This is a genomic window from Shewanella sp. NKUCC01_JLK (assembly GCF_019345615.1).
In the GTDB taxonomy this organism is placed as follows: Bacteria; Pseudomonadota; Gammaproteobacteria; order Enterobacterales; family Shewanellaceae; genus Shewanella; species Shewanella oncorhynchi.
On the sequence record NZ_JAHKRD010000019.1, the window covers coordinates 1 to 57,671 of the forward strand.

51 protein-coding genes, 1 rRNA gene and 1 pseudogene (1 of these 53 running past the window's edge) are annotated in these 57,671 nt (G+C 44.0%); 26 read left to right on the top strand and 27 right to left on the bottom strand.

Going from position 1 to position 57,671, the window contains the following annotated elements; genetic code table 11:
* Nucleotides 1-27 precede the first annotated feature (27 nt).
* Nucleotides 28-143, top strand: a 5S ribosomal RNA gene (rrf, locus tag KO537_RS18445).
* A gap of 568 nt (nt 144-711) precedes the next feature.
* Here the strand turns inward: rrf and KO537_RS18450 are convergent.
* The 7 genes from KO537_RS18450 to KO537_RS18480 form a co-directional block, all read right to left on the bottom strand.
* Nucleotides 712-2,829: a peptidase domain-containing ABC transporter gene (locus tag KO537_RS18450; protein WP_251071152.1), complete on the bottom strand. Its 2,118-nt coding sequence runs from the start codon at nt 2,827-2,829 to the stop codon at nt 712-714.
* Complete coding sequence (locus tag KO537_RS18455; protein ID WP_219235253.1) at nt 2,829-3,593, bottom strand: HlyD family efflux transporter periplasmic adaptor subunit; 765 nt, start codon at nt 3,591-3,593, stop codon at nt 2,829-2,831. Before KO537_RS18455 ends, KO537_RS18450 begins: the two co-directional genes overlap by 1 nt.
* Nucleotides 3,590-6,742, bottom strand: coding sequence for a lantibiotic dehydratase (locus tag KO537_RS18460; RefSeq protein ID WP_219235255.1), 3,153 nt, complete (start codon nt 6,740-6,742; stop codon nt 3,590-3,592). Before KO537_RS18460 ends, KO537_RS18455 begins: the two co-directional genes overlap by 4 nt.
* A 39-nt stretch (nt 6,743-6,781) precedes the next feature.
* Nucleotides 6,782-8,026: a lanthionine synthetase LanC family protein gene (locus KO537_RS18465; protein WP_219235256.1), complete on the bottom strand. Its 1,245-nt coding sequence runs from the start codon at nt 8,024-8,026 to the stop codon at nt 6,782-6,784.
* 135 nt (nt 8,027-8,161) lie between these two features.
* Nucleotides 8,162-8,353, bottom strand: coding sequence for a hypothetical protein (locus KO537_RS18470; RefSeq protein WP_219235258.1), 192 nt, complete (start codon nt 8,351-8,353; stop codon nt 8,162-8,164).
* A gap of 773 nt (nt 8,354-9,126) precedes the next feature.
* A complete protein-coding gene (locus tag KO537_RS18475; RefSeq protein ID WP_219235260.1) occupies nt 9,127-9,876 on the bottom strand; it encodes a DUF2057 domain-containing protein in 750 nt (249 codons plus the stop codon).
* 207 nt (nt 9,877-10,083) lie between these two features.
* Nucleotides 10,084-12,129 (bottom strand): bifunctional 2',3'-cyclic-nucleotide 2'-phosphodiesterase/3'-nucleotidase, encoded by a 2,046-nt coding sequence (locus KO537_RS18480; RefSeq protein ID WP_219235262.1) that lies wholly within the window; start codon nt 12,127-12,129, stop codon nt 10,084-10,086.
* Nucleotides 12,130-12,836: 707 nt separating this feature from the next.
* On the opposite strand from KO537_RS18480, the gene KO537_RS18485 reads away from it, so the two are divergent.
* On the top strand, nt 12,837-14,981 hold the full coding sequence (locus tag KO537_RS18485) for a M3 family metallopeptidase (protein WP_219235264.1): 2,145 nt from the start codon (nt 12,837-12,839) through the stop codon (nt 14,979-14,981).
* Nucleotides 14,982-15,195: 214 nt separating this feature from the next.
* Here the strand turns inward: KO537_RS18485 and KO537_RS18490 are convergent, their stop codons facing one another.
* The 3 genes from KO537_RS18490 to KO537_RS18500 form a co-directional block, all read right to left on the bottom strand.
* Nucleotides 15,196-15,579 (bottom strand): GCN5 family acetyltransferase, encoded by a 384-nt coding sequence (locus tag KO537_RS18490; protein WP_173244192.1) that lies wholly within the window; start codon nt 15,577-15,579, stop codon nt 15,196-15,198.
* A complete protein-coding gene (locus tag KO537_RS18495; protein ID WP_173248611.1) occupies nt 15,580-16,029 on the bottom strand; it encodes an acetyltransferase in 450 nt (149 codons plus the stop codon). It abuts the gene before it with no gap.
* A gap of 276 nt (nt 16,030-16,305) precedes the next feature.
* A complete protein-coding gene (locus KO537_RS18500) occupies nt 16,306-18,519 on the bottom strand; it encodes a M3 family metallopeptidase (RefSeq protein ID WP_219235266.1) in 2,214 nt (737 codons plus the stop codon).
* A 253-nt stretch (nt 18,520-18,772) separates the two neighbouring features.
* On the opposite strand from KO537_RS18500, the pseudogene KO537_RS18505 reads away from it, so the two are divergent.
* Together KO537_RS18505 and KO537_RS18510 are read left to right on the top strand one after the other, a co-directional pair.
* Nucleotides 18,773-18,973: pseudogene (locus KO537_RS18505) on the top strand (hypothetical protein); the annotation flags it as partial.
* A gap of 447 nt (nt 18,974-19,420) precedes the next feature.
* Nucleotides 19,421-19,915, top strand: a complete 495-nt coding sequence (locus tag KO537_RS18510; RefSeq protein WP_219235268.1) for a hypothetical protein — start codon at nt 19,421-19,423, stop codon at nt 19,913-19,915.
* 646 nt (nt 19,916-20,561) lie between these two features.
* Here KO537_RS18510 and ggt read toward each other — a convergent pair.
* Entirely contained in the window at nt 20,562-22,301 is a 1,740-nt protein-coding gene (gene ggt / locus KO537_RS18515; protein ID WP_219235270.1) for a gamma-glutamyltransferase, read from the bottom strand.
* Nucleotides 22,302-22,409: 108 nt separating this feature from the next.
* Here ggt and KO537_RS18520 point away from each other — a divergent pair, with 108 nt between their 5' ends.
* Nucleotides 22,410-23,750, top strand: coding sequence for a GNAT family N-acetyltransferase (locus tag KO537_RS18520; protein ID WP_219235272.1), 1,341 nt, complete (start codon nt 22,410-22,412; stop codon nt 23,748-23,750).
* 74 nt (nt 23,751-23,824) lie between these two features.
* Here the strand turns inward: KO537_RS18520 and KO537_RS18525 are convergent, their stop codons facing one another.
* Nucleotides 23,825-24,448 (bottom strand): LysE family translocator, encoded by a 624-nt coding sequence (locus KO537_RS18525; RefSeq protein WP_219235273.1) that lies wholly within the window; start codon nt 24,446-24,448, stop codon nt 23,825-23,827.
* A 225-nt stretch (nt 24,449-24,673) separates the two neighbouring features.
* Nucleotides 24,674-25,156: a hypothetical protein gene (locus KO537_RS18530; RefSeq protein ID WP_219235275.1), complete on the bottom strand. Its 483-nt coding sequence runs from the start codon at nt 25,154-25,156 to the stop codon at nt 24,674-24,676.
* A gap of 255 nt (nt 25,157-25,411) precedes the next feature.
* On the opposite strand from KO537_RS18530, the gene KO537_RS18535 reads away from it, so the two are divergent.
* The 6 genes from KO537_RS18535 to KO537_RS18560 all read left to right on the top strand — a co-directional run bounded on the left by KO537_RS18535 (nt 25,412) and on the right by KO537_RS18560 (nt 29,978).
* Nucleotides 25,412-25,987: a YbhB/YbcL family Raf kinase inhibitor-like protein gene (locus KO537_RS18535; RefSeq protein ID WP_168827397.1), complete on the top strand. Its 576-nt coding sequence runs from the start codon at nt 25,412-25,414 to the stop codon at nt 25,985-25,987.
* Between the two features lie 11 nt (nt 25,988-25,998).
* The gene (locus KO537_RS18540) at nt 25,999-27,165 is read left to right on the top strand and encodes a major royal jelly family protein (protein ID WP_251071153.1); all 1,167 of its coding nucleotides are present in this window, start codon (nt 25,999-26,001) and stop codon (nt 27,163-27,165) included.
* Between the two features lie 154 nt (nt 27,166-27,319).
* Complete coding sequence (locus KO537_RS18545) at nt 27,320-27,796, top strand: VOC family protein (RefSeq protein WP_219235277.1); 477 nt, start codon at nt 27,320-27,322, stop codon at nt 27,794-27,796.
* Complete coding sequence (locus KO537_RS18550) at nt 27,783-28,772, top strand: glycine betaine ABC transporter substrate-binding protein (protein ID WP_251071154.1); 990 nt, start codon at nt 27,783-27,785, stop codon at nt 28,770-28,772. Before KO537_RS18545 ends, KO537_RS18550 begins: the two co-directional genes overlap by 14 nt.
* A complete protein-coding gene (locus KO537_RS18555) occupies nt 28,769-29,254 on the top strand; it encodes an Atu1372/SO_1960 family protein (RefSeq protein ID WP_198573679.1) in 486 nt (161 codons plus the stop codon). Before KO537_RS18550 ends, KO537_RS18555 begins: the two co-directional genes overlap by 4 nt.
* A 169-nt stretch (nt 29,255-29,423) precedes the next feature.
* Entirely contained in the window at nt 29,424-29,978 is a 555-nt protein-coding gene (locus KO537_RS18560) for a sugar O-acetyltransferase (protein WP_173244211.1), read from the top strand.
* 122 nt (nt 29,979-30,100) lie between these two features.
* Here KO537_RS18560 and hppD read toward each other — a convergent pair whose 3' ends face one another.
* Together hppD and KO537_RS18570 are read right to left on the bottom strand one after the other, a co-directional pair.
* Entirely contained in the window at nt 30,101-31,141 is a 1,041-nt protein-coding gene (gene hppD, locus KO537_RS18565) for a 4-hydroxyphenylpyruvate dioxygenase (protein WP_219235280.1), read from the bottom strand.
* 76 nt (nt 31,142-31,217) lie between these two features.
* On the bottom strand, nt 31,218-32,378 hold the full coding sequence (locus KO537_RS18570) for a homogentisate 1,2-dioxygenase (RefSeq protein WP_219235282.1): 1,161 nt from the start codon (nt 32,376-32,378) through the stop codon (nt 31,218-31,220).
* Between the two features lie 207 nt (nt 32,379-32,585).
* On the opposite strand from KO537_RS18570, the gene KO537_RS18575 reads away from it, so the two are divergent.
* Nucleotides 32,586-33,500 (top strand): LysR family transcriptional regulator, encoded by a 915-nt coding sequence (locus KO537_RS18575; RefSeq protein WP_028759592.1) that lies wholly within the window; start codon nt 32,586-32,588, stop codon nt 33,498-33,500.
* A 256-nt stretch (nt 33,501-33,756) separates the two neighbouring features.
* A complete protein-coding gene (locus KO537_RS18580; protein WP_028759593.1) occupies nt 33,757-34,551 on the top strand; it encodes a TIGR00266 family protein in 795 nt (264 codons plus the stop codon).
* Between the two features lie 112 nt (nt 34,552-34,663).
* Here KO537_RS18580 and KO537_RS18585 read toward each other — a convergent pair whose 3' ends face one another.
* The 3 genes from KO537_RS18585 to KO537_RS18595 form a co-directional block, all read right to left on the bottom strand.
* On the bottom strand, nt 34,664-35,932 hold the full coding sequence (locus KO537_RS18585) for a membrane protein (RefSeq protein ID WP_028759594.1): 1,269 nt from the start codon (nt 35,930-35,932) through the stop codon (nt 34,664-34,666).
* Between the two features lie 368 nt (nt 35,933-36,300).
* Nucleotides 36,301-36,639 carry a hypothetical protein gene (locus KO537_RS18590; RefSeq protein ID WP_219235284.1) on the bottom strand — a complete coding sequence of 113 codons (339 nt, stop codon included), beginning with the start codon at nt 36,637-36,639 and terminating at the stop codon, nt 36,301-36,303.
* A 109-nt stretch (nt 36,640-36,748) separates the two neighbouring features.
* A complete protein-coding gene (locus KO537_RS18595; protein ID WP_028759596.1) occupies nt 36,749-37,210 on the bottom strand; it encodes an EVE domain-containing protein in 462 nt (153 codons plus the stop codon).
* Between the two features lie 277 nt (nt 37,211-37,487).
* Here KO537_RS18595 and KO537_RS18600 point away from each other — a divergent pair, with 277 nt between their 5' ends.
* From KO537_RS18600 to KO537_RS18620, 5 genes are all read left to right on the top strand, one after another.
* Nucleotides 37,488-37,868 (top strand): DUF6508 domain-containing protein, encoded by a 381-nt coding sequence (locus KO537_RS18600; protein WP_028759597.1) that lies wholly within the window; start codon nt 37,488-37,490, stop codon nt 37,866-37,868.
* Between the two features lie 136 nt (nt 37,869-38,004).
* A complete protein-coding gene (locus KO537_RS18605; RefSeq protein WP_219235286.1) occupies nt 38,005-39,717 on the top strand; it encodes an AMP-binding protein in 1,713 nt (570 codons plus the stop codon).
* A 353-nt stretch (nt 39,718-40,070) separates the two neighbouring features.
* Nucleotides 40,071-40,817: a transporter substrate-binding domain-containing protein gene (locus KO537_RS18610; RefSeq protein WP_219235288.1), complete on the top strand. Its 747-nt coding sequence runs from the start codon at nt 40,071-40,073 to the stop codon at nt 40,815-40,817.
* 165 nt (nt 40,818-40,982) lie between these two features.
* Complete coding sequence (locus KO537_RS18615) at nt 40,983-42,023, top strand: M14 family metallopeptidase (RefSeq protein ID WP_219235290.1); 1,041 nt, start codon at nt 40,983-40,985, stop codon at nt 42,021-42,023.
* The gene (locus KO537_RS18620) at nt 42,020-42,910 is read left to right on the top strand and encodes an alpha/beta hydrolase (protein ID WP_219235292.1); all 891 of its coding nucleotides are present in this window, start codon (nt 42,020-42,022) and stop codon (nt 42,908-42,910) included. The genes KO537_RS18615 and KO537_RS18620 overlap by 4 nt, the downstream gene beginning before the upstream one ends.
* Nucleotides 42,911-42,945: 35 nt before the next feature.
* On the opposite strand, the gene KO537_RS18625 is transcribed toward KO537_RS18620, so the two are convergent.
* Nucleotides 42,946-43,353 (bottom strand): YccF domain-containing protein, encoded by a 408-nt coding sequence (locus KO537_RS18625; protein WP_028759602.1) that lies wholly within the window; start codon nt 43,351-43,353, stop codon nt 42,946-42,948.
* Between the two features lie 267 nt (nt 43,354-43,620).
* On the opposite strand from KO537_RS18625, the gene KO537_RS18630 reads away from it, so the two are divergent.
* The 4 genes from KO537_RS18630 to KO537_RS18645 all read left to right on the top strand — a co-directional run bounded on the left by KO537_RS18630 (nt 43,621) and on the right by KO537_RS18645 (nt 48,172).
* A complete protein-coding gene (locus KO537_RS18630) occupies nt 43,621-44,649 on the top strand; it encodes a 1-aminocyclopropane-1-carboxylate deaminase/D-cysteine desulfhydrase (RefSeq protein ID WP_219235294.1) in 1,029 nt (342 codons plus the stop codon).
* A gap of 81 nt (nt 44,650-44,730) precedes the next feature.
* Nucleotides 44,731-45,444, top strand: coding sequence for an NUDIX domain-containing protein (locus tag KO537_RS18635; protein ID WP_219235296.1), 714 nt, complete (start codon nt 44,731-44,733; stop codon nt 45,442-45,444).
* Between the two features lie 357 nt (nt 45,445-45,801).
* Nucleotides 45,802-46,689 (top strand): ribose-phosphate diphosphokinase, encoded by an 888-nt coding sequence (prs, locus tag KO537_RS18640; protein ID WP_219235298.1) that lies wholly within the window; start codon nt 45,802-45,804, stop codon nt 46,687-46,689.
* A 10-nt stretch (nt 46,690-46,699) separates the two neighbouring features.
* A complete protein-coding gene (locus KO537_RS18645; RefSeq protein ID WP_219235300.1) occupies nt 46,700-48,172 on the top strand; it encodes a nicotinate phosphoribosyltransferase in 1,473 nt (490 codons plus the stop codon).
* A gap of 157 nt (nt 48,173-48,329) precedes the next feature.
* On the opposite strand, the gene KO537_RS18650 is transcribed toward KO537_RS18645, so the two are convergent.
* The 5 genes from KO537_RS18650 to KO537_RS18670 all read right to left on the bottom strand — a co-directional run bounded on the left by KO537_RS18650 (nt 48,330) and on the right by KO537_RS18670 (nt 51,865).
* Nucleotides 48,330-48,590 carry a hypothetical protein gene (locus KO537_RS18650; protein WP_028759607.1) on the bottom strand — a complete coding sequence of 87 codons (261 nt, stop codon included), beginning with the start codon at nt 48,588-48,590 and terminating at the stop codon, nt 48,330-48,332.
* Between the two features lie 300 nt (nt 48,591-48,890).
* Nucleotides 48,891-49,064 (bottom strand): hypothetical protein, encoded by a 174-nt coding sequence (locus KO537_RS18655; protein ID WP_006082106.1) that lies wholly within the window; start codon nt 49,062-49,064, stop codon nt 48,891-48,893.
* A 726-nt stretch (nt 49,065-49,790) separates the two neighbouring features.
* Entirely contained in the window at nt 49,791-50,513 is a 723-nt protein-coding gene (locus KO537_RS18660; protein ID WP_219235302.1) for a ChrR family anti-sigma-E factor, read from the bottom strand.
* Nucleotides 50,506-51,168 (bottom strand): sigma-70 family RNA polymerase sigma factor, encoded by a 663-nt coding sequence (locus KO537_RS18665; RefSeq protein ID WP_198573689.1) that lies wholly within the window; start codon nt 51,166-51,168, stop codon nt 50,506-50,508. The genes KO537_RS18660 and KO537_RS18665 overlap by 8 nt, the downstream gene beginning before the upstream one ends.
* Before the next feature lie 145 nt (nt 51,169-51,313).
* Nucleotides 51,314-51,865, bottom strand: coding sequence for an LON peptidase substrate-binding domain-containing protein (locus KO537_RS18670; RefSeq protein ID WP_028759610.1), 552 nt, complete (start codon nt 51,863-51,865; stop codon nt 51,314-51,316).
* A gap of 101 nt (nt 51,866-51,966) precedes the next feature.
* On the opposite strand from KO537_RS18670, the gene KO537_RS18675 reads away from it, so the two are divergent.
* Together KO537_RS18675 and KO537_RS18680 are read left to right on the top strand one after the other, a co-directional pair.
* The gene (locus KO537_RS18675) at nt 51,967-52,581 is read left to right on the top strand and encodes a class I SAM-dependent methyltransferase (protein WP_219235305.1); all 615 of its coding nucleotides are present in this window, start codon (nt 51,967-51,969) and stop codon (nt 52,579-52,581) included.
* Between the two features lie 303 nt (nt 52,582-52,884).
* Nucleotides 52,885-53,829: a chemotaxis protein CheV gene (locus KO537_RS18680; protein WP_173497450.1), complete on the top strand. Its 945-nt coding sequence runs from the start codon at nt 52,885-52,887 to the stop codon at nt 53,827-53,829.
* A 197-nt stretch (nt 53,830-54,026) separates the two neighbouring features.
* Here KO537_RS18680 and KO537_RS18685 read toward each other — a convergent pair whose 3' ends face one another.
* Entirely contained in the window at nt 54,027-54,668 is a 642-nt protein-coding gene (locus KO537_RS18685; protein WP_219235307.1) for a hypothetical protein, read from the bottom strand.
* 51 nt (nt 54,669-54,719) lie between these two features.
* Complete coding sequence (locus KO537_RS18690; protein WP_028759614.1) at nt 54,720-55,079, bottom strand: DUF2750 domain-containing protein; 360 nt, start codon at nt 55,077-55,079, stop codon at nt 54,720-54,722.
* A gap of 419 nt (nt 55,080-55,498) precedes the next feature.
* On the opposite strand from KO537_RS18690, the gene KO537_RS18695 reads away from it, so the two are divergent.
* The gene (locus KO537_RS18695; RefSeq protein ID WP_219235309.1) at nt 55,499-56,803 is read left to right on the top strand and encodes a lytic murein transglycosylase; all 1,305 of its coding nucleotides are present in this window, start codon (nt 55,499-55,501) and stop codon (nt 56,801-56,803) included.
* A gap of 138 nt (nt 56,804-56,941) precedes the next feature.
* The gene (locus KO537_RS18700) at nt 56,942-57,430 is read left to right on the top strand and encodes a peptidylprolyl isomerase (RefSeq protein WP_105252202.1); all 489 of its coding nucleotides are present in this window, start codon (nt 56,942-56,944) and stop codon (nt 57,428-57,430) included.
* Between the two features lie 193 nt (nt 57,431-57,623).
* Here KO537_RS18700 and KO537_RS18705 read toward each other — a convergent pair whose 3' ends face one another.
* Nucleotides 57,624-57,671: the 3' end of a M1 family metallopeptidase gene (locus KO537_RS18705; protein ID WP_219235311.1), read on the bottom strand. The gene runs 1,896 nt beyond the window's last position; 48 of the gene's 1,944 nt are visible here — the last part of the coding sequence; its start codon lies off the right edge, out of view — the gene reads right to left on this strand; the stop codon is at nt 57,624-57,626.

The following is a 57,671-nucleotide window of genomic DNA, read 5'->3' on the forward strand; positions in this document are numbered from 1 at the left end:
GATGGACACGGTAATAAACAGAATTTGCTTGGTGACAATAGCCTTGTGGAACCACCTGATCCCATCCCGAACTCAGAAGTGAAACGCAAACGCGCCGATGGTAGTGTGGGGCCTCCCCATGTGAGAGTAGGTCATCGCCAAGCATCCAAATAAACACCAAAGCCCTAGCCTAAACCGCTAGGTTTTTTGTGTTTATTTGCTTCGCGAAAACTTATCTCGATGTCGGTCAATAAATGTTCCTCCAATATTGACACTTCCACCATCCATGGCGGTCGCCCGCCGCTAAGCGGACTCCCCGGCTACGAAGACAAGCTTCTTCGCGTTCAATCATGGCTAAATACTCCGTATTGATAGCGCTATGATTTCACCCCCATGTGAGAGTAGGTCATCGCCAAGCGCCTAATTATCTCATTGAGATGTAACCAAGCCAGCTGAATAAGCTGGCTTTTTTGCGTCTGCAATTTGTCTTAATCCCCTATACATTGCTCTCATTCATGTGATTAACGTAGAAGAGTGAATCTCTATCTGATAATAACAAGCTTTTAGGTGCTTGCTTATCTTAGGTCTATTCTTGTCAGTTATGTCATAAGTAACTCAACTATCGAATTGACCAAGTTATTTTCTGAATCACGGGTGTTACTATAAAAGTAGCCTTCTGACACGCTTAAGTCGATAGAGTGCATAAACAATTCTGCAATATTTTGATTTTATTTAACTTACTTTGTTAATTGCTGGTCGCTGTAGAAGTTGTGTTAAATCGATGACTCTATCTGCAGCTTTAATGGTTTCGGGCCGATGGGCGATTACCACTCGGGTGATATTCAATTTTTTCATCGCTTGATTAACAACAGACTCAGTGACAATGTCTAAGTGACTTGTTGCTTCATCCATAAATAAAATCTTCGGTTCCCGATACAGCGCTCTCGCCAAAATTAACCGTTGTTTTTGCCCACTGGATAGTGCTGAGCCCATATCGCCTATTAAACTTTTATAGCCCATTGGCATCTGACAAATATCTTGGTGTATTGCTGCCATTTGTGCACAACGAGTGAGCTTTTCGACGTCAATTTTTTCCGAAAAAAAAGTAATATTATCTTCTATTGTCCCACCAAGTAATCGGTCTTCTTGCATTACAGCTGCGACTTGCTGGCGATATTGAGCTAATCCTAATTTCACCAACGGTATGTCATCGATTAAAATCTCACCTTCGGTTGGTGTTAATAGCCCTAATAACAGTTTCATTAAGGTACTCTTACCACAACCGGATGGACCTATAATTGCAACCGACTCACCGGCGTTTATTTGTAATGCTAAATTGTATAGCACTGGCTCAGCGACGGAGCTATAACTAAAACTAACCTGTTGTAGACAGATATTTCCGGCCACTTTATGCTGCATTGGTTGTGGTGGATAAGTTTGCTCTTTGGCTGTTAGGGCAATATCTGCAATCCGTTCAAAATGTAAACTCAGCATGCGATATTCAATTAACTTTTCGATCAACTTGCTCATACGCTCCATAAATTGGGCTTTGTAGGCAATAAATGCAAATAACATTCCTGTGGTAAAACTGCCCACCATTACTAATTCTGCAGCAAGATAGATCACTACAATATTTTCTGTACCAAATAACAATTTGTTCATTATTTGATACGAAATTTCATATTTCCCGAGCGTAATGGTCCTGTTCGTTGCTTTAACATAGTGATTTTGCCAAATCGCTTCTCGCTGACTTTCAAAACCAAATAGCTTAACCGTTTGAATTGCTCGGATCGTTTCCATAAAGTTAGATTGTTCACCTGCTAAAGCTAGAATTTGCTGCTCTGAGGCTAAGCGTAAGGACCGATATAACGCTAATCTCAAGGCGCAATATGCTAGCACTGCCACTAGCACGACGAGAGACAATAACGGGCTGTAAAAGAAGATCATGCATAGAACTCCTAGCGCCATAAAACCATCAATGATGGCTTCAATAATGCCCGTAGTCAGCAGTTCCCGTAATTGCCTTAAAGAACCAAATCGTGATACCAGATCCCCCATATGACGTTTTTCAAAATAGGCCAATGGTAGCCGCACTAAGTGATGGAAGAGGTTACTGGCTAGCTGCACACTAAGTTGGCTGCTGAAATTCAGTAGCACTAAGCTGCGTAAAGCATTGGTGGCAACATCAAATAATAGTAACAAGGCAAAGCCTAACGCCAACACAAATAGCAACTGACCATCATTACTGATAATAACGGCGTCTACCACGAGTTGAATGTAATAAGGTGAGGCTAAAATAAACAGCTGTAAAAAAACGGACAAACTGAGTAACAACCCTAACGATTGCTTTAAACCAGTGATCTTAGAAAAAAAGGATGAGAATGTTAGTGATTGTTTAGCTTGTTCTGCAGTAAATGTAGCTGTCGGTGTCAATTCTAAAGCGATACCAGTAAATGATTTTGACACTTCTGTTAGGGATATTCGCCGCACTCCTAAAGCTGGGTCATGAATAATACAGTGTTGAGCGTTCACTGACTTTAGTACCACAAAGTGATTGAGATCCCAGTGCAAGATACATGGCGTAGCTAAGTCGGATAATTCTTCTAATTCAATTTTCAGTGGGCGACTACTGAGTTGCAACTGCTCTGCAATATGCATCAGATCCAGTAAGGTACAGCCTTCTAGCGATAGCGAAAAACGTTGTCTTAAGCTATTTAAATCAGTTTGATAGCCATGCATGCTGGCCACCATAGCTACACAGGCTAAGCCGCATTCCGCAGCCTCAGTTTGAACGATCATGGGTAAGCGGCGGCCAGACCAAGTTCTAAACTTCTCTTGCAGTGTTGCCATTAGTTTTGACCCTTATCATCAACATTTGGTGTAAACAACCACTCCAATAGTCTGCGTGGCGCGAAGCTAATATCAACCTCTAATCCCATACCTGCTCTCAGTGACAATTTTTTTGCGTCTTCCGTTAATGCTAAAATGGCTCTATAACTCGGCTCTGATAAGGGTTGCGATTCATTTATGGTTATAGGCTGACTTCCTATCTCAACTAGAGTGGCTGTTTGCACACCAAAATGTTGATAGGGAAGTGCCTCTATGCGCATTTGTAGCTCCTGCCCCAATGTGAGTTGTCCTATAACTCTTGAGGGTATATATACAATTGCGAACAAGGTTTCTGGTTGCGGTAATAACGATATTGAGGGTTTTGATGGGCCGATATCCTCTCCAGACGGCAATAAAACTTCGGTAACCGTTCCTGTAAAAGGAGCTTTTAGTAAAAATGATTTTCCCATCGTATTTGGGAGGTTCAGCTGTTGTACTAAAGGTTGATTCTGCTGCACTTGCTCGCCAACTTGTACTAAAAGATGCCCTGCGTTGACTGATTTAGGCGTGGGCAAACGAATCGCCATAATGGCTGGCTCGATAGAACCTTGCACATGTTCTTTGCGTTGATACTCGCTAAAATACAAAAATAGTAATGCACATAAAAAAAGCGTGCTAATCAATACTGTGAAACCAATAAAACTAACTGGCTGGGTTAAACTTACTTCCCCTTGTAATCTTTGCTGTTGCTGCAAGACAACTTCTTTTCGAAATAAATCGCTCATTGCGATAAACCTCGTACTGGTTGTGCGCGTTTGCTTAGATAGATACGGCGTAACATGTCATAAACGACAAACTCTTGCTCTCGACCATAAGCCTTGAATAAACGGTTAGTAAACATATGTAATAATGAGCCTAGTAAACTATCGCGACTACCTTGTGCTTGTTGGGACTCAAATAATGCCAACATTGCCTGACAACATGGTGTAATCGAAGATGAAAACTGCTGTAAACTCTGCTGAATTTGTTGTTTGAATGGCTCAATAGCTTGGTTATGCCAATCTAATAATTGGCGATCTTGTTGTAATTGTGACTGATAGTATCGATATTTATCGCCCATTTGCTGGCGTAACTCTAAGCCTTCTTTAAATTCTTGTGCAAATCCTGTCCGCAAATTATCGATCAGTGTAAATTTCTCGGCGGGTAAATAATCGAATTGAGTTAAAATTAAATCTATCGCTAAAATGGCTAAGCGCCACCTCAAGCTGTCATCTTGTTGACTGAATAATATTGCCTGCAACACAAACTGGCTGTCCAAACAGAAAAAGTGCTCAGCCAAAGGCATCATATGCTCACCCCCGTAACGTTCTGTCTCCTGCCTGTAAGTGAACAACTCAATGCAATGTAAGCCTGCACTGGCTAGAGATGGCGCTAATAAGCGATTTAGTGCGGGTAGTAACTCCCCATATAATCGTTCCGGCTCCCCAAAACATCGTAGCCGTAGATGCCAATCAGGATCGCCATAGCGTACAAAGAACCAATGTTTGAGCACACCATCTTGCTGCATCTGCGTTAGCCATGGTGCCAATTGCTTTAGTAACAGTTGCTCCACACTACTTTGCCCTGCATACAATTTGACACTGAGCCATTCTGAGCCAGGCGCGAAATGCCTACACTTGTCATTGGTTGAGCTCGTCAATGGTGCTATGCGTGGTGCTAAGTATGGGGTTGCGGCACTATTTGACAGCGGTACAATTATTTCATGTTGATAAGGGCCATCTGGCCCTTGCAGTAAAGGTTGGTATTTCATCGCGAGCACTTCATTCAACCTAATGTGGCTTTTATGATTTACCTCTGCCAACAACATTTGGAACATCATATTATTTTGCAGATCGATCAGTAACACATGGTCGGCTATGGCATAGCTCATATAACGCTCTAAACCATATTCTTTCTGCAGTTGTTGCCAATCGGATTCAACAAACTGGCCTTCTTGCCATAAGCGTTTCAATAGTGCTACTGAAATATTGCAGTGGGCCTCTTGCAGGACCAGATTATCTAACATGATCCTTGGAACTCGTTTTGCTTTATGCAGGCTATCAGGTAAGGAGAAGTGAGGCATTTGTAAGTTTTGATGTTGAAGTGAGCATAAAAACCGATAAATCCCTAAACTACGATCACTGAAATTATGGGCAGAGGATAAACGGGGAATTATTCTTTTTTGTAGTCGCTGTGACCATAAACATAACACGTTATTTTCTTGATAGACCAATAGATCGCTGATTGGGATTTGCCACTCGTTTGCTAAGTGACTGTCAGCAAGAAAAACAATCTCATAGGCTCTTAATGTTGGTCTAGCGATGACATTGCCTGGACGCCCCTCGGGCATATGTAGTACTTCTGCAAAAAGGACTTCTGGAGAATGCGCTTCTTCTTGAGATAAATGTTGTTTGACCTGTTGCAGCATATCTGTTGATAAATGACAGAAACGTCCGAGTAAATTCGCTGCTGAAGGACCATAGCAACCATGATAATAGTAAATAACTCGGCCATCCTCTTGTTGATACGCTGACAAATTAATCGCGAAGGAAGCGGGTAACTTAGCCATTAATGTCGCACTTTCATGTTTAGACAATAACGAATCACTTGTTAATTTCAGCACAGTTTCGCTTGGGGTTACATCACTTAGAGCAGCGATAATCGTCTGTTGCAATGGTTCGATAACATTTTGTGTGGGGGAGGGACGATTGGTGATATTTAACCCTGCTAACAAGGAAGTGTGGTAGCCAATATCGCTGGAGAATGAAATACCAACTTCGTCATCTAATAAGGTCAACAGTGGCACATACTGGCTACCAAATCTTGCTTCAAATTTTTGGCTAAAGTCATTAAGTGGTGTTTTATAAGGTTTTCGTATCGCTAATAATGCTAATAATGCAGGCATCAGGGCAGAGACTTCTGCTTGTGCTAATTGGCACTGTGAAAATGAGCGCAAAATATCAGTCTGTAATAGGCGATTCTCGCTTACAGGATACGGCAGTGTTTGCAAGCTATGATAAATTTCTTGATATTGCTTAAGCGGGTTAACAGGTTGTTTATCCATGCTGTTTAACTGAGTGAGAGCTCGTTGCAATATATCAGCACTGTCTGTAGCGCCCATACTTTGTAACGCCGTAATAAAAGTTTGATCTGGGGAGCCAGAAGTTAATGTTAGTGGTAATTTGACTTGCAGCACACCGGCAGTAAGTAACTGCTTAATATAATCCTGTATGCTTGCAGTATTCGCCGTAGGATAGAGTTGTTGAAATCCATCTTGTAACGAAGCAAAGCTCCCTTCCTTCTTCGCCAGTTGCAGCATAGCAAGCAAATATTCATCTAATACCAAGGTACTTAAACGATATTTTTGCTCAGTATCTGAAAAATACGGTTCAATATAATGCAGACCATCGCTCTGTTGTTGCAACGTCGGATTTGCTTGATAGCACAATAACGGCCACTTCTCGGCCTTATTTGGTTCACTTAACTGGGCTCGAATTGCAGTTAAATAGGCTATGTCAAAGCGGGTATGGCGCTTATCTCGCAGCATGCTATCACACTGTAAGCGCGTTTCATTTGCTACTTGCCCCAAGGCTACGCCTGCAAATAACCCAAATGGCGTCGCTCTAGAGCTAAACCGAATAAAATATTTCAATAAGGAGTTAGTTATTTTAATTGCCGCTTTACTGTGTGGTTGCAGTTGCCAATTAGGCAATCGTTCCATCAATGAAGGACTTGCAAGATATAAGGCTTCTTGTACTGCTGGGTTTGCTAACCAACTGGCGAGAAAATCGACTAAGGCCGTAGGTTCTGTTGGTATTTTTCGTAGTTGAGACAAACTTGATCTAGGTGCCCGGATAACAAAAAAATCCGTGGCTTGCAAAACCTCTACACTCATAAACAATTCCTTGTTATAAAAATAGCCAATACATCGAAATCAATTATTGGTTAATAAAAGCGCATCTAGCCAATTAGTTTCTACGTTGAAGGCCATCAATAGCACTAAACCTATACCGGCATAGCCTCCAAGTAAGCCATGGTCTGGTAGGCGGCAGTTTGAATTATCTTGTTCGCGCACGGCATTAAAACCGTCGAGTCCTGATGTTTGATATAGTGCTAATGTATGTTCAAACCAATATTGTGCAGCCTGTGAAAGAGTGGATTCGGTGTAATAGCGTGTTATGACTTGAAAGATTAAAGCCAAACCTGCACTACCATGACAGATACCTGCATCCTGTACTTGGCTGCTTTTTAGTCTACGCTGAGCGGCTTTTAAGGCAATGTTCTTACCAGCGGCGGTAAAGTCATCACGGTTTATTGCATTGCCCACTCGCAGCAATGTTAAGGCGATGGTGGCATCGCCATAACACCAACCGAGTCGTGACTGGCACGGTTGTTCCGTTATGTACGCAAAGCAACTACCAAATTTCTCTGATGTTTGTTGCTGCTGAATTAACCACTGACAACTGGCTTGCAACAACGTCTGAATTTGGCTGTGTAGTTGCTGATGCGCTAATAATGGTAATAGAGAGGCAATGATTGAAGGGACTCCGTGAGCTAATCCTAAATTATATTCAGGGTTATCTGTTGCCTGATTAAATCTAAAGAAAGAGTTTGTTGCCACTTTCCAAGCACCAGTACCATCGGCAAATTGATGCCATTGCTGTTCCAGTAGTGTCAATAACGCTTGGGCCAAAGGCAAGCCTAATTCCGCGGTTTGACGCCGCGCTATATAGACTGCAAAACCACTTAGTCCGCGAATAAATTCCAATTCTCCAGTCCAGTCGTTCTGTTGTAAATGTTGTAGTAAGAGCACATCAGTATTGTGATTAAACTCCGCTTGGTAATTCCCTTCATGCAAAAAAAATTCATATAGCCAAGCGACACCAGTCAGTCCATAGCCAAACGCTAACTGTGAATGTAGGAATGGTATTTGCTCTTCTATTAATGTCATTCGTGCTGAAAATTCATGTTGGCATGCTAGTTCTGGAAACTGTTTATGTAATTGCCAGAAAAATAATTGTTGCCCAGCTAAGCCAGTTAACAAACCAACCCCTTGCTGCTCTAATGATTGTTTGGCATCTTTCACTAATAGCGCAGCTATGTCGTTCAATGCCTGTCTAGCAAGGCTAGACTGATGGGGTTGATTAAATTGCACTGAACCACCTTCCTTTATTTCCATGAAGTACAGCTTCTACATATTGGCTCATTTAGAAAGTCAAAAGGGCATAGTGGATATGCCCTTTACACATCTACTGATAAAATATGCTGTGTTATATTGTGACGTCACAACCTATTTGGTTACTTGAACCCCGTATTAAGGGATTTGACAGCAGCGCTGAGTGCTACCTGTACGATCAGAAGGGCAGGTGTATGCATTGGCAGTCAACTCTCCACAAGCACGAGTTATCACACCACCAGCAACTTGTGGTGTTAATTCGCTAGGTAAGACTTTTTTATCATGGGACAGATTCACTAACTCAGCTTTTTTTAATTTAAGTTCCATCATGTTATTCCTTTTACTTGATTAGTAATTTTTCGCCCTATCATTTAGGCAACTTATTTCTAACATTTGATGGGGGGAGTTTAAATCAGTATAAAGAATGAGCAGGTTTAAGGTTGAATAAGTCTAAAGGTTGAATGTTTTTTATGGAATAGTATTAGAGCGTTGATCTTTTCATGCTTAGTAAGGCTTTGAAGCTGATAATGACTATTGCTAAATAATGCCTTTATGACATTTTTTGTTACATTTGTTTCTGGATCTAGCCAAAATATATAGCGTAAATCATAACGCATACGGTTAAATGTGTAGGCTAAATAGTATTTATCCTTGCTCAAGGTTTTGATTTTTAAAAATATTTAATTATGAGATAACGCTTTGCGGATAGTTAATTATGTTGGCTGGAGGAACTGAGACTATTCGATTTTACTCAGTTCGAATTCTTTGTAGTTAATTAAGTGATAAGTCTTTTATCTACAAATGCTTAACTGTATTTTATAAAGCGAGTTGATAAATAATAGTCTACGAAGACTGTAAAATGATATGTCTTTTATATTTATAATTTGTTCTACCAAATATATAAATAACACCTTTACAGGCACTCGCACCATTTGTTGCTTAGCAGCTTTGCTGTGTTAAATGACATTAAGTTGTGAAGTGAAAATGGACTTACTGAGTTTTAATATTTCTGAAATATTAGTTTTACTAAGCTTTAATAGAGTCGCCAGTCCATGTGAGACACTTAGCTGGCGGTCTGAAGTAGATAGCCGAAGCGGTATGGGTCACTCTTTGTTTATTTTAGCTTTGAAGCTGGCTTTGGTATTGTCGTTAGCTTGTTTGTACCAGTAATCCAGCATTTGACTGATTTCAGCTTGGCTAGGTGTCGTCGCTGGAGTGATTTGCTGAGCCTTATCATTGTTCGCTGCGACTGCTGACGACATAACTGCTGGCGCGATCAAGCTCGTGGATGTGGCTGCTGATGTTTGGTGTATTTGCGGCAGGCTTGCCAATACTGGTGCAATGGCGTCGCTTGCTTGCGTTGTTGCGGTATTCATAGTGAGATTTAATGAAGCCGGATGATTGCTAAGGTTGTACTGCAGTATCTCGTGTTCGAAATCCCGTCCCAGTTGAATGCCATTCTTAATCAATTTATCGCTGGTAAAAACCACTGCTTCATCTTGAGCATTTAATAGTGTCAGCTTAGGTGACTCATCAAATTTCTTTGCATCTCTGGCTGAGTTGATAGCGGGAAGTGTCAGCGTGAGTGTTTGTGCTGATGCATCAAAACGGACGATGAGCACGTCGGAGAGATAATGTACTGAGTCAGCTTGTTGTCGATATTGCGCGGCATAACGGAAGGCAATCTGATTGGTCCCATCAGCTAAAACGAGATCGCCACTCTTTACTGCTGGCTTGCCATTTACCGTTAGCACTTCAGCATTTTTAGGTAGGTTTAGATGAACATCGGCCGTTGCTGGCTGCACAGTCCCCAGCACTAATGCCGTGGCACATAAGATTGATTGATATTTCATAAGCTTTCTCTGTTGTTGCGAGGACGCCGCTAAATAATAAGGCAGATATTTGGCGACACAAAGCAGGTTTAACCTTTAGTGTGGAGCATGATGAACTAAATGGCGACACACTGTTTATAGCGCGCAGATTAGCGTTAATTTAATCGGTAGGGAATAAAAAAGGCTCACGAGGAGCCTTTTTGAGCATGATATTTCGGGATTGAACGCTTATTTGGTTAGGTTGATGCTATAAACGGCGAAACCCAGTTCATCCTTACCGATCTTCTTCATTTCACGTTGTTTATTGGCTTCGATAAAGGCAGCGGCTTTGTCACTGTCTTGGGTTTCGAAGCGAATGTCTAATGTGACGTTGGTAGTGATGGTTTTGAAATCCCAGTTGTAATCGGCACTTGGATTGACCATAGCTTCGTACTTACCTGTGGTTTCGTTGTACTGAGATTGCGCTGTGATATAAGCAGCTAGCGCTTCACGGTTAGTATCGGGCAGTTCAAGCACCACATGGTCGCTACCCGTACCAGCAAACTTACCCCCAAAGGCGCGGTAGTTATTTGAGGTGACGATAAATTCTTTCGCGGCAAATTCTTCACCTGTGATGACTTTGCCGTTTTCGTCTTTATAGCTTAAATCAACGATACGGTTTGCGTTGGCATTAACGACGGCGCAATCGCGGTCAAACTTGCTCGGTTGGGTCACATCAATTTTATAGGTTAAGCCATCCAGTACGTCGAAGTTATAGGTTGGATGACCATCCCAATTGATTAAACCTTGTGGGGTGGTTTTTGCAGGGTCGATTTGATTGAACTGGTTTGCTGAGCACTCGAGCCAATCTTTCAATTCGGCGCCCGTCGCTTTGACTGCCACCATAGTATTGGGATACAGGTACAGATCAGCGGCGTTTTTAAAGGTCAGTGGGCCTTTATCAACTTGCACAAATTGATCGGCATCACTGGTTGTACCGTGGCGACCGCCCGCTTTAAAGGGTGCGGAGGCTGATAGCACTGGCAGACCTTTTAATGCTGCAGGTAATTTCGCTTTCACGTTAGCGATTTGTGCATCGGAAACGATTTGTACCGTAGGGTCGTCCTGCACTAAGGTAAGGAAGCTGTACATGTCCGCGGCGGCAACGCCGATAGGTTCATCCACAAAGGCGAGGGTGCCTTGGTGTTCTGCTGCGACTGCATCTTTAATTGCAGGATCTTGGCTAACTAACTCTTCCTTAGTCGCACCATTATAGATAGGGCGAGCTTGCGTTTTGGCACTAAGGACATGCCATTTACCATCTCTACGTTCAAGTTTAAAGTCAACAACCCCTAAGTTATCACCCCAACGACCTGGCATCACTGCGGGGACGCCGTTCAGTAGGCCCTTAGTGACGTCGGTATTGGGTAAGTCGGCATACTTAGCATCAGGGAAGATAGAGTGGCTGTGGCCGAATAGAATCGCATCGATACCGTCAACATAAGTCAAAGCGTAAGTGGCATTTTCAGCCATAGGATCGCCAGGATTTTCCGTTGAACCAATGCCAGAGTGAGGAATGGCGATAATGATATCGGCCCCTTTGGCTTTCATTTCTGGGACATATTTTTTCGCGGTTTCAATAATATCTTCGACCGTCACTTTACCCGTCAGATTTTGTTTATCCCACAATAGAATTTGCGGTGGCACAAAACCAATATAACCAATGTTAATGGTTTGATTATTACCTTCACTGTCGATGATGTTTTTTTGTTTGATGATATAAGGGGTGAATAAATGCTCACCTTTTTTAACCTCATTCCAGCAACCATTATCGTCGGCGCAATAAACGTTTGAGTTGATATAAGGGAAATCTGCACCACTAATAGATTTATTTAAGAAATCTAAACCATAGTTAAATTCATGGTTACCGATATTACCGACTTCATAATCTAATAGGTTCATGGCTTTATAGGCTGGATGAATATCACCCATTTGCAGGCCAACTTTAGCCATGTAATCGCCCATTGGGCTGCCTTGTAGTAGATCGCCGTTGTCGACGAGTACGCTGTTTTTGGCTTCGTTGCGTGCAGCGTGGATTAAGCTTGCAGTACGGGCTAGACCGATAGTTGGGTCATTTTTGCCACTGTAGTAGTTGAAATCCATGATATTTGTGTGCAGATCTGTGGTTTCGAGTACCCGTAAATCGGCTTGAACGACTTTGTCGTCATCAGAATTACAGGCGCTTACACCAAGGGCGGCAGTGATCATCACTGCGAGTATTTTCTTATTTAACATAGTTATCTCTATTTATATTTATTTGACCCCAATGCATGTTCCGTAAAAGGACATGCCCATCATCCCGTTAATTCAGCGTAATTTAACTGTTAGGTTAATTTGCCGCTAAGTTAACGAGCGGGAATTATAAAGACATTTGATGATCTGAATGTGACATTAATCGGATAAAAGCTGTTTCAAATTGTGACTCAAGGTTTGCTTGCCTAAATAGTGAGCCATTTAGCCTGTTTATTTGTTACACCTATGTTTAAATAATTACAGTAAACAGTTTATTAAGAAGAATTAATATTTGTTATTGGAATGGCATTTTATTTGCTCAGCCCCTTGTCAATGTCGGGGATATTTGACTTAAAACTTCAGTAGAATTGTTTTAAATAATTCTTTTACATCAAATTTTAGCCAATGTTGATCACTTATGCTCGCATGTCTCTTGGCTTGATTGAGGTGAGTTAGGTTTAGCGTAGCGTTGGCATAGGCTTATTTAGACGGGTAATACACATAAAGTGATACAAATAAGCTGCGCTCTGGGCGGGTAAAACTTGGCTGAAATGCGCGTAACTTGTTAAGGTAGTTCATCGAAATTGACGTACGAAGCTACACAAGTTCGTTAAAACAGACTGTTGTAAACCGAAAGCCAAAATCCATTTGCGCGCACTTTTCACCTTAAAAATACAATCGAAAGGGCAGCAACATCCAAGGGAGTTAATATGCGTAAGTCCGTTATTACCACAGCCGTAGCTGCGGCATTGTTACTTGGCGCTTGTTCAGACAAGCCTGATGTAAGCACCAATGAAGCCAAAAATGCCGTTGCGACTCAAACTGCTGCTAAAGCGCAAGCAACTAATGTGCTGCTGAGCAAGAGTCCCCTGCAAGATCAAGCGCCGCAATTTAATCTTATTCAGTCCGCAGATTATGCTCCCGCCTTCGAGCAGGGCATTAAAGCTCACGATGCAGAAATCGCTGCGATTATGAATAACAAACAAGCGGCTAGTTTTGACAATACCATTCTCGCCATGGAAACCTCGGGTGAATTATTAACGCGCGTATCGCGTACCTTCTTTAATCTCGCAGGTCTGATTTCTGATGATGATTTCCAGAAAACCGAAGCGGATCTGGCACCTAAGCTATCTGCCCACCGAGATAATATTTATCTCGATCCAACGTTATTTGCCCGTGTTGAAGCCGTATATCAGCAAAAGAGCAGCCTAAATGCAGAAGATCAGCGTTTAGTTGAATACTACTATGAGCAGTTTGTCCGCGCTGGCGCGAAATTGTCGGCCGAAGATAAAGCTAAGATGCGAGACTTTAACGCTGAGCTTGCAACCTTAGCGACGGACTTTTCACAAAACAGCTTAAAATCATTTAAAGATGATGTGGTTGTTGTGACTGATAAAGCCCAGTTAGCCGGTTTATCCGACAGCGAAATCGCTACTTTAGCCGCAGCGGCCAAAGCTGCGGGAAAAGAAGGCTATTTGATTACGTTAGTCAACACGACACGCCAACCTGTACTTTCTAGCCTGAGCAACCGTGAACTGCGCCAAAAAGTGTGGGAAACCTCGGCGCACAGAGCCGTCGCAATCAATGGTCCATTGATTGTCAAAATGGCGCAAATACGGGCTAAAAAAGCCAATTTACTGGGGTTCGATACTTGGGCATCCTATGCGGTTGCCGATCAAATGGCGAAAACACCAGCCGCTGTGTATGAAATCCTCGATGATTTAGCGCCAAAAGCTTTAGCTCGCGCCAAAGTGGAGGCGGCTGATATTCAAGCTGAAATCAAAAAGGCGGGCGGTGATTTTGAACTGCAACCTTGGGATTGGGCTTACTACGCCGACAAAGTGCGTAAAGAGAAATACTCCCTCGATGAAAGCAGTATCAAGCCTTATTTCGAGTTTAATACTGTGCTGAAAGACGGGCTGTTTTTCGCTATGCATAAATTGTATGGCATCAGCTTAAAACCGCGTACTGATTTACCCGTGTGGCATTCCGATGTTTTAGCCTTTGAAGTCTTTGATAAAGATAACAGTTCTATTGGCTTATTCTATCTAGACCCCTATGCCCGTGAAGGCAAAGGCGGCGGCGCGTGGATGGATGAGTTCGTCACCCAAAGCGGTCTGCTCGGCACTAAGCCCGTTGTCTATAACGCGCTTAATATTCCTAAGCCAGCCGATGGCCCAACGCTAATGACCTTCGATGAAGTGACCACTCTGTTCCATGAATTTGGTCATGCGATACACGGTTTATTCTCGCAGGTGAAATACCCAAGCGTGGCTGGCACATCAACCGCACGTGACTTTGTTGAGTTCCCATCACAGGTTAACGAAGATTGGAATATCGATCCTGCTGTGATTGCTAACTATGCCAAACACTATAAAACGGGTGAGCCAATTCCTAAGGCGCTGCTCGATAAAATCTTAGCGGCAAATAAGTTTGGCCAAGGTTTTGATACCGTTGAGTACCTGTCAGCGGCCTTGTTAGATATGGAATGGCACTCTATCAGCGCCGATACTCAAATTAGCGATGTAGAGAAGTTTGAGCACCAAGTGCTAGCTAAACATGGTCTTGATTTTGCGCCAATTCCACCCCGTTATAAATCGAGCTACTTTAGCCATGCCTTCTCCGGTGGTTATTCCGCAGGTTATTACGCGTATTTGTGGACCGAAGTGTTTGCCGCCGATGCCTTTGCCTATATGGGTGAGCAAGGTGGCTTAAAAGCCGATAATGGTGACAAATTCCGTAAGGAAGTCTTATCTAAAGGTAACAGTGAAGATCTCATGCAAGATTATATTCACTTTACTGGTAAAAAACCGACAACAGAGGCACTGTTAAAGCGCCGCGGTTTAGTCGATTAATTGATTAATTGTAAAAAGCTAAAGGCTTGTTAGGGAAACCTAACAAGCCTTTTTTATTGATGTCAGGGCGGATTTATTAACCATTTTTTGTTTCAAGACAGGAGGTTTAGAGGATAAGGAAATCTGCAGGTAACGCTCCTAATCACAGTTCCAAAATAGTTTGTTGGAATGTTGTCGAAAGACAGTCTTAAACTATTTTTTATTGATTAAATTGTTATGTTTGATTGTCACTTATAAAGTTAGTAATAGTGTCCTCCTTACGTTGACTCTCTAATAGCCACTCAACCCTCCATTCAGTTAGGCGTTCACCTGTTTTATGAATGAATTTTCCTGCTTCTGGTTCATCAATCCATTCAAGCTGTTTAACAAGTACTAAAGGCGCTTCAGACCCGTCAGTTTCATTCGAAAATTCAAGAGCCTCATTATAAGTATGAAATGCGTAATAGTAGATTTCACCATCAAATTCATCTGGAGCACCTTGCCAAGGGCGGCACCAAACACGATATTCTAGTACTTGATCATAGAAATAACCGCCGCCTGATTTTGTTTCCGCCGGATACTCTCCAATCCTATTCTCATCGATTGAATCAGGATACATCTACAATCCCTCAATGGAATATAACGCCAGATGCAACAGCGGATAAGGTTTACCCTGTCCATCAACGGGTGAGCGACCCGTTACTGAAAAACCAATATGCTGGTAAAAACCTAATGCTTGCTGATTCTGCTCATTAACATCAACCTTTGTGGCTCCCAGTTCTTTAATGGCATGTGTCGCTAGCATGGAACCAATCCCTTTTCCGCGCGCGTCAGGTGAGATGAACAGCATTTCAATATTGCCATCATGTACCCCGCAGAATCCGAGGATTTCTCCATTGTCATTTTTAGCGCACTTTAAGTGAACGGCGTCAAAATATTGTTCGAGGATCAACGGCTTTAATTCCTGTAGATCTTCTTCTGCTAAAAAGTCATGGGTTGCTCTCACTGATGCTTCCCAAATATTGAGCAGACTAAGATGATCTGCTTTTTCTACCATCTCAATATTCATCATATAACTCTATTGAAAATTTAATGCCGCCTAAGCGGTGAATCATAGTGGGTTAACATGTGAAGCGGAAACGTACCACCTTTACGAATCCGCGTTTAAAAAGTTTAGGCGTAAGTTCCGTAACATCTTTTTCCCAAGATGTTACCTGCCAAGCTGCACTCTGTCATCTTGACCTTTCTCGCCATTTCCCTATTTGGTATCAGTAAAATAAAAACAGGGAGTGTTAGCTCCCTGTTGGTGATATTTCAAACTTCAATTTAGAGGGATGATGTTATGTTACTCGGCCAGTAATCCGCGGCTACGTAGTAGCGGCTCTATACCGGCTTCTTTACCGCGGAAGTTTTTATACATCAGCATAGGATCATCGCTGCCGCCTTTCGAAAGGATATTGTTACGGAAGGAATCCGCAGTGGCCTTGTCGAAAATGCCGTTTTCTTTAAAGGCTTCGAAAGCATCCGCACCTAAAATATCCGACCAGAGGTAGCTGTAGTAGCCTGCTGAATAACCACCTGCGAAAATATGCGAGAAGTAAGTGCTGCGATAGCGTGGGCTAATTTCCTCAATCAGTCCCATTGCCGCTAACGAGTCCGCCTCAAACTTGGCCGCATCCTTTGGCGTTGTATCGGTTAGTGTGTGCCAATCTAAATCGAGTTTAGTGGCCGCCATGTATTCAACGGTAGAAAAACCTTGGTTGAACTTGCTGGCCGCTTGGATTTTCTGCACTAGCTCCTGCGGGATCACTTTGCCAGTTTTGTAGTGCTTGGCAAATTGGGCTAACACTTCTGGCTGAGTCATCCAGTTTTCATTCACTTGCGATGGGAACTCAACGTAATCGCGAGGTACGGCGGTGCCGCCCTGTGAGCGATATTCGACGTTCGATAACATGCCGTGTAGTGCGTGGCCAAATTCGTGGAATAGTGTGCTGGCTTCATCGAAGGTCAGCAGCGCTGGCTCATTACCCGCTGGGCGAGGGTAGTTTAATACGTTGATAATAATAGGTTTAGAATCAACGCCATTCATATTGTATTGCTTGCGGAAGGAGTTCATCCAAGCGCCGCCACGTTTGCTGTCACGGGTGAAATAGTCACCCATAAAGATGGCCATCAGTTTGCCGTCTTTATCGTAAACTTCCCAAGTACGGACTTCGGCATTGTATTTGGGTAAGTCGGTACGTTCTTTAAAGGTCAAACCGTACAAACGGTTAGCCGTGTAGAACACGCCTTTTAATGTACTGTCGAGGGAGAAATACGGGCGGGTTTGTTGCTCGTTAAAGCTGTACTTAGCGACACGAATTTTGTCGGCGTAGTAATCCCAGTCCCACGCTTGCAGCTTAAAATTGCCACCTTGAGCGTCAATCATGGCTTGCATATCAGCCACTTCGGTTTTTGCTTGGGCCAATGCCGCTGGCCATACTTTATTGAGTAAACCGTAGACGTTTTCTGGTGTTTTAGCTGTGCGTTCTTCTAACACGAAATCCGCATGGGTTTTATAGCCCATCAGTTGAGCACGTTCAGCACGCAGGGCAGCAATCTTAGCGAGTATAATCTTGTTATCGTTGGCGTTATTGTTGTTACCGCGCTCGATATAGCCTTTGTAGAGTTTTTCACGTAACTGGCGATTATCGGCATAGGTCAAAAAAGGCGTAATAGAAGGGCGAGACGTGGTAAATACCCACTTGCCTTCGTGGCCACGTTTTTTGGCGGTTTCAAAGGCTGTGGCAATCACATCTGCGGGTAAACCCGCGAGATCGGCTTTACTATCAACCACTAATTCGAAGGCATTGGTTTCGGCTAATAGATTGTCACCAAAGGTTAAATTGAGTTTGCCGATTTCTTCGTTCAGCGCGCGCAGTTTGGTTTTATCTGGCTCGCTTAAGTTAGCGCCGCCACGGGTGAAAGATTTATAGGTATCTTCCAGTAATTTGGCTTGGGCTGTGTTGAGCTTCAGGTTGTCTTTTGCGTCGTGGACGGCTTTAACTTTTTGAAACAGTTTGTCATTAAGCAAAATATCGTCTTCGGCGGACGATAACATAGGCGACACTTCTTTCGAGAGTGCTTGCAATGCTTCATTCGTATCCGCGCCCGTCAGGTTAAAGAAGACGTTAGAAACGCGCGTCACTAGATCGCCAGAAAACTCCATGGCTTCAATCGTATTGGCGAAGGTGGGTTTGGCTTTATTATCAACAATTGCTTGAATTTGTTCGTGTTGTTGGGCGATTCCCGCTTTAAATGCGGGGAGGAAATGCTCAGGCTTGATTTTATCGAAGGCCGGAATTTCCATAAAAGTATCATAGGGTTTAAAGAATGGATTAGTCGCATTCTGGCTGATAATTTGTGCTGACACTGCATTTGGCGCCGCACTTGCTTGAACACTGGCATCGGGTTGTTGTGTGCTACAGGCGCCCAAAGTTAAGGCTAAAGTGATGGCACTTAGCGTGAGCTTAGCTCCGTGTGGCGTGAGGGCTTGCGATTTGAGGGTTAGTCCCTTCATTATTTGTTCCCCGTTAGGTCGATATTGTTATGGATGTTTGCATGATGATGGCCTTGGATTTCAGGAAAAATTTGAAGTCTACGTGCGGCTAAAACCATTAAATTAAGCTTAATGTGACTGTTTAACATGTATCGGACTAGGGGTTCCATCGATTTTGTGTTTAGTTTGTAACAAATGTTTTGTTTTAGGCTTTTAAGCAAAAAATGATGGCAAACTGGGCGAGGATATTATTGCGTCTCAGGCACGTTTTCTTGGCTTAGTCGACCCTAAACCCATTGCAATTGGCGGCTCAACGAACAGTAAATTACTCCCCATTGCTTTAAGTTTTGACCCAGCGATGCTGGGCGTGGAATACACAGGCCATACCGAAAAAGAGTTTATCACCCACAAGCAATTCATGCTGAACCTAAAAATGTATACCGCAGCGTTTATCGAGCTATCGGCGGTGAAATAGTGATCTCTACCATTACAAACTTCGTTTGAATTCTTTAATTACAATCAAAGTCGTGGGGCTTCACCCCACACCCGACCAAGGAGGACTGCTCGTCCTATCCTCCTTGGATGCTCCATGACGCCCCCAACGGAGTTGAGAGCCCCTTGTGCTCATTGCCAAATTTGCTATCGCTTCCGAAGGATGCGTCCTTGCACCTGCGAAAGCTAGCTCGCCATCCATGGCGAGACTCACGCAATTTGTCTATTCGCCCTGCGGCAACTCCGAGGGGAGGTGTATTCCTTGGAGTTTAGAGTCGTTAGATAGCGATTCATCAGCAAAAAATAAGTGCGAAAAATGAGAAAGCTAAAACGATATCAAGTGATTACCCATCAAACTGTATAAAAAACCGCTTCCGCAAAAAAGCAAATTCCTATAGCATCATTTATACCAATTGACATGGATGTAACTGTGGACTTAGGTGTAAATCAACTACTCCAAAATGAGGGGGTTGGATTAGTGCCAAGCTATGCACCGATAGTCGGACGAGCACTTGAACATGAGTATCAACACCAGAGTATTGAATGTCATGACTTATTCGGGGATGACCTGTTAATACCAAATTTCGATGCGTTATCTTGGGATCAAATCATCGAACTCAGAGGTGATAAATACATTGAAGCCTTTAGAAGTATGGTATTTGAGACAGTTATCGACAATCCAACTTCTGTAGATAAAGCTTTGGTTTCCCAAGTCCAAAAAGACCTTTGGGATTTAGCTTCTGAAGTAAAACCAAGTATCACAAAAACATTTTTGACAGGTTTTTTGGGAAATTTGCCATCGCCTTTAATACTTAACCCAATAGGTACTGGCGCTGCAATTAACGACACTTACCAGGCAAAACAAAGAGCTGATAGGTATGGGCACGTATTCTTTATCCAAGGCATACGAGGAAAAGAGAGTTAACAAGAGCCAATTAAGGCGAACACCTAATAGTTGGTGCGTTCGCTTCGTTCACAATTATAGCCAACTATTATCCGCCGCCTATTGGGGCGTTACCCATAGAGATTTTAATTCGAAACTCACAAATTAGAGTTAGGAATCTAACTCATGTATGTCCAAAAGTATGTTGCGTATGTCTTTTAAATCTACAGGTTACACTAGTGCCAAAAAGGTGAGTCATGGTGATTAGCGAGACGACCGTCCGCCCCATGGACGGGGCGGTCGAGCATCCAAGGACGGACTAGCTGCGTGTCGATGAGTGAATGCCATGGTAAGCCTATATGAGTGTATACCAGCCAACCACTAGGATCCCAACGATTGAAATAACATGTCACCCGGTACAAATTGCCTATGCCACTACAGTCTAAAGGTCAGCTATATTCAGTATGAAAATCAGCTATTCAAAATAATAAAAAGCCCTGCTTATACAGTGATTTATAGCAGGGCTTTTTTAAGCGAGAGTTTGCATTCACTGAGCGGAAGGACAAGCTTTACTCAGGGTTTATGACCTAGTTCGAATAGGTCATAAATCCTTTTATCTCATTCACTTCTTTATCTCACTCATCTCTTTACACTCATCTCTTTCACTAACATTGGCATCATGGGGATGCTAGTAGCCGATAGCTTCGCTACCCGAGTGGCGTGGATCAGAAGCACCAAAAATTCCTTGTTCGGTCACCATGATTGATTGTGTGCTGCCCATAGCGGATTGTACTTTCACTTTGTGTCCTTTGGCTTCGAGCAGGGAAATGGTATCGCGATTAAAGCTGGACTCGACTCGCAATTCATCGGGTTGCCATTGATGATGAACCCGCGCCGCATTACTGGCTTCCGCGATATTCAATCCATGATCAATAACATTCATGATGATCTGCAGTGTGGTGGTGATAATGCGCGAACCACCTGGACTGCCAGTGACGAGGAAGGGTTTGCCATCCTTCATTACTATTGTTGGGCTCATTGAGCTGAGTGGGCGTTTATTGCCCTCGACCGAATTGGCATCACCGCCCACTAAACCGTAGCCGTTGGGCACGCCGGGTTTGGCTGAGAAATCATCCATCTCGTTATTGAGCAAAATGCCAGTTCCCTTGGCCACTAAACCTGAACCGTAGCTGAAGTTTAAGGTGTAAGTGTTTGAAACCGCATTGCCCCATTTATCCACTACCGAGAAGTGAGTGGTTTGGTCGCTCTCATAGGGGGCGAGCTTGCCGGGCTTGATTTCAGCGCTCGGTGTTGCCTTATTCATCGCAATTTGGCTGGCGATTTTTTGGGCGTAGTCCTTACTGGTTAAGGCTCTGACGGGCACCTTATAAAAGTCGGGATCGCCTAAGTATTCGCTGCGATCGCTATAGGCGTACTTCATGGTTTCTGCCATCAGATGAATCGTCTGGGCGGTATTGTGGCCGAGTTTGTCTATTGGGAATTGCTGCAATACGTTGAGCATTTCGATGATGTGCACGCCGCCCGATGATGGCGGTGGCATAGACACAACCTCGTAACCGCGGTATTCGCCGCGCACGGGTTCACGTTCCACAACTTTATAATTTTTAAGGTCGTCTAAGGTCATAATGCCGCCAGCTTCTTTCACCGCATTGATGAGCTTAGTGGCGGTTTCACCTTCGTAGAATCCTTTGGTGCCTTTTTCTGCGATAAGACTTAACGAATGGGCAAGTTCAGGTTGTTTAAGAATATCATCCACTTGATAGTCACTGCCGTCGGCTTTGTAGAAGATAGCGGCCGTGGTTGGCCATTGGGCCATGCGGCGTTTTAGGCCGGCAAGGGATTGGGCAAGATCTGGCGTCACGCTAATGCCTTCCTGCGCCATTTTAATCGCGGGCGCGGCGACTTGGGCGAGAGTCATAGTGCCATATTTCTCAAGGGCTAAGCTCATGCCCATCACTGTACCTGGCACACCTACTGCAAGACCGTGTTCGCGGCTTAGTTTTTCAACTGCGTCGCCATTTTCGTCGAGGAAAATGTTTTTCTTGGCTTTAGACGGCGCCATTTCACGGTAATCGATAGCGATGGTTTTGTTTTCTTTGGCAATATGCACCAGCATAAAACCGCCGCCGCCGATATTGCCAGCACGGGGTAAGGTGACTGCCAAACAGAAGGCGACAGCCACTGCGGCGTCAACCGCATTACCGCCTTGCTTTAGGATCTCAACGCCGGTGCGACTGGCGAGAGCTTCTTGGCTTGCGACCATACCATGTTTAGCCCACACAGGTTGTGCGGTGGCCATCTGGCTGAAAATTGGTGATTCATCGGCAAGCAGACTGGGAGATGATAGTAGGGGAAGCGCCATCGCAATGGCGAGAATAAGAGGTCTAAAAGGTCTTGTTGGACGCATACTCAATCCTGAATTTATTTTAATTATGGCTATGCAATGTGCCGAGAATTAGGCTTAATTGCAACCTCGTATACTTGTTCACACCAGTAAAGGACGATAATTTACCCAATGAGACAGCTTATTTTGGCTTTTGCGAGCTCAATGTCGGATATTTCGGCCAGTGCGTGGAATGCCGCCATGGGTGAGGCGAATCCATTTTGCCGCCATGAGTTTCTGTTGGCACTCGAGCAAAGCCGCTCCGCTTGCACTGCAACCGGTTGGACGCCTCGACATTTATGCGTGTTCGATGCGGGTGACACATTAAATGATGTCGCCAGCAAGGATAAAAGCTTGTCGCCTTTGGCTGAAGGAGGGTTTATCAGTGTGCAAACGGCTAAGCACTTCAATCAGTTCCCACTAATTGCCGTCATGCCCTTGTACCAAAAATCCCATTCCTACGGTGAGTATGTGTTCGATTGGGCGTGGGCCGAAGCCTATGAGCGGCATGGGCTCGATTACTATCCCAAATGGGTGAATGCGATCCCTTTTACCCCAGTGCAAGGTCAGCGGATGGGCATTCATCCCGCATTGGAGCACGCCGAGCAACTGCGCGTGGCGGCATTACTGTTGCTGACATTGAATCGCCGACTAATATCAACGCAGGATAATCTCGTACTTAAGGAAGCTATTCTTAATCAGCCAGGGCTGGGCGACAGCCCGATTTCCTCATGGCACAGCCTGTTTGTTACCCCAACACAAACGCCGTTATTTGAAAGTTTGCCAAATTCGCTGTTAAAACGCTTAGGTACTCAGTTCCACTGGCATAATCGCAGTTATCGGGATTTTAATGATTTTCTGGCGGGCTTTAGTTCCCGTAAGCGTAAAAATATCTTGAAGGAGCGGGCGCAGTTACAGCCTTTTAATCTTAAGTTTCAGTTTGTCGAAGGGGAGCAGATTACCGCTTCGCAATGGCAGACTTTTATCCAATGTTATCAATTAACTTACCTTAAACGCTCCGGTCATCGCGGCTATTTAACGCCAACCTTTTTTCAGCAGTTGGGGGCACAACTCGCTGCGCAAGTCCTACTCTTGGTGGTTGAAGATGCAAAGGGCGAGATGGTCGCTGGTGCCTTATATTTAAAAGGTGAGAATACCCGAGGGCAGAAATGCTTATATGGTCGTTATTGGGGGACGACGGTTGAGCTCGACGGTTTACATTTTGAGGCCTGTTATTACCAAGGTATTCAATATTGTATTGAACATGAGTTTCAAGTGTTTGATGCGGGCGCGCAGGGGGAACATAAGGTGCTGCGAGGCTTTGAACCCGTAGCAATGTATTCCTACCATAACATCGCCCATTTGGGATTTAAGGCGGCGATTGCCGACTTTGTTGAGCAAGAAACACTGCAAATGCAGCAATATATGGCGCAGATGCAGGATGTGTTGCCCTACAAAAAAGCGCCTTCATAAAGACCGAGTTAACGGGACTTTATTGGGCTCATTTTAGGTAGAACGGCTTACATTTAAGCGGTTAGTTCAAACCGTTAGCTCATGGCTAACCAAACTCCTACGCCTATCATTAGGCTGCCCGCAATGCGGTTTAACCAGCGAATATTATCACCACGGCTCAAGAAGATGCGCAGGCTTTTGCCACCACTGGCGTAGGCGAGCATAGAGGTAAATTCGGTCACCATGATAATGCTCAGTAAGGCGAGGAGCTGCGGCGCGACGTCGCGCTCGGCATTGATAAAAGGGGGCAATAGCGACACCATAAATGCCCAACCTTTAGGATTGGCAATGGCGGTAATAAAGCCTTGGGAGATCAAGGTAACATTGCTGGCTCTGGGGTTAGTGTCATCATCGTTTAATATGGCCATCTTGCCGCGCGCGCGCCACATCTGTACGCCGATAAAGCCTAAATAAATTCCGCCAACCCATTTGAAGATTTGAAAGATTTCGGGATAGTTGAGCATGATACTGGCAACGCCCATCACGGCGGCCGTGGCCACTAACGCCACCCCAACCAGTTCACCCAACATCATCCACAGGGTGCGGCGCACACCTATACTCATGCCCAGGGTCATGGCGAGTGTCATGCACATGCCCGGCGTGATAGAAACAAAGAAAAAAGTCGGGATAAACACAGCGAGTAAGGCAAAATCAGGCATGGTTTGGTCATTCTTGGGTGAAGATGAGAAGGGCGATAGTGTAATGAAAACGGTGGATTTAGCCAATCTGCTTATTTTGAACTTGCTCTCTTTAAATGTAATCGGTTGTGTTGGCTGGCGATATTTCACGCAAAAAGCATATTGTAGTTATTATTAACAATATGCTCACTAACCCCATTGTGATTAATTCTGCAGTTGTTCGGTTAACAGCGATTAACTTCATAGTTAACAAGATAAGACATTGACTGTAGGTTCTACATCAGTATCGATCAAGTAGACACTATCGGCGCCCACCATATAATAACTGTATAGGTCTTGGTAAATATGTTCGCCTAATTCACCATAATAAGGACGGCGTGCATTTTTTACCGACTTCCATATTGGCCAAGGTAAAGAAAAATAATCGGCATTGGATTGATTCGTGATATTTAAATCTGAATCAATAGGGAATGGCGTATTGCTTTTATCATGATGTTGAATATCGCTAAAGTTATTACTTATGTTATCTAAGAAGGTTTGATAACTTGACTCATCAATTACTTGTATTCCTGATATCGTTGGGAAATACAATTCCATCGTGAATGTATCGTTATCAAGTTCCTGCCACAGTATGGTTAAAGATAAATGGTCTAATCTACAACTCAGGTTCGGGTGTGGCTTTAGGTTTCTGCTCACGGGAAACCAAGGTTGATAAGCCGCTTTAATCATAGCTAATCCTCGTTATATTATTGTGTTAAGAACATATCTTAGTCGTTTGGCTGTTACTTTTTTGCATTATTTTTGCTGAAAGTACCATAACCTAAAAATAACTGAGAAGCATGTTGAGATTATCCAATATTTTTTGAAACTCATATCAACCAAATGCGCCTTATCAATCATAATTTGATTGATATGCTAACCCACATTCTCAAATCAATGGTTAATGACTGTTCTAGGACAGTTCAAAAATGGGTTCAGCACATTATGAAATCGCCTTATTTCTCCTCTTTTAAAAATACTCTCTTGGTGACTGTCGCTTTGGCCGCCAGTATTAATTACGTTATGGCTGACGACAGTGCCTCTGCGTTTAGTCTCGAAAGTAATTTAGCTGATAATTCAAGGTTCCCTCCTGAGTATTATTGGAATCAATTTGGTTGTTCGGGCGAAAATATTGCGCCGCGTTTAACTTGGCAAAATGTACCTGCCGGTACCAAGAGCTTTGCTGTCACTTTATATGACAAAGATGCGCCTACTGGCAGTGGTTTTTGGCACCGTGTTGTGTATGACATTCCGGCACAGGTGTCGACTCTCGCAGGTGGTGTGAATGGCGGAGCGCTACCCAGTGGTGCCATTGAAGCTAATACTGATTTAGGTAAACCTGGATTCTTTGGACCTTGTCCACCAGAGGGACGTGAACACAGTTATGTATGGACAGTGCATGCTTTGGATGTGGCGCAGTTGCCGATAGACAAGGGATCAACACCCGCTTTGGTGGGATTCTATCTTTGGCAGCATAGATTAGGCGAAGCAAGTTTAACGCTTTTAGCTGGCCCACGTTAGGAGGAATGAAGATGACCATATTATCTACGCGCATTACATACCCAATGTTATCAAAGGCTTTTACTCTACTGGCAACCAGTTTGTTGTGTTCTCACTCATGGGCGACACAGACTGAGCCGCTGGCAAAAATGGAAGTCTTTGCCGAACTTGATGGGGCTGTGGGCGGTATTACTTTCACATCAGATGAACGATTGATTTTCAGTTATCACCCTTTCTATCAACCTAACATTAAGGTGGCAGAGCTTTTAGCGGATGGTAGTACTAAGCCATTTCCTAATTCGGATTGGCAGCAATGCCATGATCCGCAGGGCAAAGCGAAAGAACCTGACACTTGCCTTAATTGGGTGTTGGGGCTGCGAACCGACGATCAAGACAGAGTTTGGCTATTAGACTCTGGTCAGCAGGCGCCACGTATTGAGCCTAAATTAGTGGCGTGGGATACCAAGAAAAACCAATTAGATCGCATTATTCATTTGCCCGCGCCAGTCTCTCTTCCTGAGTCACAACATAATGACTTTGTTATCTCATCTCGACATCAAGCGATTGTGATTGCCGATGAGGGGATTGGCACGGGTCCCATTGGTGAAAAGGCTGCGCTGGTGGTTGTGGACTTAAATACAGGGAAAAGTCGGCGCCTATTACAGGGTGATAACAGTGTGATGCCAGACTTACAGCGGCCACTGATTATCGATAAAGACTCAAAAGATAGAAAGCAGATTGAAGTTTATGTGGGTGCCGATGGCATTGCTTTAGATAAAACCCAAACATGGCTCTACTTTGCCCCGATGAATAAAGACAAAGTTTACCGTGTGCGGATGACAGATCTCATCAATCCTTCGTTAACGCCTGCGGCACTCTCTGCCAAAGTGGAGGCTTATGCCGATAAGCCCGACAACGGTGGCTTAAGTATTGATGAAGCGAATAATTTATATCTAACGGAAGTGGGAGAGCGGGCCATTGGCGTGATCCCTGCTGATTCTCGCCAGTATCGCACTTATGTCCATGATGAACGTATGGTTTGGCCCGATGGTGTGAGTTATGGCAAGCAAGGTTATTTGTACTCTGGGGCTGCGCAATTACCGTTATCGGCACCATTAAATAATGGCAAAGCTGAAAACAGTCCACCTTATTATATTTTCCGTTTTAAGCCATTAGCGGCGGGCGTTCGTGGTAATTAATCCGAACAATTAATCTCATCAATTAATTTTATAACCTTACGCCAAGTGCTCATCTTAACTGAATTTATTCACACGTTTTTTGCGGATTAAAACGGTTTGGATTCGCACTTGGTTATACCGAGTCACTGAGTCACGACACCCAGAGGATGACCTTATGAACATAGTCGGATTGGATCACTTTACCATCAGAACCCCCAAACTGGTTGAAACGCTGTTGTTTTATCAAGTCATCCTTGGATTGAAATTAGGTTGGCGGCCACAGTTTGGTTTTCCTGGACATTGGCTCTATGCCTCAAATAAGCCCATTTTGCATTTAGTGGAAGCGGGCGATCAGGCGCTAGATGCCTACTTAGGGGAAAGCAGAAATATTTATGGCTCGGGACGTGTTGACCATTTGTCGTTTCGTGGCACGGATTTACACCAGATGCAGCAGCATTTATGCCAGCAGAGGATGATTTTTCAGGAACGAATTGTGCCTGAGATTGGTGAGCATCAGTTGTTCCTTGAAGATCCGAATGGCATCAAAGTAGAGATGATATTCCCCTATGCAAAGGACAACGCCATCGTTGGAATTGTGATGGATAGGCTCGCTATTTCAGACACCAAGGAGCCTGAACATGGCGGAGATTAATGTCTTCAGAAGGCAATTATTGCAAACGTTGGGATTGGGCAGTTTGGCATCATTGGCATTATTTCCTCGAGGTGCGATGGGTATGAATTCATTGAATAAGAGTACAAATATGGAGAGCTCACAGGGTAAGCCGATGATTCGCATGGGAGTGACGGACTTAAGTTTTCATCGAGTCACCGCCGCTGTGGTGGCCCATGTGATAGGGATTATGGGCAAAGAGGTGCAACGAAGCTATGCATTGCACGAGGCTAATTTTGAGCAGCTAGGTGAAGGCAAAGTGGATATGCTGTGTTCTGCATGGCTGCCCCATAGCCATGGGATTTATCGACAAGGTGTCGAAGAGCGAGTTGCTACGCGGCAACTCGGGCTGCATTATGAGCCCTATGCGCTCTGGGGCGTACCCGATTATGTGCCTGCTGAGCAAGTGTCGAGCATTGAGGATTTACTCAAACCTGACGTGCAGCAACGTATGCGGCCCATCATTCAAGGGATTGGTGAGGGGGCGGGGATCACGCGATTTTCTAAAAATATCATGACGCAATATGGATTAACGGCGGCGGGTTATCAATTTAGAACAGGCACTCAGGCCGACTGTGTCGCCGCTTTTGAGTCTGCCGTAGCGGTAAACGATTGGGTGGTCGTTCCTTTGTGGCATCCACAATTTTTACATCATCAATACGGTATTCGCGATCTTCAGGACCCCAAAGGTTTACTCGGGGGAAAAGATAAAGCGGTATTGCTCGCCCGTGAACGCGAGTTGGCGGTTAATTTCTCGCCAGCACAAATTCAGGTGCTGGATAACATAGTATTATCGAATCAAATGGTTGCAGAACTCGATTATGCGGTTAATCGACAAGGAATGACGGAAGATGAGGCCGCTGCGAACTGGCTGACAGTCAATCCTCAGCATTTGACTACGTGGTTAGCCCCGCTGCTTAATCCTGCGAATGTCTCATCTCAGGGGGTGACATTATGATGATCACACCTGAATCGCGGCTAGTAGCGGCAGGGCTTGAACTACCTGAGGTTGCTGCGGCTCTTGGAAATTATGAACCCTATTCAATTGTCGGCAGTCAGTTAATGACCTCGGGTCAGTTTCCCTATTTAGAGGGCGAGCTTCAGTATCAAGGACAATTGGGCGCCGATCATACTGTGAGCGAAGGCTACGCTGCCTGTCGTCTTGCGACCCTAAATGCCATTGCCCAATTAAAACAGGCTTGCGGTGAGCTTTCGCGGATAAAACAAATTTACCGCTTGGAAGGAGTGCTAAATGTGCATCAATCTTGCTTTGAACATCCTAAAGCACTCGATGGGGCTTCGGATTTATTGCTTGAAATCTTCGGTGAAGCAGGGCGTCACAGCCGGATGATTTGGACAAATCCTGTCATGCCGCTGAACAGTTTGTGTCTAGTGTATTTATTTGCAGAACTCTATTGTGATGACGAACAAAGGCAATGACCTTTGTCTCGATTGAGATTTAATGCTTGAATGTGACTCACATTGGCTATTAGCTAAATGTTCTGTCAGCAAGACGGGTAGTTCATTCAAGAGCATATGAGGCAGTTCTTGAACTTTCATCAATCGATTGTTAGGGTTAAGTCATCATGGACTGAATGTTGACAATACGATGACTGAGAAACAAAAAATGTTGGCGGGCCAGCCTTATAAGGCTTGGGATGATGAGTTATTGGCTGAGCGGATGCGGGCGAAATCCATTTGTCATCAGTTTAATCTGGCCGAACCGACTTTGCTTGATGCCCGAATGGAGCATCTTCGTGGCCTGCTTGATATTCAACACTGTGCCCATATTGAGCCTAATTTCTTTTGCGATTACGGCTATAACATCCATATTGGTAAACAATTTTACGCCAATCATAATCTAACCATATTAGATGTTTGCTCCGTCTCGATTGGCGATAATGTGATGTTTGGTCCCCATGTGATGATTTCTACCGCAACGCATCCTATTAATCCTATTGCGCGGCAAACGACGGAATACGGCGCGCCAATTCAAATTGGCAATAATGTCTGGCTAGGCGGAAACGTCTCTGTGTTGCCCGGTGTGACCATTGGTGATAATTGTGTCATTGGTGCTGGTAGTGTCGTGAATAAGAGCATTCCCGCGAACTGTGTGGCGGCAGGTAACCCTTGTAAGGTTATCAAACCTATCAATGTGGAATAATGCAGGAAGGTCGATGCCGAGTGATTGGCGTCAATGCTGATGCTGATTTAAATGACGATTTAGATCGTCGTAGAAACAAAAACGGTACGCAGTGCGTACCGTTTTTTATGGGGGATGAAAACTTACAGTACGCCGCGGCGCATTTGATCCCGTTCAATCGATTCAAACAGAGCAGTAAAGTTGCCTTCGCCAAAACCTAAGTTATTTTTGCGTTGGATGATTTCGATAAAAATCGGTCCGAACAGGTTTTTAGTGAAAATCTGCAGTAAATAACCGGATTCATCGCCATCCACCAAAATTTGGTGATGTTTGATGCGCTCACGATTCTCAGTCACCTGCGGCAACTTCTCAAATATGGTGTCGTAGTATTCAGGGATGATGTCTAGGCATTGGATTGAACTGCCTTCCATTGCATCCAGAGATTTTACGATATCGCGACTTCTAAAGGCTAAATGTTGCACACCTGGGCCATTGTATTCCTTCAGATATTCATCAATTTGGTTTTTATCGCTGCCTTTACCTTCGTTAATCGGGATACAGAAGCTGCCATCGGGCGAACGCAGGGCGTAGGACACTAGCGCGGTTTGTACGCCGCTGATGTCAAAGTAGCGCACTTCAGTAAAACCAAAAATATTTTTATAGAAGTTAGCCCAATGTTCCATTGTGCCTTTGTAGACGTTGTTGGTTAAGTGATCGACCTCGATAAAGCCTTTCTCTTGGGTGATAATTTGCTCGTCTAAATCTTCAAAATCAGCGGCATAGATATTGTTATCTGCGCCAAAGGTGTCGATGAAATAAATTAAGCTGTCGCCAATGCCGTAAATCGCAGGATAAGGCAGATCTTTGTTGGCATCATCGGCGGGTTTTGCACCACGTTCAACGGCAACGCGATAGGCAAAGCTGGCATCTTCTACACGCCAGCCCATAGAACAAATGGCTGGGCCGTGGGATTTAGCAAACTTAGCTGAGAAACCTTCGCGCTCAGTGTTGAGCAGAAAATTAATGTCATTCTGTTTGTAGTACAGGATGTCTTTGTTCTTGGCTTTTTTCAGCAGAGAAAAACCAAAGTCGATAAAGACTTTGTGCATAAAATCAGTATCAGGGCTGGCGAATTCAGTGAATTCGATACCTAATAAGCCCAGTGGATTTAGTTCGCTTGCCATGATGTTTTCCTCGTTATTTTAGTGCAACACGCCGTCACTCTAATGACTCCCGCATGGGAGTGCTGGTGGCTTGGGGCTAGTCTTCTAGCCAAGAGCGGTTGTAGTCTTTGCTCATGCAATTTTGTACATGTTCGGTTAATTTCAGTGGGGCGAACGTGTCCACCATCACTGCATATTCATAGGTTTCTTTTTTGCCAATTGAGGCTTCAGTGCGGCCCGGTTGTGGTCCGTGGGCCACACCTTTTTGATGTAAGGTCATGTAACCCGCTTCAATGCCCGTGCGGCTCATAAAGTCGCCATCGACGTAATACAAGACTTCGTCGCTATCTATGTTGTTGTGGTAATAAGGCGCCGGAATCGATTTAGGGTGGAAATCGTAGGGGCGCGGTACGAAGTTACAAATCACAAAGTTATGGGCGGTAAATACTAAGTGATCAGAAGGGGGGAGATGGATTTTGCCTACCTTTGGTGCGTATTCTGTGATGTTGAATGCCCAAGGGTAAACGCAGCCATCCCAACCCACTAAATCAAAGGGATGCCATTCAAGCGTGGTGAGTTGGTATTTATCGCCAAACTTACACACTAAGGGGAAGGCGCCGCGCTCAACCACAGCCTCTTGCAATGTAGGTACGCGCAAATCGCGCTCGCAGTAAGGTGCTGATTCTAATAGCTGACCATACTCGTTACGGAAATGCTTAGGCACTTCCACCATAGAGAATGACTCTATGACGAAAAGTCGCACATTGCTGTAATCGTTGAATTTAAGCTGATAAGTGGTGCCACGTGGGATCACGAGATAGTCCCATTTTTGGACCTTAATTGTGCCGTACTCGCTGTAGAGTGTGCCTTCGCCTTCGTGGACAAAAACCACTTCATCGGCATAGGCGTTACGGTAAAACTTGTCGGTATCGGCGGTGACTTTGGCGGTATAAAGTGCTAAGTCATTGTTATAAAAAATCTTGTTACGGGCGCTGAAGAAATTACCTTTACGGTCGGCGTCGCGGGAATCGAGTTTATAGTTTTGGACCAGCGAGTCTTCCCAATTGGCACCATGGCCTAGGCTGTAGGGCGCCACTTCTAATGCTTTGGTTGGCATGTTGTGGTGATATTTATTGGAATAAATATTGGAAAAACCATGGGTTGAGAACAACTCTTCACGGTAAAGCTCGCCGTTTTCCTTTTCAAATGCGATATGGCGCTTATGGGGAATCTGGCCTTGTTTCACATAAAATGGCATGGAGGATCCTTGGTTTTTACAGCGGCGTGAGATTAGCTCTACTTCGCTTGTCGTTATGGTTATGTGATCTTGTTATCAATTTAGTTGCTTGAATGAACAAAAAAAAGAATAATAAATCCGTTATCTCAATCTAAAAATTAGATGGTATTCTAATCTTTACGAATCGTAGTGTTTCCGTGACATGTTCATTAGAGCCAAGGAGTGACCATGCGCATCGATATTGATGCTTTTAATGTGCTGCAAGTGCTGGTGGAAGAGGGCAGTTTTGCCAAGGCGGCGGAGCGATTACACAAAGCGCAATCGGCGGTGAGTTATCAAGTTAAAAAGTTAGAAGAGCACCTCGGCGTGCCGCTTTTTAGCCGTGAGCAATATCGTGCTGAGCTGACGCAAGAGGGCCGCGTGATTTTGGCCGAGGGACAAAGATTACTGCAACACCTTGCAAACATTGAACATCTTGCCAGCCGTTTTAGTGAAGGTTGGGAGCCAAAGTTAGAGCTAGTGATAGATGGAGCCTTGCCGATGGAGCCAATTATGACGGCCTTAAAGCGCATGGCTGAACATCAGATCCCCACTAAAATTCAGCTGAATATGGAGTTTTTAGGCGGTGTACAACACAGATTTGAGCGGGATAATGCCGACTTGATGTTAGTGAAAGATTATCGCACAGGCCCCTACTATCATCCGCAACCTTTGCCAGCCATCACTAGCGTGCTGGTGGCCAGTGCTTCGCATCCTTTATCTTTTATTCGCGAAATTAGTTTGTCTGAGCTGCAGCAACATGTGGAATTAACTATCGAAGACTCTTCACCCAATAAAAGTTACCGCGATGAAATGCAATTTGGCGGCGATAAAGTGTTTTATCTTTCTGGTTTTATCATGAAAAAGAACGCTTTGTTAAAAGGTTTAGGTTTTGGTTGGTTGCCAGACTTTTTAGTCCAAGAAGAGTTAGCTAAGGGCGAATTAGTTGAAATCGACTTCGTCGGTGGCAGTCGTTTTACGTTTATTCCACAGCTCGTCTCGACCTTAGAGCGGCCGTTAGGCCGTGCCGGACAACTTTTTACCGAGTTGATATTAGAGGAGTTTGCTAAGGCTGAGCAGTTTAATGGTGTGGGTTTGGGTTGATAAGTCTTCGCTTGTCATCTTTTGATACAAGTTACCGCATAAAATAATCGCATTTTGACATTTTATGTCATAGATTAATGCCTAGGTCAGATGAAGGTTTAGATTGAGAGTTAAAATAAGGCCTAAATTCAGACTGAGCTTGGATCTAGATTAAGGTCGAGATGAAGAGTGAAATTGAGCTGCGATAGGTAAAGAGCCGTCCATCGGGGTCAATCTAAAGGATAGTAACAAGGAACTGACAGTTAAGGGGAACAGTATGTCTAGACGTTGTCATGAAGTGGATTATGAAATTATCGGCCACAGTATGCAGTTGGTTGAAGTGGAACTCGATCCTAACGAAACCGTGGTCGCTGAAGCGGGTGCGATGAATTACCTAGAGCAAGATATTAGCTTTGAGGCCAAAATGGGCGATGGCTCTGAGCCTGAGTCAGGCTTTTTCGGCAAGTTGGTGGGCGCGGGTAAACGGGCATTGACGGGTGAGAGCATTTTTATGACTCACTTTACCAACCAAGGCAATCAAAAACGTAAAGTTGCCTTTGCCGCCCCTTATCCAGGCACTATCCTAGCGATCGACTTGGCCGAACATGGTGGTGAGCTTATCTGCCAGAAAGACAGTTTTTTGGCTGCGGCTTTAGGTACACGCGTGACGATGAAATTTAATCGCCGCTTAGGTACGGGATTTTTTGGTGGCGAAGGATTTATTCTGCAAAGCCTACAGGGCGATGGTATGGCGTTTATCCATGCGGGCGGCACCTTAGTGAAAAAAGAACTAAAAGGTGAAACCTTAAGAGTTGACACAGGTTGTCTTGTTGCATTTACCTCAGGGATTGATTACGACATAGAGCGTGCAGGCTCATTAAAGTCTATGGTCTTTGGTGGTGAAGGTTTGTTTTTAGCCACACTCAAAGGCCACGGGACGGTTTGGCTACAAAGCTTGCCATTCTCACGTATGGCGGATCGCATTATCGCCCATGCCCCATCAGCGGGTGGCAGTGATCGCGGAGAAGGCTCTGTGCTTGGTGGTATTGGTCGCATGCTCGATGGGCGCTAAATGATAAGCTGACATGCTGTCTTCTCTTAAGGCATTCCAGACTATCCTCTGGGATGCCTTTTTAGTTGAAACCTGTCATTTCCTTCAACGTTTTAAGCGTCTTTAGTTGTTGCTAAGGCAGCGTTTGGTTGTTAAGGCTTTGCTGAATGCGTCTTTCAACTAGTTTAGATATGAGATACATCATCAAATAGCCCGTGCCTAAGGCTAAAATCACCGCGACGACATTCTCCGTATACAGGCGGTAAGCGTAGAAAGTACCGACCAGTACTGCGATACCAGCAAGGCGAATAAGTAGGCTTTGAGTAAAGTAGCCATGAGCTTTGATATAAGCTAGCTGGTAGCCATTGAGCATCATAAATATAAAAAACATGGAGAAATGCATTAATACTGGGGCCGCTTTAATGTATTGCTCGGGGAACAACCAAGCGACTAACGGCTTGCTCGCAAAGACCATAACGACAAAAAAAATACCGCTGATCCACAAAGAAACTTTAGTCAGCCATGACTTAATTTGTTGGACTTCGTCAAAGCGTTTTTCTCGTACGCACACTGCGACTTCGGGCAGCACAAAACGGTAGATGGGAAAGACAAAAAGCAGGGTGAGGTAAGTGATCATCGGCCGCACCACCACTTGGAAATCACCCAGTTCATCTATGCTGAAATAGGCAATAGTCAGCAGTACGGTGATGTAAATCATCAAGATACTGGCCCCCGCTTCCATGGACGCCGTCAGGCTTTTCTTCATAAAACTGCGTAAACCCGTATCAAAATGCACTGCACTTAAGGGCGGAGTGGCAATATCTTTGCGCCGTTTTAAGTACATATATAAGGCAACGATGAGCGATGACAGTGTCATGCTGTAAAAGAGTGATGCAATGGCGGTTTGTTTTAAGCCATAGAAACATAATAAAAAGCTAGTCACTTGCGCGAGCGGCTCTAACCAAGTGACTCTATTGGAGATGGCATATAGCCGGTACATGGCAATTTGATTGGTAAAATAGACCTTGAGCCCCATACTCAGAATAATCCCAACCAATTGAAAATATTCTACATTGAGCTGAAGTTTGTGTTTGATATAGGGTAAAACTAAACCCCATGTCAGTAGTACCATAGCGATCAAGCTGTAGCGGAATATATTAGTGATATCCACATCTTGCTTGGTCTGGGAGTAGGTCACCACCATAGAGGAGCGAAATCCCGTCATTAGGATTAGCGACAGTGAGATAATGTCGATCACTGTGTGATAGAGCGCTAGATCGGCTTTGGCAACCCATTGTGCTAGCCAGAGTTTAAATAGAAAACCCACAGAAATACTGGCGAGTGATGCCCAGAACCCCGCAATAATTGCCTGCTTAACCCGTTGAAGTGAGGTGTTTTCCATTATCAAAAATCCAGCGTTAGTCTACGGTCATTATCGGGATGCTATGAATTCAATTAAGATTTTGCCTTAGCCGCATGAGTATTTTTAGGTGACACTTATCTTGTTCTGTTCGATATCTTTTCACCCTGCATGAGTCTAGCATTTAGCCAATTTGCGACCAATAGCCAGATAGTAAAGATATGATAAATATCAATATGTTGCTTTATTGTAAGTTAGAACGTTATTGAGTGAGGACTGGGATGATAAATTGTCTTACAGACAACGTTTTTTGATAGATCAAAGCAGTATTAAGAAGTACTCAACGCCCAGATAAGCGCTGGGCGTAGTTGTAAAAGTGTCAGTTATAAATGCCATTTTGCCATGGGAAGTTAATCGGTAATGATATTGACGATATCGAGGATTTTACGGCTGTTATTATCGAGTTTGATTAGTGCACCTTCGACTTGAATGCTAATGATGCCATCTCTGTCTAAGGGCACTACGATGCGGCCGCGATCATAAATATCATGCTCAAGCACATCACCACGCTGGAGTTTTTTCTGCCAACCGGGTGGCAGTGACTGACCTTGGTCAACTTTTTTCTGTAATCCCGGCGGTAGGCTTTTATCCTTTTTGTGGTGCTCATGGTCATCTTTAGCAAAGGTTGAGATGGACATCGTTAAGCTGAGGACAAGTCCTGTGATTACCACTGAGGTCAATTTATTCATCTGTACTCCTAAGGGGCATTGAGTTGATGTTGTGTCCAATGCTTGATGTGGCCAACAATAGGCGATGCTAAATGAACTATAGCTGAACGTTCTGGTTCAAGATTGCTTTCTAGCGGGTTAACATGAGTACAGCTTGCCATTGTTCGGCGGTCACAGGTTGGATACTGAGTCTTGACCCCTTAGAGACTAAATACATGTCCGCCAGTTGGGGTAAACTTTTTATCAAACTTAAGGGAATAATCTCGTTAAATTTTTTGACAAAGCGGATATCTACTCGTAGCCATCTTGGTTTGGTTGGATCTGACTTAGGGTCAAAATACTTCGATTCGGGATCGAAGGCTGTGCTGTCGGGATACGCATTGGTCACGACTTCTGCTATGCCGACAATTCCGGGCACTTTGCAGCTTGAATGGTAAAAAAATACCTTGTCGCCAATCTGCATCTCATCGCGCATAAAGTTACGCGCCTGATAGTTACGGATCCCATGCCAAGCTTCGGTTTGGTTAGGGCAAGCCTTAAGATCATCTATGCTGAATTCGTCGGGTTCCGATTTCATAAGCCAGTAGTTCATCTTGTTTCCTTTACTCATAGTTGCCGTTAAGCGCTTCAATACCGCTGAGTTTATCTGAATTTTGTCGAATACCCCAGTTCGTCACCCATATCAAATATTGTGAGTTTGATTAAGTTTCCGTTCAGATAACGTGGCTTAGCCTGTTGACAGCAATCTTATTTGGTATGCCTTATGCAAATTCTCGTTTCTAAGGCAAAGCGTCAAATTCGATCTCGGTGTGTGACTGGTGTCGTACAAGTTGTGGCAGCAGAGGCAACCAAAACCTGTGAGGTGTGTTATGGGGACTTCAACAATGACATCCGATTGTGGTTTATACACTAAATATCTTAAGGATTTTACGGCGGGTGATGTGATCTTAAGTCATGAGCGAATGCTGGAATTTATTAATGACCTGACAACGCAAGGTTGGTTATTGGCTAATTTCACTTGGGACTATTGGTATAACAACAGTTACTTAGTCGATAAACCTGCCTATATTCGTGATGCGAGTATCGCACAATGTAAGTTGCTGTTGACGGCCATGACGCGACTCGAGGTTTTTAGCCCCGGCGTGTTAGAAAATATGCGTCGCCAAGGCGTGTTACTGGCCATTGTTGAGCGGTTACAAAGCTTAAATGTGCCTAAGTCGAGTACTCATTTTGAGTTTATCAGCCGTTAGCACTGGGCTTTAATGGATTGTTATCTAATCGTTTGTCTTACTCTTTAGTCTAATAAAGTGCTTTTTTACTTGTGACATGATCCGTGGATTGGTTAGTTTGGACCTCGCTAACCATAATAAATGCACGGAGGCCTTAATGTCAGTTCCTACAAGCCAAGTTATCAGCCCGCTCAACGTTAGCGAGTTTAGAGGCGAGTCATCACCGAAACTCGTTGAGAAGACCATAGGTCAATATCTTGATGAGATTGCGGCAACGTATCCCGACCAATTAGCTGTCGTCGTATACCATCAACATATCCGCTGGAATTACCGCCAATATCTTGCCCAAATCGATGCGCTCGCCACAGGACTATTAAAACTCGGCATTAAGTCTGGTGATAGGGTAGGGATTTGGTCGCCTAACAATATCGAGTGGTGTTTAACTCAATATGCGACCGCTAAAATTGGCGCCATCATGGTGTGTATTAATCCTGCGTATCGTCCTGAAGAGTTGCAATATGCGCTGAGTAACGTGGGTTGCCGCGCAGTAATTTGTGCTGATAAGTTTAAATCCAGCAATTATCTTGAGATGCTATATGAATTGGCGCCTGAGCTAACCTCTTGCCCCTCGGGTAAATTACAAGCTAAAGCCGTACCTGAGCTTGAATTTGTGATCCGTATGGGCGCGGAGAAATCCGTCGGTATGTTGAATTTTGATGACTTGATCGTTGATGTGACCGCCGCTGACAGGATAATGCTCAAGAGGATTGCTAAGGAATTAAGCCCGTACGATGCGATTAATATCCAGTTTACCTCTGGCACGACGGGCAGCCCGAAAGGTGCGACCCTATCCCATCATAACATATTGAATAATGGCTATTTAGTCGCAGAGGCGATGAAGTTTACCTGTCACGATAAACTCTGTATTCCAGTGCCTTTATACCATTGTTTTGGCATGGTACTTGGCAGTTTAGTCTGCTTAGCCAAAGGCGCAGCTGCTGTGTTCCCCGGAGAATCCTTCGATCCACTGACGACATTGCAAGTGATTGAGCAAGAGCGTTGCACCGCTTTGCATGGCGTACCGACCATGTTTATTGCCGAGTTGGAACACCCAGAATTTGCTCGTTTTGATTTGAGTTCCTTACGTACCGGCGTGATGGCGGGGGCAACTTGTCCTGAAGAAGTGATGCGACGTGTACAAAACCTGATGTATATGAAGGAAGTGCTGATTGGCTATGGTCAGACCGAATGCAGTCCGCTCAATCACATTACTGAAATCGACTCACCCGTAGAGAAACGCGTTCTCACCGTTGGCCGTGCTTTACCCCATACCGAAGTAAAAATTGTCGATGAATTTGGCGAAGTGCTGCCAATTAATCAACCCGGTGAAGTTTGTAGTCGCGGTTACTGCATTATGCAGTGTTATTGGAATGATCCTGAGAAAACGGCGGCAACCATAGACAGTCAAGGCTGGCTACATTCGGGCGATATTGGCCAAATGGATGAGCAAGGTTATGTGCAAATTGTGGGGCGCATTAAAGATATGATTATTCGCGGCGGCGAGAATATTTATCCCCGTGAGATTGAAGAGAAACTTTACACCCATAAAGATGTGCAGGATGCGGCGGTCTTTGGCGTTCAAAGCGATAAATACGGCGAGGAAGTGTGTGCTTGGATCAAAGTCCGCTCAGGAGCCGCGATTACAGAGGCTGATATTCGTCATTTTCTCACCGAGAAGTTCGCCTACTTTAAAGTGCCGCGTTATATCAAGTTTGTGGATCAGTATCCAATGACAGTGACGGGAAAAATTCAGAAATTCAAAATGCGTGAGCTGATGTATCAAGAGTTATATGAAGATATTAATGCTTAAGTCATTTGGCTTTGAGTTGATTAATACTATTGATATTTGACTTCCAAGCCGCGCAATGCGGCTTGAATTTTATTCTGTCTAGCTATTTCGGTTAGCAGATAAACGAACAAGCTAATTGGCTAATGAAAAAGTCGGCGAGTCATACCATCAAGCCAAGCTGTACTTTGAGTTAGCTTTTGCTGCTAATGTCGTTATTCTAATTGTAACAAAACTTCACTTCACCGCTGTGGCTTGATAGCTATACTAAAACCAGTCATAAAATCTAACCAGTCATAAAATCTCGGCAGATAAAAACGAAAGCGTTAAGTTGTCGATGATGTAATCGTAAATCCATGCAGGCAAAGGAGTACTAAATGGTTCGATGGCGTTCAATGCTCCTTGTGTATTGTCTTTCCTTTATGGGATTAAGCGAAGCTAAAGCGGACACCTTAATGCTCACATCTTTACTTTGGCCGCCTTACTCAGGAGAGCAATTAATGGAGCAGGGTGCCAGTATTGCCGTGGTACGGGCGGCGTTGAACGTCATGGGACACCAATTAGACGTGGATTTCTATCCGTGGAGCCGCGCTGTCAAACTTACGACTATGCCGAACTCTGACTACATAGGTTATTTTCCTGAATACTATGTAGAGACTGAAAAGTTTATCTTTTCAAAACCGATTGGCGAAAGTCCATTGGGGCTGGTGGAGCAAAAGTCCCATCCAGTAAGTTGGAATTATATTGAAGATCTTAATCGCTATACCTTAGGTGTGGTGAAAGATTATGTGAATACTCAGGCCTTAGATCGCATGATCTTTTCCGGTGTACAGCGGACTGAAGCTGTGACTTCGGATGAGCATAATGTTAAAAAAGTTGCCGCAGGTCGGATTGATGCCGCGGTGATTGATGTCAACGTTCTGCACTATTTACTCAAGCAAAAGCCCTTACAGCCGCTGGCGACAAAGTTGCAAATCAATCGGCAAATTCTGGCGAATAAGCAGCTCTATATCGCGTTTCGTAATACAGAAGAGGGACGGCGTTGGCGAGATATTGTTGACCAAGGTTTAGCGCAGGTTGACGTAGAAACTATCATTGGAGAGCTACTTTATCGTGAAGACTGATGTAGGGTTTTAGGATAGTTTATTCTTTGTTTTACTCGCTATTTTTCCGCTTATTTCCCCGTAAACTCACTTCTGATATGCAGTTTGTCATCATTTTGTCTTTGTTCACTATTAGTATCACTTTAACGGCATGAGTAGTTCTCTCATTTTATTGATTAAGGTGACATGAAGAAACTTCCTTTTGAGCTTCCATTTGAGTTAGATACGCTGCAGCAACTCATTGATACTCATCATCTTAAGTTGGATTATCAGATCCTTGCCGACATTCCATTCCGCCAAGAGCATTTCCCCCTTTACAGTGTTGAGTTAGGTGGTACAGATACGCCTTGTCCGACAGTACTCTTTGTGGGGGGCGTGCATGGGGTTGAGCGTATTGGATCTCAAGTTATTTTGGCATTGTTAAACAGTTTATTGCAGCGGCTTGTTTGGGATAAACACCTACAACAGATGCTAACGGGCCTGCGGTTAGCTTTTGTACCTGTAGTGAATCCTGTTGGGTTATTCATGGGAACGCGGGGCAATGGTAATCAAGTAGATTTGATGCGTAACGCTCCAATAGAATCCCGTGAAAAAGTGTCCTTTATGGTGGGAGGACAGCGTATATCGTCACGGCTGCCCTGGTATCGCGGTATTGGGGGAATGGAGCTGGAAACTGCGGGCTTAGTTGCCTATGTACAACAACTGTTGAGTCGCAGCACAAGTTTGATTTCGCTCGATGCCCACTCGGGATTTGGCTTGAGTGATCATATCTGGTTCCCCTACGCCCATACCCGTACCGCCTTCGAAAATGCCAATTATATTTTTCATCTAAAACAATTATTTGAACAGAGTTATCCCCATCACGGCCATTATCGGTTGGCGCCGCAGAGCCAGTTTTATCGCACTCATGGTGATATTTGGGATTATCTCTATCGCCAGCACCAAGTGGCTGATCCTTCTGCTCAGGTGCCATTTTTACCTTTGACATTAGAGATGGGATCTTGGGCATGGATAAAGAAGAATCCTAGACAAATATTTAATTTTGCTGGCTTTTTTAATCCACAAAAAACACATCGTCACCACAGGATTTTACGCAGGCATACAGTACTCATGCAATTTATGATGGAAGCGGCCTATGCCCAATCGTTAGAGCAGTTAACACCTGAACGTTTGGCTGAGCTGACAGAGTGCGCACGGCATTATTGGTATCGGGAGTCTCAGTCATGACAACTTGGGTGTTATTAAGAGGATTAATGCGTGATCAGCGCCATTGGAATGGTTTCGATCAGCGTCTGCGACAAAAGGGATTGCGAGTGCTGACACCGGATCTTCCGGGCAATGGGACGCTATCCCACGAATTAAGTCCGCTTAAGATTGCTGATTATGCCCATGCCGTGTGGCAGCAATTAGATGAGCAGGTACAGGAAGGGGAGACTATTTATCTCCTCGGCTTGTCTATGGGCGGTATGTTGGCGCTGGAAATGGCATGCCAGCGACCTTGGCAGATAAGGCATGTCTTTGTATTAAACAGCAGTGCGGCGAATTTATCGTCTTGGTATCAAAGATTTAACCCGCTGAATGCATTGAAGGCTTTTTTCATGCGGGCTCGGGGTAACGCTTTACATCCAATCGAGTCGACTATAGTGCGTTTAACCAGTTTTCGTCATCGGCGAGACCGAGATTTAATTGTCAAGTGGAGTGAGTTTCGCCGCGATACCACACCAAGTAGACGCAATGTATGGCGACAACTTTGGGCGGCTTTTCAATACCAATGTCCATTGACAGTGGAAGTACCGATAACTGTGCTCTGCGGTGACCGTGATGCGCTGGTGAGTATGGCATCGAGTAAGGCGCTAGCACGGCATTTTGACACCGATTTGATTGTACTCGCGTATTGCGGTCACGATGCAGCTATAGATGCACCCGCAAAACTGGCGCATTATCTGTTGGACATTGTGGGGGCGACTAAGCCGCAAGTGCAGTTTTCTGTGGATAGTGAGCCTGCCAATACTCAATATGATTGCAACGATTTATTGGAGGAAGAAATAGCCTTAAACGAAGCGATATTTACTGTATGGGATGACAAAGCGCTATCCACTCTTGAAACCAAATAATCGAGAGTGAATAGCGCAGTTAACGCATTGTCTTATTAAGCTTTAGCCACTACGGTTTGGCCTATCGGTGTGAGGCTGAGTAAAGCCAACTTAAGATGCTGTATCCCAAAGGGAATACCGATAATCGTCACAAAACAAGCTAAGGCGTGGACCAAATGCCCTATGGCTAACCAGATCCCAAAGAGTAAGAACCAAATGATATTTCCTACCATGCCTAATGCACCTGTGCCCAAGTCTTCACGCCCAGTTAAGTGGCGACGGTTCATTTGTTCTTGGCCGAAGGGCCAAAAGGTCATTTCGCCGATAACAAAACAGGCGCGGCCGAAGGGAATACCAATGATACTGATAAAACACAGGATACCTGCGAGCCACCAAGCGAGTCCCATCACAAATCCGCCGAGTACAAACCAAGCTATGTTGAATATTAAGCGTAATACAGCCATTGAAAACTCCTTATGTTTACCCTGTTAGCCTTTATCGTTAGCTTCGATAAATTGAATATATATCAATGTCTAAGCGATAACTATGCCAACTATTTAAATTGTTCATAATCAATTGGTTAATTATATGTATTCGAGATTCATGTGTCATTTTCACTAGTTTTTCGCCAAATTGATAATTTCTTAAGGGCGTAACAGGAAGGTCGGAGTTACACTAGCCTTCCCTTAACTGGTTTAAAAACCAGATAATTTAATTGTTTGAGTCGCTTGATGTTTGCAAATTCCCCTGTCGATACATTTGCCTTTGCTGGCAGAGACATATTCCTAAAACGTGATGATTTACTGCATCCGGCGTTTAGTGGCAATAAAGCTCGCAAATTCGGCTATTTTTTAGATCATGAGTTTGCAGGCATCAGCAAGGTGATAGGTCACGGCTCGCCATTGGCTAACTCACTGTATTCATTGTCAACATTAGCGAAGATGAAAGGCTGGCAATGTGATTTTTATGTAGATCATATTGCCAGTCAAGTGGTTAAACATCCTACGGGCAATTACGCTGCCGCTTTAGTGAATGGCGCTAATATTATCGATTTAAGTGTGTTAATAGCACAAAATCAGGCGTGCACTCAGTCGCAATCTGAGCCTCACGTTTTGTCAAATCTTAATGCTAGGCCTGACCCTACTGCGCAAGTGGGCGATGTGCGGCTGAGTTGCCAAGATTATATCGAGGCTCAAGTACTCGTGAATGAGCCGACGGCGCTTTTTATCCCAGAGGGGGGGCGCTGTGCTTACGCCGAATACGGGGTTAATAGATTGGCGCAAGAGATAGTACAGTTTGCGAAGGCGAATGGATTGGTTGATTTAACGGTATTTTTACCTTCGGGGACGGGAACGACAGCGTTATTTTTAAATCAGTATTTTATCCGTCAGCAAACGGATATTCGCGTCGTGACTTGTGCTGTTGTCGGTGGCGATGATTATTTGCGCTTGCAATTTTCGTTGCTTAATACCAATACCAGTGAGCATCCACAGATTGTTAATGTCGGCAAGAAATATCATTTTGGTAAACTTTATCCGGAATTTTATGCCATGTGGCAGCGGGTCTGCGCCTCAGGCGTGCAGTTTGAATTACTCTACGATCCCTTAGGTTTTATTGTGCTTGAGGAATATTTACAAGGCGGAGGCTCTCGTCCTGTGATGTATATCCACCAAGGTGGCTTACTCGGGAACGAGACCATGTTGCCACGTTATCAGCGTAAATTTGGGCAAAGTGGCTCATCCTGTGCCTCTGAGCATTGACTTAGTGACGCTAAGACATAATATGTTTGAAGCTATGTAATGCTAAGTTAAGCTGATGATTTGGAACGATGGGGAATATCAATGACTGAAGCGGAATATCTCGCCAATTACGATCCTAAGGTTTTTAAGGCTCAGCTACTGACAGTAGATGCTGTATTGTTTACCTATCACGATCAGCAGCTTAAAGTACTCCTAGTACAACGCTTAAATCATCCATTTTTAGGTTTATGGGGATTACCTGGAGGGTTTATCGATGAAAATTGCGATCAATCCCTTGAGCAAACTGTATTACGTAAACTGCATGAGAAAACCGCGGTAGTGCCACCTTATATTGAGCAGCTATGCACTGTGGGTAATCGTGGTCGCGATGTAAGAGGCTGGTCTGTGACTGTGTGTTATACCGCCTTGATGAGTTATCAAGCTTGCCAAATTCAGATTGATTCAGTGAGTGATGTTAAGTGGTGGCCATTAGCAGATGTGTTGCAGATGCCCTTGGCGTTTGATCATCTGCAGTTAATTGAGCAAGCGCGGGAACGCTTAACACAAAAAGCCTTATATTCTTTAGTGCCAGGATTTGCACTGTCTGAACCTTTTACCTTGCCAGAACTGCAGCATGTTCATGAGGTTTTGCTGGGCAAGCCTATCCAAGGTAAATCTTTTCGTCGGCGGGTTGAACAGGCCGATTTATTGATCGATACGGGATTAAAGCGCACCGAACGGGGTCGTCCCGCTAATTTATACCGCTTGAAACCCAATACCGCATCGTATCGCTTCTTAAGAAATTTAGAATGTTGATCACAGTGAATGTGGATTTAGGCCAGATATTCGCCTTGCTCAATATGAGTTACGGCGACTGATTATGCCTTATTCATGGTGACTTTGAATCAGTAAAGACTGTTTAATTACTGATTTTGCCTTAATGTCTCCGGTTCTTATATTACTCGATACCCATATTGTAGCTTCTTAGTTGTCGCGCCCATTTATAGTGTCTAAAGGACACTATATGTCATTTAAGCATAACATTTTAGGTTGCTCCGTCTGAAATAGTCTAAAAATCAACTTTACACAATAATGTCTTTAAGACACTATTATTCATGTAGACAACAAGGGCGCCGTCAATTTCGGCAATCTTGCCACAGACAGGAGGTTACTATGTCTCAACGTATTCAGACGTCCCAAGATGTTTCTCACGCTCAATGTTCGCAAGCCGATTTTTATCGGTTACCCGCAGCTAGCGATGAGACTCACTACCGCTTATTTCAATTTGGTGCGGGGGAGAATCATGTTCAAATACTTGTTCCTCCTGCTAAACGAGTAACGATCTTTTTCAGTTATCGGGGCGATCATTCCATCATGCAGCTCTTGTTGTTAACTGATGCATTACGTCGCAGTGGTGCCGAGCAAATTAATTTGCTACTGCCTTATATGCCGGGCGCTCGCCAAGATAGGGTGTGTAATGCCGGTGAGGCCTTGTCGGTAAAAGTCTATGCTAGCCTGATTAATCAGCAGCAATATGCTTCGGTCACTGTATTTGACCCTCACAGCGATGTCACCGCCGCATTGTTAGACCGAGTTCAGGTTATAGACAATCACAGCTTTGTCGCCGCTATCACTGCCCAATTATCGGATGAGCTAGTGTTAGTCTCGCCCGATGCGGGGGCGAATAAAAAAGTATTCGGCTTAGCTAAAGCGTTACAGGGAATGCCGGTGATCAGGGCCGATAAACATCGTGATGTGGTCAATGGCCATATTATCGCTACCGAAGTGTTCTGTGATGACTTATCGGGTAAAACCTGCTTAATCGTTGACGACATTTGCGCGGGTGGCAGAACCTTTATTGAACTTGCCATCAAATTAAAGCAAAAGGGAGCCCAAAGCGTCATTTTGATCGTGTCACATTATGAAGATAAGGCCAGCGAGTTGGTACTGCGAGAGTCGGGCATAGACAGATTATTTTGTACCGATAGTTTAGGTGTCCCCACACATATTTCGAGCGAGTTCTGTCATTGCCATGCTGTTTTGAGTTATATGAATCATTAAGGAAAATATTATGTACTTGAATCCCGTTACTGCCATTGATGGCTATAAAGTCGACCACCGTCGTCAATATCCCGATAATACTCAAGTGATTTTTAGTAACTTGACCGCCCGTAAATCCCGTCGTGGTTATACAGACCAAATGGTGTTTTTTGGCTTGCAGTATTTTATCAAGCATTACTTAATTGACAGTTGGAACCGTGATTTCTTTCAACAACCCAAAGATCAGGTCATTCGCCAATTCTCCCGCCGTATCAATAACTATCTCGGGCCGAATAATGTTGGCACTCAGCATATTGAGGAGTTGCATGATTTAGGCTATTTACCAATTAAAATTATGGCATTACCTGAAGGCTCAATGTATCCATTAAAAGTGCCTTGCTTGATTTTATACAATACCGATGAGCGGTTCTTTTGGTTGACCAATTATCTCGAAACCATCCTTTCCGCTAATGTGTGGGGTATGTGTACCAGTGCTACTACCGCGCTGCAATACCGCAAAATATTTGAGACTTACGCGCTAGAAACCGATGGTGACATCGCTTTTGTTGATTGGCAGGGTCACGATTTTAGTTTCCGTGGCATGTATGGTGCAGAGGCCGCGATCATGAGCGGCGCCGCACATTTACTCAGTTTTACTGGGACTGATACCATACCCGCCATTGATTTTCTTGAGCAATATTACCTTGCCGATAGTGATAAAGAACTTGTCGGTGGCAGTGTGCCCGCAACGGAGCACAGTGTCATGTGCGCGGGTGGCATGGAGAATGAATTAGAGACGTTCCGCCGTTTGATTGAAGATATTTACCCAACGGGCATTGTCAGCATTGTTTCAGATTCTTGGGATTTTTGGCAGGTGATGACAGAATTCACCTTAGCGTTAAAAGACCGCATTCTTGCCCGCGATGGCAAAGTGGTGTTTAGGCCTGATACGGGTTGCCCTGTGAAAATCATTTGTGGCGATCCACAAGCACCAATCGGGAGTCCCGAATATAAAGGCGCTATTGAGTGTCTGTGGGATGTCTTTGGGGGCGGTACAACTGCCAAAGGGTATAAAGCGCTGAATAGCCATGTTGGACTGATTTATGGCGATTCAATCACCATTGAACGTGCTGAAGCCATTTGTGCCGGCTTAAAGGCCAAAGGTTTTGCGTCAACCAATATTGTGTTTGGGATAGGCAGTTTTACCTATCAACACGTGACCCGAGATACTGACGGTTATGCCGTGAAAGCGACCTTTGCGAAAGTTGATGGTAAAGACAGAGAAATATTTAAAGATCCTAAAACAGATGATGGCACTAAAAAATCCGCTAAGGGTTTAGTGGCGGTATTTAAAGATGAGCAGGGTCAATTTTATCTTAAAGATCAAGCCAGCTGGCAAGATGTCAACAATTGCGAGTTTGTCCCCGTATTTGCCGATGGTGAACTATTAACGGAATATTCTTTGGCAGATATTCGCGCAAGGTTGGCAGAGTCTAGAAGTTGAGCCTATCGATTTGTGATTTTTAACGGCTATCGACAATAGCGAAGATAAAACTGGCAATGTGATTTCTATTAGGGTCATATTGTCAGTTAGGTTTTGAATTTATTTTAAGTCGCGTAAGTAAAACGCCCCATAAATAGTCAAATGCAAATACAAGCGATTAAGACAGTAACTGGTTCCGTTTAAGAATTTTATAGGTACGACGGCCAATGTTTTCGAGGTTTTTTAAATCTTTTAGGCTAGGCGTTACCTCACTAAATTGCCAATAACTGATTTCGGCATCTAACATTTCCAGCATTTTCTTCGAACAACCTAAACATTGTCCCTGGCACAGTTGTGCTTCTTCTAAATTGAGTGGAATAGTCTCTTTGATCTGGTTTATCAAGGTTTGCATGGCAATTTGAGGATTGGGTTTTGGCATAGATGATGTGCTGAACAGTATTCATGTATATGAATATTAGCGGATGCTGCAATGGAAAGAGGTGATCTAACGCTGGATTTGACTCATTTGGTTCGGCAGGTATCTGTGTGAGAGAGATACAGCCTGAACCAAATGTGCTCGTCATAATGACGTAAAAAAGGATAGCGTGTTCGTGACATTCGGCTATCAGTCTACTTAAGTGCTCGGTACTGCGAAGATAATGGAAACCGATTAAATACACTTGAGTAAACGGGTACTGCGGTATTAATTTTTAACTTATCGTTTTACTTACTTTTTGACTTATTTGTTCGCGGACAATAACCATTTCATAAAGCTGATGGCTTCTGTACGTTTAGAAAAAGTCTGTCTGTTTTTACCTTGACGATCGGTAAAAGCAATTGAGGTTTTATTTACTGAGATTGAATCTACAGGGAAGTTCACTGTAATTTCATGTCCATTAATTTTGTATGACATATGCCACACTCCTTTTTGTTAATTCACCCATAGGTGAGATAGTTGTAACTATAAAATATCCTTAGCAATTGTGCGAAAGATTCGTTCTATTGAGTATCGAGGTTACCCCATCTTTGATTCATTAATCAAGAGATGCTTAATCGATAAATATTTCATGTTGTCGATTACGTCAATGGAATAACTCGATTCAACCAGTTGACCATAGCTTAATGACAATACTATGACAACAAGGAGAACGGTAAGTTCACAGACATAACCACATGATTTTAGTGATATCGAATGATTGAGCTTATGGGTTTTTGCTTGTAGTAGGCTTTCTTTATGAGGACCGAACTCTGATTGCTAAATATCAGGCTGGGTTAAAAAGGTAAACAACAAGGTGTATCTCAAAACGACGTGCAGTATATCAATAAAAATGGCTTATGCAAGTTTAATTTTTATTCGATGTCATTATTTATTTGCTAATGTTGAATTAAAGTGTATTTTTCGTGGCTATTTACTTGATTTAAAAAGGTATAGTTAGGTCTATTTATGGGTTGGTTTTTATTTTTGTGGTAATTGACTAAGGTTAATATTGCCGTTTTATAGGTAAATGTTATAAAAAACCCCACTAAAATAGGTCATTTTAATGGGATTAATCATAGTCATTTATGTAATGGAATTATTAAACTGAATTTATAAATGAATCTATGCGTTTGCTGTTGTTTAAAAACTCAGTCAAAAGGTTTAATAAATCAGTTCACCTATGGGATTGAGTAGCTTACTCAGACCTTTGGTAAAATGCAGCGGTGCATCTAATACTGTGTAGCATAAGCAACCGTTAATGGTTTTCGGTGAGTGATGGTGTTGGCCGTCGAGCACGATAAAATCACCTGGCACATAGTCACCATTTAGATCGGAAAACTCTCCGGCTAGTAATAGTGTTAGTTCATAACCTTTATGGGTATGTTGGGGGATTTCACCTTGGGCATCTATATGCAATAGGCTAGCGCGGGTGTTCGTTTCATCGACATCAAAACGCATGCGACTGACTTTGCCTAATATTTGCCATGGACGGGCCAAATGCTGACGAAACACCGAGGGCACAGTGTAATGCTGTTGCTTTATGTCGACATCGATAGGGGCGTTATTAGGCACATTTGTCGCTGCCGGTTGAGCCATGATTTGCGCCATCATAGCGTCAATGTCCAATGCCGATTCTTGATTGTCGCCAGAGTGTTGCACCTCAACATACTCTCTGTGCATCAACTCTTCGCCCGTATCATTTGCAGCATGACCGCTATCAGGATTTAATGCTAAATTTGCAGCTTGTTCTGTGAATAGGGCAAGCTGCTCTCGACAAGTCGCACATAGGTCGCAGTGTGCGGATATTGCTATCGCCATTGATAAAGGTAAGTTCCCATTGGCATGGCTGACGAGTAATTCTTGTTGGGGATGATGCTTAATCATTGTGTGTCTCCAAGAAGCTTTTCAACTTTTCTAGCCCTAATCTTAAACGGGACTTTATGGTCCCAATTGGTACCTTTAGGGTATCGGCTAGCTCTTGTTGAGTGAGTTCTTGCATGTAAATGCCTTGCACAACTTGTCTTTGTGCTATGGGAAGGGCATCAAGATGTTGGAGTAATTTAGCCGTCAACTTGTGATCAGTGAGTGTGTCCTGAGCCATGGTCGCATCACACAGCGGCCAAATATCATCACCGAAAGTATCTTCTCTATTGTGTTGTACCCGTCTAAGCATATCGAAACATTGATTACGCATGATGGTAAACACCCAAGTTGTCACTGACCCTTTTTCTGCATTATATAGATGAGCCTTAGTCCAAACGCTGGTCATGGTTTCTTGTACTAAATCCATCGCCAACCCTTGTTGATTCAGTCTTTGTAAACCAAAGGCTCGGATCTTGGGCATGAAATGCTGAAATAAGTGACCAAAGGCGGCTCTGTCTCGGTTGTCTGCTACTTGTAGCATAAACGTGATTAAAGCATCCGCTTGAGGCTCGCAGGTTTGGGAAGCTGGAATTTCGTTATCCATAGCCGAATTAGTCAGAGACGTGATTGGGACATGATACCGAGTTTGCCTGCTTTGTGATTGAATATTTTCCATTATTTTCGCTCTTATCGCAGTCGTGAGTGCTGAGTGTGATATCAGTAACGACAAAATTGAGAAGTGTGTTGCACTTCTGAGCCCATTTTTGCTGTCAAACTTTCAATCAATACGAAGTGGCTTAAATAAAGGATCATTCACAGTATTATTTAATGACGGCCCGCAATAGATCTCGGGTCATAATATGATCTAAGGCATTAATGCAGGTGTACTTTTCGGATGCTTGTACGGGTAATATTTCTAGCCAGCGCTGGCAGACCCAAGCGATATCATCGAACTGTTCTGTTTGGTAGTGCTTGAGATGTTGCGGATATTCCTTAAGAATGTTTTGTAACATTTGACTCAAGTAACGTTCATCGGTCGCAATACGTACAGCAGGCCAATTGTCGATTAAACTGACGTCTCCGCGTTTTAAACCATCGGCTTCGACACTGATTTTATCAAGTTTAAAGCGTTTAGAACCTTGAATACTGATCCCTAATAGTCCGTCTGGTAAGGTTTCAAAATCAATAATATGCACTAAGGTGCCTATGGGCTGAATGGTTTTACCATCCTCTTCAAGCATACATAAGCCAAAGCCTTGGCCTGACTTTAATGATTCGGCGACCAAGCGCTTATATCTAGGTTCAAATACCCGCAGTTGTGTGTAACCTTCGGGCAATAAACAAATGGGTAATGGAAAAAGAGGTAATTTCATCGTGGCCTCTGGTGAACTTATGTTCCTATCATTACGTACCATAATGGCAGTTCGATCAGTAAAATTATTCAACAGTAGTTTACCCATAGTGAGAGGATGGCATGAAATTAAATCCATTTGAGAAAAAGATCGTTCAGCATCCATTACGTTTTTGGCTACAAAATCATCTCGAAGCGCCCTTATTGACCTCTATGATGCCAAAACCTATGGCTTTGTGCGAACGCGCATTAGAAATAGGTTGTGGGTTTGGTAACGGCATTCAGTTGATCCGCGAACATTTTGGCGCGGGACATATCACGGCCGTGGATATCGACCCTGACATGGTTGCCTCCGCACAATCCCGCTGGCAATCTCGGCCGCAAGGATTAAAAGGGCTGAGTTTCTCGGTTGCTGATGCAACATGTTTACCCTTTGCCGATAGCGAGTTTGATATGGTGTTTGATTTTGCCGTATTTCACCATATTCCAGAGTGGCAAGCGGCCATTAAGGAAGTTGTAAGGGTGCTGAAACCGAACGGATACTTTGTGATAGAGGATTTATATCGTGCCGCAATTTGTAACCCATTGAGCCGACGCTTATTTGAGCATCCACAGCAGAATCGCTTTAATCATAGTGATTTGTTAACGGTATTGCGCCAGCTGGGATTTGAGATTGTCCGCGATAGAAATGCCTTTAATCTTGCGGGTATGGTGCTCGCCCAGAAAATATTGCGTTAGGCGTTAGGCGTTAGGCGTTAGAGTTGATGCTTAACCTAAATTGAATCGTTAGGATTAAATGATTGCGTTAGCACTAAGACCAAATATTAGCAATGCCGTGTATTATCTGAAAATATAAGCTTAGGGATGCAGATATCTGAGATGCGCTAAACGAAGTTTATGGCCGAACTTTGCGAGAGTGGTTGTAATTTTTAGATAAAATAGACTCTCGGCATGGTTCTTCATGGGAGTTTACCGCTATAATTTGAGCTAATCCGTCGCATGTGGGGAAAGGATTTTCCTCAAGAGTAGAGAAGCAGCATTATGGCAAACGTACTTGCAACCGTAGATCAGCGTACCAAACTCGTTGGTGAGAACCGACTTGAGTTGTTGCTCTTTAGCATTAATTCCACGCAGTTATTTGCCATTAACGTCTTTAAAGTCAAAGAGGTCGTCAAGCTTCCTCCCTTGAATGCGATGCCGGGTAGTCATCCGCATATTTCTGGTGTTGCTAATATTCGCGGGATTTCTATCCCCGTGATTGATTTACGTTCGGCCATAGGGTTTAAGCCCGTGCCGCCTAACGAAGATGCCAATATGATCATCACAGAATATAACCGCAGTGTGCAGGGTTTCTTAGTCGGTAAGGTTGAACACATTATCAACATGACTTGGAGCGATATTATGCCGCCGCCGAAAACGGCTGGACGTAATAATTATCTAACGGCAATTACTCGCATAGAGCATCAAGGTCAGTCGCAGTTAGTGTCTATTATCGACGTAGAAAAAGTCTTGGCGGAGATAATTCACTACGATATCCGTTTATCTGAAGGTGTACTCGACGAAACCTTAGTCCATGAAATGCCAGGCAGAAAAATCCTGATTGTGGATGATTCATCGACCGCCAGACGTCAAGTGCGTGAAACGTTAGGCCAGCTGGGTATCGAAATTATTGAGGCATCTGATGGCTTACAAGCGCTGACGTTATTGCAGAAATGGCGTGATGAAGGTAAACAAGTTGCCAAAGAATTATTGATGATGATTACCGATGCTGAAATGCCCGAAATGGACGGTTATAAGCTCACTTCTGAAGTGCGCAGTGATAAAGCTATGTCGGATTTATTCATTACCTTAAATACTTCGTTGAGTGGCAGTTTTAACCATGCCATGGTTGAAAAAGTGGGCTGTGATAAGTTTATTTCTAAGTTCCAACCGGATTTGCTGGTGCAAGTGGTGCAAGAAAGATTAAGACAAGTGATCAATCACTGATCGCATTTTGAGATTCGAACTATCGGTGATTGACCTTGAGTCGATCATCGATAGGTTCGGCGCTTTGAATGAACGCTTTAATAACAGTTTTTAATACGGTCTTGAATCACATTCTTTTAACTGCTACCTTTTCAACTGCTTTTCTGCAAACATCTGCCAACCCACTACCTATAACCCACTACTTATAACTCGCTAGATTATAACGCTAATTCGGCTGCTACATCGTGTAATACTTGGCGCTTCATTTCTTTGGCGGCGGCGATATGGATACGGGCGAGCCTTAAGGCATAGTTGAATCTTGCTCGGCCGACGAGGCTTACCAGTTCGGCAAAAAACTGTGGATCTAAAGTGAATTGCGTCGAATAGTATTGGATAGCGGTATTGACTGAATTAAAAGTCACGCCATCGAATTCAAAACCTGCATTATAACCTTGGTCGTCAATTTCTTCGCCTTCTAATACCAGTGGCCAACCGGGCGCATTGATACGGTCGCGGGCAATTTGGTACATCATCCAAGCACTTTTTTTAAAACCTTCAAACACTTTGCAGGAGAATTCGGACTCAGCAAGCTCTTCTTCGGTCCAATTAATCCCAATGGCGAGGTGTTTCGCATAAATACGCATCAGTGCATCTTTGACGGCCATACGACAATCCCAAATGGAACTAAGAGTATGTTGTTTGGCTAATCGCAAACATTCGCTGCAGGCGGGCACAGCTAACGAAGCATGTGGTGTATGTGTGTGTGCGATATATTCGAAGTGTTGATGACTCGGTTCGCCACAAAACCAGCAGGTATGGCGTTTGTCGAAGGGAATATCGATAAGCGGAATAGCAGACATCAAGGAATGAGCACCTCAGTCCTTGATGCCATCAATGGCATACTGAAGCGATTAAACTTCTTCAACATCAACCAAATCTTTTGCTAAAACAATCGGATCAAGTTCAAGACAATCTTCATCGGTTTGCCAATCAACACCGATTAATACACCATCGTCGTTTAGATCTGAGACCCAATATTCTAGAAATTCTTCTAATGAAATAGAAACGGGTTGATAGTCGTGCCATTCGTCGCTGCAATGGGATTTTGCAGTAGCTTCATTTGACCATAATGGCATCACATCTGTGTCTTCAAATTCTGAAGAATCACAAACGACCCAGCCTTCGCCAGTTTCATCCATTAGACCCCAAAGCGTCTGATGTTGTTTTACATTTTTGATAAAGCCAGCCAAAGCCGCATTGATTTCAGTCATGATAGGTCTCTTTGATGTGTGCTGTTAACTTATCCATTATACGGTAACGTGCTGCGATACCAAGGGATTCTTTGTTAAGAATTTTTTTGTGTTGGATAACTGAGCAATAAGCCTATGCCGCAAGGTATTTATGGCGATAAGGATTGTGTTACGTGTCACTATGGGTCAGGATTATTGGTAATGAGTCGCCTTGGTACTGGCTATTTTACTGACTAAATGTGGCTCAGATAGGGGCTTTACGTGGCGGAGAAACATGTCTTCTATGCTCTTGGCCGTTAAAGGTGTTTTGGATTCTAACCTTTCACTCGTTATGCCAAGGCGAATATCTCTCTAGGGCAATTCCCTCTTGAAGACGGAATATTGTCGTGTTTAGCCACAATAGTGTGATTGTTGTGAGATCAAATATTGGAGTTGTTGATTTGATTAAAATTAAAGGGTTAACTTATCTGTTTGCGAGTATTGCCGCCTGTGTCAGTCTGAGTGCCTGTTCAAGTGCGCCAACGGCGAGTGCCAGTGCTAACGCAACCAGCACTAACGCAAGTGACATTGCTGCTGAAGCCAATCAAATGCCCGATATCAGCGCTAGCGTACAATCTAATGCAGAGGCGTTTCCAATGTGCTTGACTGGACTGCAAGCGCGAGCACGTGCAGAAGGCCTGTCAGAGGCGACGATAAACTCTACCATTGCGAACTTGAAATTTGTCCCTCGAGTGATTGAGCTGGACCAACAGCAACCCGAATTCAGCCAGACATTTGATAATTATTTCAGTAAGCGCGCGACCGAATGGCGCGTCAATGAAGGCCGCCGTTTACTGCAAAAGCACAGTGTCTTACTCAATCAATTAGCGCAAAAATACGGCGTCCCACCGCAATATATCTTGTCTTTTTGGGGACTGGAAACGAACTACGGCTCCTATAAAGGCAAAATGTCGGTATTGAATTCGCTGGCGACTTTGGCCTGTGAGCCACGCCGTAGCAATTATTTCACCATAGAGCTGATGCAAGCCTTAAAACTGAAAGAAAAGTATCAGTTCGATGATGACACTATGGTGGGATCATGGGCAGGTGCTATGGGACATACGCAATTTATGCCTTCTGCGTATGCCAAATATGCGGTCGATGGTGATGGGGATGGTAAGGCCGATTTATGGAATAGCACCACAGATGCGCTCACTTCTGCCGCGAACTTTTTGCAGCACTTAGGTTGGCAGCGTAATCAGCGTTGGGGGCGTGAAGTCTTGTTGCCAAAGGATTTTAGTTACAGTCATTTAGGTGCGAAACAGCCCTTGTCGTTATCGGAATGGGCAGCGCTCAATGTAACGCAGTCTAATGGGCAACCTTTGCCTGCCGTCGATATTCAAGCTGCGCTGTATTTGCCTGCGGGACACACAGGCCCAGCCTTTTTAGGTTATGAGAATTTTAATGTGATCATGCGTTGGAATCGCTCCGAATTTTATGCCATTACGGTTGGGCATTTGGCCGATCGTATTAATGGTGGACAACCCTTGACAGTCAGTCCGCCTGAGCAACCACGCTTAAGCCGCGAGCAAGTAAAGCAACTGCAAACAAAACTGAACGAGGCTGGATTTGATGTTGGTAAGCCTGATGGCGTGTTGGGACGTAACTCTATGGCAGGGTTGCAAGCCTTTCAACGTAGTAAACAGATGATTGCCGATGGCTTCCCAAGCCCAGAGGTGTTTACCGCTTTAGGACTATCACTTTAGTTACTGTAGCTACTGTAGCCAAAGAGCGCTCGCTGCGGGTTTTGAGTGCTTTGAGGCCGGATAAAAAAGTGGAGTGAAAAGCGCAGTTTTGTTAAGCTCGGCCCACAATTGAAATCGAAGAAAATCAAAGGATATTCGATGAGCATTAAAGACGATATGGTTGTGCAGTTTAACTACACTCTGCGCGACGAGAAAGGTGAAGTGATCGAGACGAACGAAGGTCGCGATCCGATTGCCTATTTACACGGTCATGACAACATGATGCCAGGTGTAGAAAACGCGATAAACGGTAAAGCCATAGGTGAAAAGTTCACTGTGACTTTGCCTGCCGCTGAAACCTACGGTGAGCGTGTAGCGGATGCTGACGCACACCAACGTGTGTCAGTTAAGCATTTACTGGGTGCGACTGTGTGGAAACCAGGCATGACAGCTGTGGTTAATACCGACCAAGGTCAGCGCCAAGTGACTATCGTTAAAATGGGTAAGTTTATGGCGACTGTGGATGTAAACCATCCATTAGCCGGCCGCGAACTGACATTTGATATTGAAGTCGTAGGTGCCCGTGATGCGAGTGATGAAGAAATCGCCCACGGTCATGCCCATGGTGCAGGTGGTCATCACCACTAATCTTTAGGCTTCAGGCTCGGCTTCGAACTTGGCTTTATCTGACTCAATGTGAGTTGAGTATAAGTTCAGTATGAGTTGAATGAATCGAGGCTAAAGATTAAATAGCAAAAGCCCAAACCTAGGTTTGGGCTTTTTGTTTTTATGGTGCTAATGGCTTAATGATTGTCGCAACCGCTAATGGCTCCTTATCTCGCTAATGGCTATGTTCATGCTCGAGTGGTTTGTCGGCAAACATCATATC

Excerpts from the sequence above, each read along its gene's own strand:
- KO537_RS18605 (WP_219235286.1), top strand. The coding sequence starts at position 38,005 with ATGTCAGTTCCTACAAGCCAAGTTATCAGCCCGCTCAACGTTAGCGAG.
- ggt (WP_219235270.1), bottom strand. The coding sequence starts at position 22,301 with ATGCGTCCAACAAGACCTTTTAGACCTCTTATTCTCGCCATTGCGATG.
- KO537_RS18580 (WP_028759593.1), top strand. The coding sequence starts at position 33,757 with ATGTCTAGACGTTGTCATGAAGTGGATTATGAAATTATCGGCCACAGT.
- KO537_RS18475 (WP_219235260.1), bottom strand. The coding sequence starts at position 9,876 with ATGAAATATCAATCAATCTTATGTGCCACGGCATTAGTGCTGGGGACT.
- KO537_RS18525 (WP_219235273.1), bottom strand. The coding sequence starts at position 24,448 with ATGCCTGATTTTGCCTTACTCGCTGTGTTTATCCCGACTTTTTTCTTT.
- KO537_RS18630 (WP_219235294.1), top strand. The coding sequence starts at position 43,621 with ATGTTTGCAAATTCCCCTGTCGATACATTTGCCTTTGCTGGCAGAGAC.
- KO537_RS18585 (WP_028759594.1), bottom strand. The coding sequence starts at position 35,932 with ATGGAAAACACCTCACTTCAACGGGTTAAGCAGGCAATTATTGCGGGG.
- KO537_RS18680 (WP_173497450.1), top strand. The coding sequence starts at position 52,885 with ATGGCAAACGTACTTGCAACCGTAGATCAGCGTACCAAACTCGTTGGT.
- KO537_RS18670 (WP_028759610.1), bottom strand. The coding sequence starts at position 51,865 with ATGAAATTACCTCTTTTTCCATTACCCATTTGTTTATTGCCCGAAGGT.
- KO537_RS18645 (WP_219235300.1), top strand. The coding sequence starts at position 46,700 with ATGTACTTGAATCCCGTTACTGCCATTGATGGCTATAAAGTCGACCAC.
- KO537_RS18470 (WP_219235258.1), bottom strand. The coding sequence starts at position 8,353 with ATGATGGAACTTAAATTAAAAAAAGCTGAGTTAGTGAATCTGTCCCAT.
- KO537_RS18520 (WP_219235272.1), top strand. The coding sequence starts at position 22,410 with ATGAGACAGCTTATTTTGGCTTTTGCGAGCTCAATGTCGGATATTTCG.
- KO537_RS18545 (WP_219235277.1), top strand. The coding sequence starts at position 27,320 with ATGAACATAGTCGGATTGGATCACTTTACCATCAGAACCCCCAAACTG.
- KO537_RS18535 (WP_168827397.1), top strand. The coding sequence starts at position 25,412 with ATGAAATCGCCTTATTTCTCCTCTTTTAAAAATACTCTCTTGGTGACT.
- KO537_RS18690 (WP_028759614.1), bottom strand. The coding sequence starts at position 55,079 with ATGACTGAAATCAATGCGGCTTTGGCTGGCTTTATCAAAAATGTAAAA.
- KO537_RS18495 (WP_173248611.1), bottom strand. The coding sequence starts at position 16,029 with ATGAATATTGAGATGGTAGAAAAAGCAGATCATCTTAGTCTGCTCAAT.
- KO537_RS18655 (WP_006082106.1), bottom strand. The coding sequence starts at position 49,064 with ATGTCATACAAAATTAATGGACATGAAATTACAGTGAACTTCCCTGTA.
- KO537_RS18615 (WP_219235290.1), top strand. The coding sequence starts at position 40,983 with ATGAAGAAACTTCCTTTTGAGCTTCCATTTGAGTTAGATACGCTGCAG.
- KO537_RS18590 (WP_219235284.1), bottom strand. The coding sequence starts at position 36,639 with ATGAATAAATTGACCTCAGTGGTAATCACAGGACTTGTCCTCAGCTTA.
- KO537_RS18540 (WP_251071153.1), top strand. The coding sequence starts at position 25,999 with ATGACCATATTATCTACGCGCATTACATACCCAATGTTATCAAAGGCT.
- KO537_RS18455 (WP_219235253.1), bottom strand. The coding sequence starts at position 3,593 with ATGAGCGATTTATTTCGAAAAGAAGTTGTCTTGCAGCAACAGCAAAGA.
- hppD (WP_219235280.1), bottom strand. The coding sequence starts at position 31,141 with ATGGCAAGCGAACTAAATCCACTGGGCTTATTAGGTATCGAATTCACT.
- KO537_RS18485 (WP_219235264.1), top strand. The coding sequence starts at position 12,837 with ATGCGTAAGTCCGTTATTACCACAGCCGTAGCTGCGGCATTGTTACTT.
- KO537_RS18460 (WP_219235255.1), bottom strand. The coding sequence starts at position 6,742 with ATGAGTGTAGAGGTTTTGCAAGCCACGGATTTTTTTGTTATCCGGGCA.
- KO537_RS18610 (WP_219235288.1), top strand. The coding sequence starts at position 40,071 with ATGGTTCGATGGCGTTCAATGCTCCTTGTGTATTGTCTTTCCTTTATG.
- KO537_RS18530 (WP_219235275.1), bottom strand. The coding sequence starts at position 25,156 with ATGATTAAAGCGGCTTATCAACCTTGGTTTCCCGTGAGCAGAAACCTA.
- KO537_RS18595 (WP_028759596.1), bottom strand. The coding sequence starts at position 37,210 with ATGAACTACTGGCTTATGAAATCGGAACCCGACGAATTCAGCATAGAT.
- KO537_RS18700 (WP_105252202.1), top strand. The coding sequence starts at position 56,942 with ATGAGCATTAAAGACGATATGGTTGTGCAGTTTAACTACACTCTGCGC.
- KO537_RS18465 (WP_219235256.1), bottom strand. The coding sequence starts at position 8,026 with ATGGAAATAAAGGAAGGTGGTTCAGTGCAATTTAATCAACCCCATCAG.
- KO537_RS18490 (WP_173244192.1), bottom strand. The coding sequence starts at position 15,579 with ATGTATCCTGATTCAATCGATGAGAATAGGATTGGAGAGTATCCGGCG.
- KO537_RS18480 (WP_219235262.1), bottom strand. The coding sequence starts at position 12,129 with ATGTTAAATAAGAAAATACTCGCAGTGATGATCACTGCCGCCCTTGGT.
- KO537_RS18570 (WP_219235282.1), bottom strand. The coding sequence starts at position 32,378 with ATGCCATTTTATGTGAAACAAGGCCAGATTCCCCATAAGCGCCATATC.
- KO537_RS18450 (WP_251071152.1), bottom strand. The coding sequence starts at position 2,829 with ATGGCAACACTGCAAGAGAAGTTTAGAACTTGGTCTGGCCGCCGCTTA.
- KO537_RS18635 (WP_219235296.1), top strand. The coding sequence starts at position 44,731 with ATGACTGAAGCGGAATATCTCGCCAATTACGATCCTAAGGTTTTTAAG.
- KO537_RS18555 (WP_198573679.1), top strand. The coding sequence starts at position 28,769 with ATGATGATCACACCTGAATCGCGGCTAGTAGCGGCAGGGCTTGAACTA.
- KO537_RS18660 (WP_219235302.1), bottom strand. The coding sequence starts at position 50,513 with ATGATTAAGCATCATCCCCAACAAGAATTACTCGTCAGCCATGCCAAT.
- prs (WP_219235298.1), top strand. The coding sequence starts at position 45,802 with ATGTCTCAACGTATTCAGACGTCCCAAGATGTTTCTCACGCTCAATGT.
- KO537_RS18600 (WP_028759597.1), top strand. The coding sequence starts at position 37,488 with ATGGGGACTTCAACAATGACATCCGATTGTGGTTTATACACTAAATAT.
- KO537_RS18685 (WP_219235307.1), bottom strand. The coding sequence starts at position 54,668 with ATGTCTGCTATTCCGCTTATCGATATTCCCTTCGACAAACGCCATACC.
- KO537_RS18675 (WP_219235305.1), top strand. The coding sequence starts at position 51,967 with ATGAAATTAAATCCATTTGAGAAAAAGATCGTTCAGCATCCATTACGT.
- KO537_RS18575 (WP_028759592.1), top strand. The coding sequence starts at position 32,586 with ATGCGCATCGATATTGATGCTTTTAATGTGCTGCAAGTGCTGGTGGAA.
- KO537_RS18625 (WP_028759602.1), bottom strand. The coding sequence starts at position 43,353 with ATGGCTGTATTACGCTTAATATTCAACATAGCTTGGTTTGTACTCGGC.
- KO537_RS18500 (WP_219235266.1), bottom strand. The coding sequence starts at position 18,519 with ATGAAGGGACTAACCCTCAAATCGCAAGCCCTCACGCCACACGGAGCT.
- KO537_RS18550 (WP_251071154.1), top strand. The coding sequence starts at position 27,783 with ATGGCGGAGATTAATGTCTTCAGAAGGCAATTATTGCAAACGTTGGGA.
- KO537_RS18560 (WP_173244211.1), top strand. The coding sequence starts at position 29,424 with ATGACTGAGAAACAAAAAATGTTGGCGGGCCAGCCTTATAAGGCTTGG.
- KO537_RS18620 (WP_219235292.1), top strand. The coding sequence starts at position 42,020 with ATGACAACTTGGGTGTTATTAAGAGGATTAATGCGTGATCAGCGCCAT.
- KO537_RS18650 (WP_028759607.1), bottom strand. The coding sequence starts at position 48,590 with ATGCCAAAACCCAATCCTCAAATTGCCATGCAAACCTTGATAAACCAG.
- KO537_RS18665 (WP_198573689.1), bottom strand. The coding sequence starts at position 51,168 with ATGGAAAATATTCAATCACAAAGCAGGCAAACTCGGTATCATGTCCCA.